The 57671-nt window shown below is 68.3% G+C and carries 55 protein-coding genes and 1 pseudogene (1 of these 56 running past the window's edge); 17 read left to right on the plus strand and 39 right to left on the minus strand.

Annotated features, from left to right (window positions below; translation table 11 throughout):
- Window positions 1-159 precede the first annotated feature (159 nt).
- On the plus strand, window positions 160-1197 hold the full coding sequence (locus EV645_RS02150) for an NAD(P)-binding domain-containing protein (RefSeq protein WP_338419121.1): 1038 nt from the start codon (window positions 160-162) through the stop codon (window positions 1195-1197).
- Window positions 1198-1216: 19 nt separating this feature from the next.
- Here the strand turns inward: EV645_RS02150 and EV645_RS02155 are convergent, their stop codons facing one another.
- The 3 genes from EV645_RS02155 to EV645_RS02165 form a co-directional block, all read right to left on the minus strand.
- Window positions 1217-2428 carry an MFS transporter gene (locus tag EV645_RS02155; protein ID WP_130439192.1) on the minus strand — a complete coding sequence of 404 codons (1212 nt, stop codon included), beginning with the start codon at window positions 2426-2428 and terminating at the stop codon, window positions 1217-1219.
- Between the two features lie 70 nt (window positions 2429-2498).
- On the minus strand, window positions 2499-3554 hold the full coding sequence (locus EV645_RS02160; RefSeq protein WP_130439194.1) for an ArsR/SmtB family transcription factor: 1056 nt from the start codon (window positions 3552-3554) through the stop codon (window positions 2499-2501).
- On the minus strand, window positions 3555-4028 hold the full coding sequence (locus tag EV645_RS02165; protein ID WP_130439196.1) for a GyrI-like domain-containing protein: 474 nt from the start codon (window positions 4026-4028) through the stop codon (window positions 3555-3557).
- Between the two features lie 78 nt (window positions 4029-4106).
- Here EV645_RS02165 and EV645_RS02170 point away from each other — a divergent pair, with 78 nt between their 5' ends.
- Entirely contained in the window at window positions 4107-5387 is a 1281-nt protein-coding gene (locus EV645_RS02170; protein WP_130439198.1) for a glycoside hydrolase domain-containing protein, read from the plus strand.
- Between the two features lie 3 nt (window positions 5388-5390).
- On the opposite strand, the gene EV645_RS02175 is transcribed toward EV645_RS02170, so the two are convergent.
- Window positions 5391-5756, minus strand: coding sequence for a cupin domain-containing protein (locus EV645_RS02175; RefSeq protein ID WP_130439200.1), 366 nt, complete (start codon window positions 5754-5756; stop codon window positions 5391-5393).
- A 62-nt stretch (window positions 5757-5818) separates the two neighbouring features.
- Between EV645_RS02175 and EV645_RS02180 the strand changes: the two genes are divergently transcribed.
- Complete coding sequence (locus EV645_RS02180; protein WP_130439202.1) at window positions 5819-6283, plus strand: MarR family winged helix-turn-helix transcriptional regulator; 465 nt, start codon at window positions 5819-5821, stop codon at window positions 6281-6283.
- Here EV645_RS02180 and EV645_RS02185 read toward each other — a convergent pair.
- From EV645_RS02185 to EV645_RS02195, 3 genes are all read right to left on the minus strand, one after another.
- Window positions 6280-7551 carry a serine hydrolase domain-containing protein gene (locus EV645_RS02185; RefSeq protein ID WP_130439204.1) on the minus strand — a complete coding sequence of 424 codons (1272 nt, stop codon included), beginning with the start codon at window positions 7549-7551 and terminating at the stop codon, window positions 6280-6282. The two genes, EV645_RS02180 and EV645_RS02185, sit on opposite strands and share 4 nt — an antisense overlap.
- An 84-nt stretch (window positions 7552-7635) precedes the next feature.
- On the minus strand, window positions 7636-10446 hold the full coding sequence (locus EV645_RS02190) for a DEAD/DEAH box helicase (RefSeq protein WP_130439206.1): 2811 nt from the start codon (window positions 10444-10446) through the stop codon (window positions 7636-7638).
- Between the two features lie 10 nt (window positions 10447-10456).
- Window positions 10457-11356, minus strand: coding sequence for an alpha/beta hydrolase (locus tag EV645_RS02195; protein ID WP_130439208.1), 900 nt, complete (start codon window positions 11354-11356; stop codon window positions 10457-10459).
- 71 nt (window positions 11357-11427) lie between these two features.
- Between EV645_RS02195 and EV645_RS02200 the strand changes: the two genes are divergently transcribed.
- On the plus strand, window positions 11428-11892 hold the full coding sequence (locus tag EV645_RS02200) for a MarR family winged helix-turn-helix transcriptional regulator (RefSeq protein WP_130439210.1): 465 nt from the start codon (window positions 11428-11430) through the stop codon (window positions 11890-11892).
- Between the two features lie 60 nt (window positions 11893-11952).
- Here the strand turns inward: EV645_RS02200 and EV645_RS02205 are convergent, their stop codons facing one another.
- From EV645_RS02205 to EV645_RS02225, 5 genes are all read right to left on the minus strand, one after another.
- A complete protein-coding gene (locus EV645_RS02205) occupies window positions 11953-12780 on the minus strand; it encodes a chitosanase (protein ID WP_157996992.1) in 828 nt (275 codons plus the stop codon).
- 124 nt (window positions 12781-12904) lie between these two features.
- The gene (locus EV645_RS02210) at window positions 12905-13777 is read right to left on the minus strand and encodes a diacylglycerol/lipid kinase family protein (RefSeq protein ID WP_130439212.1); all 873 of its coding nucleotides are present in this window, start codon (window positions 13775-13777) and stop codon (window positions 12905-12907) included.
- The gene (gene tatC, locus EV645_RS02215) at window positions 13777-14595 is read right to left on the minus strand and encodes a twin-arginine translocase subunit TatC (RefSeq protein WP_242000159.1); all 819 of its coding nucleotides are present in this window, start codon (window positions 14593-14595) and stop codon (window positions 13777-13779) included. The genes EV645_RS02210 and tatC overlap by 1 nt, the downstream gene beginning before the upstream one ends.
- A gap of 22 nt (window positions 14596-14617) precedes the next feature.
- Entirely contained in the window at window positions 14618-14908 is a 291-nt protein-coding gene (locus EV645_RS02220; protein ID WP_130439214.1) for a twin-arginine translocase TatA/TatE family subunit, read from the minus strand.
- 57 nt (window positions 14909-14965) lie between these two features.
- Window positions 14966-15157, minus strand: a complete 192-nt coding sequence (locus EV645_RS02225; protein ID WP_130439216.1) for a hypothetical protein — start codon at window positions 15155-15157, stop codon at window positions 14966-14968.
- A gap of 164 nt (window positions 15158-15321) precedes the next feature.
- Between EV645_RS02225 and EV645_RS02230 the strand changes: the two genes are divergently transcribed.
- Entirely contained in the window at window positions 15322-16512 is a 1191-nt protein-coding gene (locus EV645_RS02230) for a winged helix DNA-binding domain-containing protein (protein WP_130439218.1), read from the plus strand.
- Here EV645_RS02230 and EV645_RS02235 read toward each other — a convergent pair.
- Both EV645_RS02235 and EV645_RS02240 read right to left on the minus strand, forming a co-directional pair.
- Complete coding sequence (locus EV645_RS02235) at window positions 16509-17480, minus strand: helix-turn-helix transcriptional regulator (protein WP_130439220.1); 972 nt, start codon at window positions 17478-17480, stop codon at window positions 16509-16511. The genes EV645_RS02230 and EV645_RS02235 overlap by 4 nt on opposite strands.
- Window positions 17477-18433, minus strand: a complete 957-nt coding sequence (locus EV645_RS02240; protein WP_130439222.1) for a helix-turn-helix transcriptional regulator — start codon at window positions 18431-18433, stop codon at window positions 17477-17479. Before EV645_RS02240 ends, EV645_RS02235 begins: the two co-directional genes overlap by 4 nt.
- A gap of 87 nt (window positions 18434-18520) precedes the next feature.
- Here EV645_RS02240 and EV645_RS02245 point away from each other — a divergent pair, with 87 nt between their 5' ends.
- Window positions 18521-19621, plus strand: a complete 1101-nt coding sequence (locus EV645_RS02245) for a DUF3866 family protein (protein ID WP_130439224.1) — start codon at window positions 18521-18523, stop codon at window positions 19619-19621.
- 31 nt (window positions 19622-19652) lie between these two features.
- A complete protein-coding gene (locus EV645_RS02250; protein ID WP_130439226.1) occupies window positions 19653-20117 on the plus strand; it encodes a hypothetical protein in 465 nt (154 codons plus the stop codon).
- A gap of 31 nt (window positions 20118-20148) precedes the next feature.
- Here EV645_RS02250 and EV645_RS02255 read toward each other — a convergent pair whose 3' ends face one another.
- From EV645_RS02255 to pafA, 3 genes are all read right to left on the minus strand, one after another.
- A complete protein-coding gene (locus tag EV645_RS02255; RefSeq protein ID WP_130439228.1) occupies window positions 20149-21120 on the minus strand; it encodes an FKBP-type peptidyl-prolyl cis-trans isomerase in 972 nt (323 codons plus the stop codon).
- Between the two features lie 142 nt (window positions 21121-21262).
- Window positions 21263-22549, minus strand: a complete 1287-nt coding sequence (locus tag EV645_RS02260) for a GNAT family N-acetyltransferase (protein WP_130439230.1) — start codon at window positions 22547-22549, stop codon at window positions 21263-21265.
- A 116-nt stretch (window positions 22550-22665) separates the two neighbouring features.
- The gene (gene pafA / locus EV645_RS02265) at window positions 22666-24027 is read right to left on the minus strand and encodes a Pup--protein ligase (RefSeq protein WP_130439232.1); all 1362 of its coding nucleotides are present in this window, start codon (window positions 24025-24027) and stop codon (window positions 22666-22668) included.
- A 143-nt stretch (window positions 24028-24170) separates the two neighbouring features.
- Here pafA and EV645_RS02270 point away from each other — a divergent pair, with 143 nt between their 5' ends.
- From EV645_RS02270 to EV645_RS02295, 6 genes are all read left to right on the plus strand, one after another.
- Window positions 24171-25106, plus strand: a complete 936-nt coding sequence (locus EV645_RS02270; protein ID WP_242000154.1) for a hypothetical protein — start codon at window positions 24171-24173, stop codon at window positions 25104-25106.
- Window positions 25107-25109: 3 nt separating this feature from the next.
- A complete protein-coding gene (locus EV645_RS02275; RefSeq protein ID WP_130439234.1) occupies window positions 25110-26045 on the plus strand; it encodes a hypothetical protein in 936 nt (311 codons plus the stop codon).
- 6 nt (window positions 26046-26051) lie between these two features.
- Window positions 26052-26966 (plus strand): hypothetical protein, encoded by a 915-nt coding sequence (locus tag EV645_RS02280; protein ID WP_130439236.1) that lies wholly within the window; start codon window positions 26052-26054, stop codon window positions 26964-26966.
- 90 nt (window positions 26967-27056) lie between these two features.
- Complete coding sequence (locus EV645_RS02285; RefSeq protein WP_242000155.1) at window positions 27057-27710, plus strand: response regulator transcription factor; 654 nt, start codon at window positions 27057-27059, stop codon at window positions 27708-27710.
- A 7-nt stretch (window positions 27711-27717) separates the two neighbouring features.
- Window positions 27718-29094, plus strand: a complete 1377-nt coding sequence (locus tag EV645_RS02290; RefSeq protein ID WP_130439240.1) for a sensor histidine kinase — start codon at window positions 27718-27720, stop codon at window positions 29092-29094.
- Window positions 29095-29143: 49 nt separating this feature from the next.
- The gene (locus EV645_RS02295) at window positions 29144-29497 is read left to right on the plus strand and encodes a LytR/AlgR family response regulator transcription factor (RefSeq protein ID WP_130439242.1); all 354 of its coding nucleotides are present in this window, start codon (window positions 29144-29146) and stop codon (window positions 29495-29497) included.
- On the opposite strand, the gene EV645_RS02300 is transcribed toward EV645_RS02295, so the two are convergent.
- From EV645_RS02300 to EV645_RS02310, 3 genes are read right to left on the minus strand one after another with little or no spacing between them, the layout of a single operon-like run.
- Window positions 29494-30771 carry a sugar ABC transporter permease gene (locus tag EV645_RS02300; protein WP_198681424.1) on the minus strand — a complete coding sequence of 426 codons (1278 nt, stop codon included), beginning with the start codon at window positions 30769-30771 and terminating at the stop codon, window positions 29494-29496. The genes EV645_RS02295 and EV645_RS02300 overlap by 4 nt on opposite strands.
- A complete protein-coding gene (locus tag EV645_RS02305) occupies window positions 30768-31541 on the minus strand; it encodes an ATP-binding cassette domain-containing protein (RefSeq protein WP_130439244.1) in 774 nt (257 codons plus the stop codon). Before EV645_RS02305 ends, EV645_RS02300 begins: the two co-directional genes overlap by 4 nt.
- Window positions 31538-32641 (minus strand): sugar ABC transporter substrate-binding protein, encoded by a 1104-nt coding sequence (locus EV645_RS02310; protein WP_130439246.1) that lies wholly within the window; start codon window positions 32639-32641, stop codon window positions 31538-31540. The genes EV645_RS02305 and EV645_RS02310 overlap by 4 nt, the downstream gene beginning before the upstream one ends.
- A gap of 189 nt (window positions 32642-32830) precedes the next feature.
- Between EV645_RS02310 and EV645_RS02315 the strand changes: the two genes are divergently transcribed.
- Window positions 32831-34477: an APC family permease gene (locus tag EV645_RS02315; protein WP_130439248.1), complete on the plus strand. Its 1647-nt coding sequence runs from the start codon at window positions 32831-32833 to the stop codon at window positions 34475-34477.
- Between the two features lie 168 nt (window positions 34478-34645).
- On the opposite strand, the gene EV645_RS02320 is transcribed toward EV645_RS02315, so the two are convergent.
- From EV645_RS02320 to ald, 8 genes are all read right to left on the minus strand, one after another.
- Complete coding sequence (locus tag EV645_RS02320) at window positions 34646-35380, minus strand: pseudouridine synthase (protein ID WP_130439250.1); 735 nt, start codon at window positions 35378-35380, stop codon at window positions 34646-34648.
- Window positions 35370-36617 carry an SMC-Scp complex subunit ScpB gene (gene scpB / locus EV645_RS43280; RefSeq protein WP_338419120.1) on the minus strand — a complete coding sequence of 416 codons (1248 nt, stop codon included), beginning with the start codon at window positions 36615-36617 and terminating at the stop codon, window positions 35370-35372. Before scpB ends, EV645_RS02320 begins: the two co-directional genes overlap by 11 nt.
- Window positions 36614-37591, minus strand: coding sequence for a segregation and condensation protein A (locus tag EV645_RS02330; RefSeq protein ID WP_422386609.1), 978 nt, complete (start codon window positions 37589-37591; stop codon window positions 36614-36616). Before EV645_RS02330 ends, scpB begins: the two co-directional genes overlap by 4 nt.
- A 2-nt stretch (window positions 37592-37593) precedes the next feature.
- Window positions 37594-37983 (minus strand): hypothetical protein, encoded by a 390-nt coding sequence (locus EV645_RS42120; RefSeq protein ID WP_198681426.1) that lies wholly within the window; start codon window positions 37981-37983, stop codon window positions 37594-37596.
- Entirely contained in the window at window positions 37968-38879 is a 912-nt protein-coding gene (locus EV645_RS02335; protein ID WP_130439311.1) for a ParA family protein, read from the minus strand. Before EV645_RS02335 ends, EV645_RS42120 begins: the two co-directional genes overlap by 16 nt.
- A 351-nt stretch (window positions 38880-39230) precedes the next feature.
- Window positions 39231-40475, minus strand: coding sequence for a low temperature requirement protein A (locus tag EV645_RS02340; RefSeq protein WP_130439254.1), 1245 nt, complete (start codon window positions 40473-40475; stop codon window positions 39231-39233).
- Window positions 40476-40485: 10 nt separating this feature from the next.
- Window positions 40486-41412 (minus strand): site-specific tyrosine recombinase XerD, encoded by a 927-nt coding sequence (gene xerD / locus EV645_RS02345; protein WP_479684493.1) that lies wholly within the window; start codon window positions 41410-41412, stop codon window positions 40486-40488.
- A 14-nt stretch (window positions 41413-41426) separates the two neighbouring features.
- Window positions 41427-42542: an alanine dehydrogenase gene (gene ald, locus EV645_RS02350; protein ID WP_130439258.1), complete on the minus strand. Its 1116-nt coding sequence runs from the start codon at window positions 42540-42542 to the stop codon at window positions 41427-41429.
- A 357-nt stretch (window positions 42543-42899) separates the two neighbouring features.
- Between ald and EV645_RS02355 the strand changes: the two genes are divergently transcribed.
- The gene (locus tag EV645_RS02355; RefSeq protein ID WP_130439260.1) at window positions 42900-43730 is read left to right on the plus strand and encodes an LLM class F420-dependent oxidoreductase; all 831 of its coding nucleotides are present in this window, start codon (window positions 42900-42902) and stop codon (window positions 43728-43730) included.
- 80 nt (window positions 43731-43810) lie between these two features.
- Window positions 43811-44506, plus strand: a complete 696-nt coding sequence (locus EV645_RS02360; protein ID WP_130439262.1) for a hypothetical protein — start codon at window positions 43811-43813, stop codon at window positions 44504-44506.
- 41 nt (window positions 44507-44547) lie between these two features.
- Here the strand turns inward: EV645_RS02360 and EV645_RS42545 are convergent, their stop codons facing one another.
- Complete coding sequence (locus tag EV645_RS42545; RefSeq protein ID WP_242000160.1) at window positions 44548-44772, minus strand: cupin domain-containing protein; 225 nt, start codon at window positions 44770-44772, stop codon at window positions 44548-44550.
- A 115-nt stretch (window positions 44773-44887) separates the two neighbouring features.
- Window positions 44888-45028 (minus strand): annotated as a pseudogene (locus tag EV645_RS43330) (hypothetical protein); the annotation flags it as partial.
- On the opposite strand from EV645_RS43330, the gene EV645_RS02370 reads away from it, so the two are divergent.
- Complete coding sequence (locus EV645_RS02370; protein WP_130439264.1) at window positions 44982-45572, plus strand: hypothetical protein; 591 nt, start codon at window positions 44982-44984, stop codon at window positions 45570-45572. The pseudogene EV645_RS43330 and the gene EV645_RS02370 sit on opposite strands and share 47 nt — an antisense overlap.
- Here the strand turns inward: EV645_RS02370 and EV645_RS02375 are convergent, their stop codons facing one another.
- The 9 genes from EV645_RS02375 to steA all read right to left on the minus strand — a co-directional run.
- Window positions 45573-46307 carry a peptidylprolyl isomerase gene (locus EV645_RS02375; RefSeq protein ID WP_130439266.1) on the minus strand — a complete coding sequence of 245 codons (735 nt, stop codon included), beginning with the start codon at window positions 46305-46307 and terminating at the stop codon, window positions 45573-45575.
- Window positions 46308-46320: 13 nt separating this feature from the next.
- Window positions 46321-49698: a GH92 family glycosyl hydrolase gene (locus tag EV645_RS02380; protein ID WP_130439268.1), complete on the minus strand. Its 3378-nt coding sequence runs from the start codon at window positions 49696-49698 to the stop codon at window positions 46321-46323.
- Between the two features lie 111 nt (window positions 49699-49809).
- Window positions 49810-50505, minus strand: a complete 696-nt coding sequence (locus EV645_RS02385; protein WP_130439270.1) for an NUDIX domain-containing protein — start codon at window positions 50503-50505, stop codon at window positions 49810-49812.
- Window positions 50502-52211 carry a CTP synthase gene (locus EV645_RS02390; protein ID WP_130439272.1) on the minus strand — a complete coding sequence of 570 codons (1710 nt, stop codon included), beginning with the start codon at window positions 52209-52211 and terminating at the stop codon, window positions 50502-50504. The genes EV645_RS02385 and EV645_RS02390 overlap by 4 nt, the downstream gene beginning before the upstream one ends.
- A gap of 21 nt (window positions 52212-52232) precedes the next feature.
- Entirely contained in the window at window positions 52233-53258 is a 1026-nt protein-coding gene (locus tag EV645_RS02395; protein WP_130439274.1) for a glycosyltransferase family 4 protein, read from the minus strand.
- The gene (gene murJ, locus EV645_RS02400) at window positions 53255-54832 is read right to left on the minus strand and encodes a murein biosynthesis integral membrane protein MurJ (protein ID WP_242000157.1); all 1578 of its coding nucleotides are present in this window, start codon (window positions 54830-54832) and stop codon (window positions 53255-53257) included. Before murJ ends, EV645_RS02395 begins: the two co-directional genes overlap by 4 nt.
- The gene (locus EV645_RS02405) at window positions 54811-55620 is read right to left on the minus strand and encodes a hypothetical protein (protein ID WP_130439276.1); all 810 of its coding nucleotides are present in this window, start codon (window positions 55618-55620) and stop codon (window positions 54811-54813) included. Before EV645_RS02405 ends, murJ begins: the two co-directional genes overlap by 22 nt.
- A gap of 1 nt (window position 55621) precedes the next feature.
- Window positions 55622-56569 carry a copper transporter gene (locus EV645_RS02410; RefSeq protein ID WP_130439278.1) on the minus strand — a complete coding sequence of 316 codons (948 nt, stop codon included), beginning with the start codon at window positions 56567-56569 and terminating at the stop codon, window positions 55622-55624.
- Window positions 56566-57671, minus strand: partial view of a putative cytokinetic ring protein SteA gene (steA, locus tag EV645_RS02415; protein ID WP_130439280.1) — the 3' portion only. It continues 76 nt past the right edge of the window; 1106 of the gene's 1182 nt are visible here — the last part of the coding sequence; the start codon falls outside the window, past its right edge; the stop codon is at window positions 56566-56568. Before steA ends, EV645_RS02410 begins: the two co-directional genes overlap by 4 nt.

Here is a 57671-nt window from a genome sequence, read left to right on the forward strand (position 1 = left end):
CGCCAATCCGAAGACGGCAGCCACGGTACGAGCCAGGCATCAGGTGATCGGGATCCAACCACCGCATCCAGCGGCAGCACCACCCTCACACTGAGTGCGACGGTAGCCGGGAAGACGTGGGCCGGGGGCGGCGTTGTCCACAGTGTGCTCGAGGTAGCGGTGATCGGTGCGGGACAGGCTGGGCTGTCGGCTGCGTACCACCTGGTGCGGCTCGGATTCACGCCGTACGACGAGGTTGTCGTGCTGGACCGGAATCCGGCGCCCGGCGGCGCCTGGCAGCACCGGTGGGACTCGCTGACGATGCACGACGTCCACGGGATCGCGAACCTGCCCGGCGTACCGGTGCCGCCGAGCTCTGACTCCGAGCGGGCGAATGCGTTCGTGCCTTCGTACTTCGCCGACTATGAGAAGCGTTTCGACCTGCCGGTGGTGCGGCCGGTGGCGGTCGAGAGCGTGCGCGAGATCGCGCAAGGCTTCGAGCTGCAGACTTCAGCGGGCGTGTACTCCGCGGCCGCGGTGGTGAATGCGACCGGGACGTGGGACCGGCCGTTCATCCCTTGGTATCCGGGGATCGAGACGTTCAAGGGCCGGCAGCTGCACACTGCGGACTACGCGGGCGCTGCTGAGCTGGCTGGACAGCATGTCCTAGTGGTTGGCGGAGGCGCGTCGGCGGTGCAGTTGCTGGCGGAGATCTCTGCTGTTGCGACCACGACGTGGGTGACGCGGCGGCCACCGGAGTGGCGGACAGGTGACGACTTCACGCCGGAGTACGGGCGGCAGGTGGTCGCTCGGGTCGAGGAGCGGGTGCGTGCGGGGCTGCCGCCGCGGAGCGTGGTCAGCGTGACCGGCCTGCACCTGCGTCCACAGGAACAGGCCGCTTGGGAGCGCGGCGTCTACACCCGCTACCCCATGTTCACGCGCATCACGCCAGACGGCGTGGAGTGGGCAGATGGTCGTAGCGAACACATCGACACCATCCTGTGGGCCACCGGCTTCCGTGCCGACCTCGCCCACCTGGCCCCACTCCACCTCCGCGAGTCCTCCGGCGGCATCCGCATGAACGGCACAGCCACCGTCGCCGACCCACGCATCCATCTGGTCGGCTACGGCCCCTCCGCCAGCACCATCGGCGCCAACCGAGCCGGCTTCACCGCCGCCCGCGCCCTGCGGGACCTCCTCAAATCGCAGGCCGCCTAGCCTCGTCGGGTCGGCCAGATCAGCTCACCATGAGGGCGTGTTCCTGAGTGTTGGCGCTGTGGCCGGCAACCACGCCAGGGATCAGGAGGCCCGCGATCAGGAAGAGGGCAGCGACGAGGAGCCAGCCCGGCCAGCCCCAGGAGATCGCGACCGTGGTGAGGAGCAGGGGCGCGACGAGGTCGCCGAGTTGGCGGCCCATGGCGTACGCGCCCTGGTACTGACCCTGCGCACCGGCCGGTGCGAGCTCGAAGCTGATGCCCCAACCGCCTGCCGACTGGAGCATCTCGCCGAGGACGTGGATCAGCGCGGCAACGATCAGTAGGCCGACAGTCACCACTCCGGACGTCGCGTCTGTGAGTGCCAGCACCACGCAGGCGCCGGCCAGCAGCAGTCCGGCGCGGCGGCCGGCCCGGGCCGCGCCAGAGAGAGTTTCGGTGCCACGGGCCACTCGGACCTGCAGCAAGATCACCGCGACCGAGTTGATCACCAGTAGCACCGAGATCATCCACCGCGGCGCATCGGTCGCAGTCGCCACCCAGAGCGGGATCCCGACCTGCGCCAGCGCTGCGTGCATCGTCAGTACGCCGTCCAGCGCCACGAACACCAGGAACCGCCGGTCTGCCAGCGCAGTCAACCCCGACGGCCCACTGGCCCGCGGCACCTTGTCCACCTTGGGCATGCCGAAGCGGACCAGTCCGGCGGTGACGACGTACGTCGCCGCGTTCGCGAGCAGCGCGATCACGTAGACCTCTCGCCGGTCGACGGCGAGCACGATCCCGGCCAGTCCCATGCCGACACCCATGCCGACGTTCGTCGCGACCCGCAGGATCGCCCGGGTCCGCACCCGCTGGTCGGCCGGCGACAGTCCCGCGATCAGCGCACCCTTGGCGCCGCGCTGCCCGGAGTCCGCGATCGCGGTCACCGCGGCGACCACGACGTACGGGACGAACGAACGGACCTGGGTGAGCGCGGTCATCGTGAGGGCCTGGAGCAGGAGGAATCCGACGTACGCACGGTTCGGGCCGAGGCGATCGGCGACAACACCGAGCGGGGTGCTGGTCACCAGGCCGACCAGTGCTGCGACGGTCAGGCCGATGCCGACGTGCCCGACGGACAAGCCGGCTGCCCTGGTGAGGTAGAGCGCGCCGACGGCCGCGTAGACACCGTTCCCGAGCGTGTTCACCAACGTAGCCAGGACCAGCCGACGCACTGCGGGCGGAAGAGAAGTCACGTACTCACCCAAAGCCCGCGGGCCCGGTCCGGCCGGTGAATTGACGGATCCCGTCAGTCCAACTGCGGTCTCAGCGCATGATCAGGGTCAGCAGGTCGGTGCCCAGGGTGGTCAGGGCCTGGTTGTCGAGGCGGTAGGCGACGAAGCGGCCTTGGCGTTCGGCGGTGACCAGACCGGCTCTCGTCAGAGCTCTGAGGTGGCGGGTGACCTGTGTGGGGTGGAGGCCCCACAGAGCGGCGATCTCACCGGCTGTTCGGGGTTCGCTGGCGACGGCTCGGCAGACCTGTAGGCGGTCGGGTGATGCGAGGGCATCCAGCCGGGCGCGGATGAGCTGAGCGGTCGGTACGGCGGTACTGCGCCCGCCCACCGGATAGATCATCGTGATCGGCTCGCCGGGGATCTCACCGACGAACAGGTGCGGCGCGATGTAGTTGCTCGGGACAAGCAACAGGCTCCGGGTGCTGATGTCGATCCGCTTGCTCTGCACCTTCTGTACGACGACGCTGTCCGCGTCGCGGAGGTCGATCGAGCCGTCCAGCGAGCACAGCATCGCGCCGGCTCCGTCGCGGATCGCCAGGTCGCGGTCGTGCCGGCCGCGGGCAGCCAGCTCGTCCCGCGACGACGTCCAGACCTCGCCGAACCACTCCTGCCAGCAGGCATCCAGCAGGTCCAGAAAGCGCCGTACCGGATCTGCAGGAGACGTCACGAGCGCCTCGACCAGCTCGGCCACCGCACGGCCACGGCTGCGAGCCCAGTGCAGTACTGCGTCTGGGTCGACGGACCGGCTGCTCAACGGGCGACCACGCAACGGCCGGACCAGCTCGGCGGCCACCTCCTCCGGCGGACGCGACCGAAGCGCAGCCAGCTCATCGGCCCACGACGGCATGCCAGTAGCACCCGTCGTCGCGAAGAAACGTGCACGGACCGCCCGCACCGTCCAGGCCCACTGAGCCAGCTCAGAACGCAGCTCAGCCGACAACGGCACGGACGCCGCCCACTCGACCCGGTTGTGGTGAGTTGGCTCAGCCAGCACGTGGAGAGCGCAGCCCAACTCGATCAGCGGCGACGCCACATGCCGAATCCGCTCCGGCTCAAGCCGACTGACGCCGGCCAGGACAGTGGGCACTCAGTCCTTCAGTTTGAATTGGAGGTCGGTGTCCCAGTCGTTCATGTCCGGGACCTCGCGGGGGTCGGAGCGGTAGATCTCCAGGCGGGCGGTCCAGTGGTTGCCGTTGGCGTCCCACTCCACGCCCTGCTCCTCGCCCCACGCCAGCAGCTCGCGGGTGGCCTCCATCAGGCCGTCCGGGTGGCCGTGGTGGCTGACGGTCGCGTACCGGCCGGCCGGGAGTACGCCGGTGACGATCTCGCCCTCGCCGGAGCGCAGGTCGTCGACCGGGAACCCGATCTCCATCACCAGCCCGGCGTCCATGTCGACCACGTCGTACTTGAAGAACGGCGCGTCGTTCGGAGCGATCTCCTTGGCCGCCAGCCAGTCGATCACCTCCCGCATCCGGTCCGCGAACGCCCCGATCCCGTCCATTGCAACCTTGCCCCGCAACGCGACGTACGGCCGTTCCCCAACCTCAACGATCTCCGGCATCGCTCCTCCAAATCTCGGTGGTGGCCTCAACCTACCGCCCGGCGATTCCTGAGGGTCTACTGAGACCAGGGGGTCACCATGCTGAAGCTCAAGGTCTTGCTCGCCACCATGGCGCTCTCGGTCGCCGTCCTGCCCGCGTACGCCGAGCCGACGACGCCGATCACCTACAACGCGGGTACGACGGCGACGCGGTTCACCGGGCTGGCGTTCGACACGTGCACTGCGCCGACGGTGGCGCAGATGACTGCCTGGAAGGCTTCGCCGTACAAGGCGGTCGGTATCTACTTCGGTGGCGTCAACCGGAGCTGCGCGCAGCCGCAGCTGACCCCGGCGTGGGTCACGGCGGTCACTGCGATGGGCTGGCGGCTTGTGCCGATCTATCTGGGACTACAGGCACCCTGTGGCAACCGGACGTACAAGATGTCGACGACTGCGTCCAACCGGGAGGCGGTGCGGGACGCGGACGATGCGGTCGCGAAGGCGAAGGCACTGGGCCTCCTGCCGGGTAGTGCGCTCTACAACGACATGGAGAACTACGACAACACCAACGCGGTCTGCCGGTCCGCCGTGCTGCACTACCTGTCCTCCTGGACGAAAGAGCTGCACCTGCAGCGCTACCTCTCCGGCATGTACGTCAACCAGGCCTCTGGCGCACCTGACCTCGCGGCGGCGTACAACTCCCCGTCGTACGCGCGGCCGGATGCAGTCTGGATCGCCCGCTGGGACGGCAACAGTTCGCTCACCGGCTGGCCTCCCGTGCCCAACACGTTCTGGGCGGTCGGGCAGCGCGGCAAGCAGTACATGGGCGACCACACTGAGACGTACGGCGGCGTGACACTCAACATCGACAACGATCGCTTCGACGCACCAGTCGCGTCCGTCGCCTACAACTACACCGTCCGTACGACGATCCACTCGTACTCCGGTCCGTCGACGGCGTATCCGGTCCGCTCGACGATCGCCGCGAACGCGGGCGTCCGCGTTGTCTGCCAGACATTCGGGCCGAAGATCGGCACCAGCTCCGTCTGGGACAAGCTCATCGACGGAACGTACGTCACCGACTACTACGTCCGCACACCGAGCAAGCCCGGCTACAGCGCACCGCTCCCCGGCTGCGCCTTCCCCTTCCAGACGACGATCAGCGGTCTGAGCCGGCGGCACGGCCCGGGTACGGCGTACGCGACGTACCCGAGCACTCTGCCTGCGGGGTCGCTGGCGTGGATCACCTGCCAGCAAGCCGGATCCAAGGTCGGCACTACCTCCGTCTGGGATCGGCTGAGTGACGGTAGTTGGGTCACCGACTACTACGTCGCCACGGCGAGCCAAACCACGTACACCGCACCGATCCGCCGCTGCTGACTGCTACTTCGCCCAGGGAGGCTGGACCGCGGTGCCGTCGGCCATGTAGCCCGTGAAGCCGGCGGTGATGGCGACGTACAGCTCTGCCGGGCCTTCGCCGAGGTTGGTCAGCGAGATCGGCTCACCGGCCGGCACGACGACCGCGTCGCCCGGACCGAGCTTGTCGGCACCCAGCGACACGGCGCCGCTGATCACCATGAAGATCTCGTCCCGGTCGAGCGTGTGCGGCGCGTCGCCGCCGTGCCCGGGCTCGACCGTGAGCTTCCACGTGCACAACCCGGCCGAACCGCGGCTCGGCGCGGCGAGCCCGGTGAACTCGACCCCCGGCAGCTGGAACCGCTCCGCCTCGGCCTCGCGAATGACGTGCATCTCGTCCCCCAATCAATTAGACAAGCTAACTTGACCAAGCCAGCTTGTCTATACTGACTGACATGACGCGATCGGGCAAGCCGGATATCGGGATCTTGTTGCTGCTGGCGGACCAGGAGTTCGTCCGCGAACTGCGCGAGCACGTGGCGGCGCAGGGGTTCGACGACCAGGGCCGGTCGGACGGATTCGTCTTCCGGACGCTCAGCGCCGGGCCGACCACGATCAGCGGGCTGGCCGAGCGGCTGGAGATCACCAAGCAGGGCGCCGGCCAGATCGTCGACGACATGGAACGCCGCGGCTACATCGAACGCCGCCCCGACCCGTCAGACGCGCGCGCGAAGCTGCTCCACCTCACCGAGCACGGCCAGGCCGCACTGTCCACGGCTCGGAAGTTCCATCAGGCGTACGAACGTCGCCTCCGCAAACGGTTCGGCGACGAGGCGATCGACACCCTGCGCGACGTACTGACCGACATGGCCGGCGAGGCCCAGATCAGCACGCCGCACTTCAGGGCGTTGATGTTCTAGCTGAAGTACGTCGGGAAGAGGTCGTTCGTGGGCCAGGACTTCACGCCGTTGGCGGCTGTCCAGAGGGCGGCGTCGATGTCGCCGTAGGACTTGCCGCTGGCGTCGTCGCGGCGGTTGAACAGGGCGGCCCAGCTCATCCCGTTGTAGGTGCGGACGACGATCGTGAACGTGCCGGGCATGCTGCCGGTGTGCCAGGTGTTGCGGCCGGTGCCGCCGGTCGTCACGGGACGGACCTGCCAGCCGAGACCGTAGTACCAGCCGTCGGAGTTGACGCCGATCGACGGTTTCGCCCAGACGTGGCCGAGCGAGGTGCTGTTCAGCACGCTCGACGGCGCGTCGAACATCTTCGCCCAGCGGACCAGGTCCGGCGCGCTCGCGATCCAGCCGCCGTTCGCGTCCTGGATCCGCATGCTGAACGTGCCGTACGGCGCGGGCACCGTCTTGCCGGACATGTCTAGCACGGTCGGACCGGAGTACTGCGACTCGTACGACGTCTCGCCGCTGTGCTTGGCGATCGAGTAGCCGAGCGACATCCGCTTGATCTTCAGCGGCGCGAGCAGCTTCTGCTTGACGTACTCCTCGTAGCTCAGGCCGCTGACCTTCTCGATCACCCGGCCGGCGAGGGTGTACCCGAAGTTGGAGTACGCGTACTTCGTGCCCGGGTTGAAGTCGAGCTTCTGCCCGGCGACGTACTTGATCACGTCGGCCTGGTGCAGCTCCATCGGCACGCCGAGCGTCCGGGAGATCGTGGCGTCCTTCCACTCCGGGTCGCCGGACACGTCGCGGTCCCAGCCGCCGAGGTGCTGGAGCACCTTCCACAGCGTGATCTGCGACCAGCGCGGGTCCCGGGTCAGCCCGGTCGCGGGCGTGATGTCGATGATGTTCGCGACCGGCGTGGACAGGCTCAGCTTCCCGTCCTGCACGAGCTTCACGATCGCGGCGGCGGTGAACGACTTCGTCAGGCTCGCGATCCGGAACAGCGACGTCGGCTGCACGGTCAACGCGGTCGACGTACTGTAGCCGCGGGCAAGCACCAGCCGGCCCTTGTACGTCACCGCGACCTGTCCGCCGGTGATGCCGCGGGCCTGCATGAACGCCTTCATCTGGTTGTCGAACCCGGCGAGCGCCGGCACCGCGGTCCCGGTCGTCTTCCAGGTCGCAGCAGCATCGGCGGGCCGCCCGATCAGGTACCCGGCCCCGGTGCCGACCGCAGCGGTCGCACCAGTGGCAACCGCGAGCTTCCCGAGATTCCGGCGCGTCAACTCCACGAACGTGCTCTCCTTCAGACCAGTTGATAGGCAGGGGTTTACATCTGCTTACTGCACTGAAGGAAGTCTTTCACCCGAAGAGGTCTACTCGACCGTCGATGCGTAGGAGATCACGCCGCGGCGGATCTGATCGACGACGGAGCGCGCCGTCTTGCGCAACGCGGTGTCGCCGGCCGCGTCGGCGATCTGTTCGGTGAGGTCGATGAGTTGCTTGACCCAGCGGACGAAGTCGCCGGCCGCGAGATCCGACTCGTACAGCACCTCGGCCAGCGAAGCACCCGACGCCCACCGGAACGCTGGCCAGCAGAAGTTCAGGTCCATCGACCGCAGGAAGTCCACCCGCATGTCCCGCTCGAGCGCGGACAGGTCCCGCCAGATCGAGCCCATCCGCTCCAGCGCTTCCCGTACGTCGCCACGCGGCAAGCGCGGTGACGTCGGCTCGTCCTTGGACCGCGACTCGTAGACCAATGCGGCCAGACAGGCAGCCAGCTCGGGCACAGTCAGGTCGTCGAAGACACCTTGCCGCAGGCACTCGGCCGCGACCAGGTCGAGCTCGGTGTAGATCCGCGCCAGCCGATCACCGGCCTCGGTCGTCTTGTCGCCGTCGAGGTAATGCAATGCATCCAGCACCTGGCAGACGCGGTCGAACTGGCGGGCGATCGTGTTCGTCCGCTGCTCGATCTTCCGCTGGACCTCACGGTTCTCCCGGTCGAGCCGGAAGTACCGCTCGGCCCACCGCGCATGGTCCTCGCGGTCCGAACAGCCATGGCACGGGTGTGCGCGCAACTGCGCCCGCATCTCCTGCAGCTCCGGATCGTCCGCGTGGGCAACGACATCGCGACCGCGTGAAGGCGGTCCGTCCTCGCCGAGCAGGTCGGTCCGCGTCCGCAGCACCTGCGCCAATTCGCGACGCTGCTGCGGGTTGCGCGGGTTGAACTTGCGCGGGATCCGCAGTACGCCGATCGCCTCGACCGGGGTCGGGAAGTCGATCATCGAGAGCTTCCGCACCTGCCGGTCCAACGTGAGCACCGTCGGCCGCGGACCTTCGCGCTCCGACCGCATCCCCGGGTCGAGCACGAGCGCCCAGCCCGCGCTGCGGCCGGCCGGGATCCGGATGATGTCGCCGGTCTTCAGCTTCTCGATCGACTCCTGCGCCTCGACCCTGCGGTCGAGCTTGCGCCGCTTCGAGCCGGACGCCTCGCGATCGCCGATCCGCCGGCGCAGGGCGGCGTACTCGAGGAAGTCGCCGAGGTGGCAATCGATCGACTCCTTGTACCCCTCCAGCGCCTCCGTGTTGCGCTGCACCTGCCGCGCCAGTCCGACCACGGCCTGGTCGGACTGGAACTGCGCGAACGACAACTCGAGCATGTCCCGCGCCCGCGTCCGCCCGACCTGGCGAACCAGGTTGACGGCCATGTTGTACGACGGCGAGAACGACGAGCGCAGCGGATACGTACGAGTCGAGGCAAGACCCGCGACCTCGCGTGGATCGAACCCGGGCTGCCAGAGCACGACCGCATGACCCTCGACGTCGATCCCGCGACGCCCGGCCCGCCCGGTCAGCTGTGTGTACTCCCCCGGCGTGATGTCGACGTGCGCCTCGCCGTTCCACTTCGACAGCTTCTCGAGCACGACGGTGCGGGCCGGCATGTTGATGCCCAGGGCAAGCGTTTCGGTGGCGAACACGACCTTGATCAGGCCACGCGCGAACAGCTCCTCGACGACTTCCTTGAACGCCGCCAACATGCCCGCGTGGTGCGCCGCGATCCCGCGGCTGAGCGCCTCGGCGAAGTCGTGGTATCCGAGGACGCCGAGGTCTTCGTCCGGCAGGTCCGCCGTCCGCTCGGCCACCACGCGCTTGATCTCGTCGCGCTCCGACGGCTTGGTCAGCCGCAGACCGGACCGCAGGCACTGCACGACCGCATCCTCACAACCCTTGCGGGAGAAGATGAAGAAGATTGCCGGCAGCAACGCTCCGGCGTCCAGCTCCTCGACCACATCCGAGCGGTACGGCGTGAAGTGCGACCGGGCCGGCCTGCTCTTCGGCAGGTCACGGCGCCGACGGGGTTTGCGCGAATCGTCGCGGAAGATCCGGTTGTCGTCGCGGGCGATCCGGACGAGCTGCGGATTGACCAGGTCCTTCACATCGGCCTTGACCGGTGCGTTCGCCTTCGCCGGATTGCCGGACTTGCTCGGCGCACCGACCCGCGCGGTCGGCGCCTCGCCGGCGAACAGGTCGTGCAGCCGCTTGCCCACCATCACGTGCTGGAACAGCGGCACCGGCCGCTTCTCCTCCAGCACGACGACGGTGTTGCCGCGAACCGTCTCCAGCCAGTCGCCGAACTCCTCGGCGTTGCTCACGGTCGCTGACAGGGACACCACCGAGACCGAGTCCGGCAGGTGGATCAGCACCTCTTCCCAGACCGCGCCACGGGACCGGTCGGCCAGGTAGTGCACTTCGTCCATCACGACGTACGAAAGACCGAGCAGAGTCCGCGATCCGGCGTACAGCATGTTGCGGAGGACCTCGGTGGTCATCACGACGATCGGGGCCTCGGAGTTGACCGAGTTGTCGCCGGTGAGCAGGCCGACCTTGTCCGCGCCGTAGCGACTGACGAGGTCGGCGTACTTCTGGTTGCTCAGAGCCTTGATCGGGGTGGTGTAGAAGCACTTCTGGCCGCGCTCCAGGGCCAGGTGGACGGCGAACTCGCCGACCAGCGTCTTCCCGGAGCCGGTGGGCGCTGCGACCAGCACCTGGTGACCGTCCTCGAGGGCGGCGCAGGCGCGCAACTGGAACTCGTCCAGCGCGAAGTCGTAGAGCCCCCGGAACTCCTTCACGGCCGGATGCTCCTGGTCCGAGCGAAACGAGGCGTATTTCTCGGACGGGGTGCTCATGGGACCCAATCTATGCGACGGCACCTACAGATTTGTCCCGGAGCCGGTTCTTGATGAACGTTGCGGCGTGATCGAGTGACTCGTCGGCCTCGGACAGGAAGCCGGCGAAGTACTGGAACACGTGCGGGGCGCCGGCGACCACGTCGAGGCTGACGTCCACGTCCTGCTCGGCGGCCCTGGCGACCAGGCGGAGCGAGTCGTCGAGCAGGATCTCCGCCGTACCGACCTGGACGAGCAGCGGCGGCAGGCCCTTCAGGTCGGCGAAGACCGGGCTCGCCAGCTCGTTCTTCGGGTCCGCGCCGCCCAGGTAGAACTCCGCGGACTCGGCCATGTTGGCGCGGCTGAACAGCGGGTCGTCCTCGTCCCGGCTGTCCATGCTCGGGCTCTTCAGCGAGACGTCGGTCCACGGCGACAACAGGACCGCACCCGCCGGCAGTGGCAGGCCCTCGGCCCGCGCCGCGATCATCGTCGCCAGCCCGAGCCCGCCACCGGCCGAATCGCCGACGATGACGACGTTCTGACCACTCTCGACCAGCTCCCGGTACGCCGCCAGCGCGTCGTGGATCCCGGCCGGGAAGGCATGCTCGGGGGCAAGCCGGTAGTCGAGCGACACCGCCGGTACGCCGCTACGGCGGGACAACGGCGCCGCGAGGTTCGCGCCGGTTCGCGCGGAACCGACGACGTACGAACCGCCGTGCAGGTAGAGGATGACGCCGTCCGCATCGGCGCCGTCGACGTGCACCTCCAGCGCCGGCACTCCGCCCAGCGTCCGCTCGACCAGCTTGACGTCGTCGCCGAGCGGACGACTCGCGAACAACTCGTCGAACTCGGCCCGCTGCTTCTCCGCGGTCCGCCCGAGCTCGGCCTTCTGCATCATGCCGCGTGCTGCTTCACGTTCTTCAGCGCTCATCTGTCCGTCTCCTGGTGATAGATTCCGAGGAATATAGTTCTCTGCAACTACATTCCGAGGAATCTAATTCCGTGACTGATCTCACAGCATTGTTCACGGACCTGGTCCGGTTGGAAACGCGGCTCTACAACGTGCTCGACGCGCGGCTGAAGGCGGAGCACGACCTCCCCCTCGGCCAGTTCGAGTTCCTGCGGTTCATCTCCGCGAACGGCACCTCCCGGGTCTTCGACCTGGCCCGCGCGATGGCGATCACCGTCGGCGCCACCAGCAAGGCCGTCGACCGCCTCGAGTCCGCCGGCCGCGTCCGCCGTACTGCGAACCCCGACGACCGCCGCTCTTCACTGGTCGACCTCACCCCGCTCGGCGAACAGGCCCTCGCCGCCGCAGCCCCCACGGTGGAGGCGGAGCTCAACACCTGGGTCGGCTCGGTCCTACCAGCCGGCGTCCTCGATCAGCTCGCCACCAGCCTGTCCATGCTCAGGCAGCGCGCCGAGGCCGACCCCCGCACGGACCGCCGCGAGGTGTTCAAGACATGACGCAGCCGGGCTCCCTTCCCTGGTGGTCCGATGGGAGCCCGGCTGCGCGCCTGGGGGTGACTAGTTGATGTGGTACGGGTCGCCGTACACCTTCCAGCTGAGCGGGGTGTCCAGGTTGAAGTTGCCGTTCTTGAGGAAGACGCGCTGGGCGGTGTCGACCCGGCTGGTGTCGCTGTGGGCCTCCTCCTGCTTCATCGCCCACACCCGCGCGTCGAGGAACGCGTTCAGCCAGGTGGTCTCGTTGCCGCCCTGCGACGGCGGCTTCGCCTTGCCGAGCGCGCGCTTGCGGATGCCGCCGAAGCTGGTCGAGTCGTTGCCGGGACCGTGCATGACGATCGCGTCGTAGTAGCAGAACTGACCGAGCGTGCGGACCCCGTCGGACTTGCCCTGCGCCACCGCCGGGTTGAAGTACACCCGGTCGCGCTCGTCGTTCTGGCAGCCCTGGAAGGCGGTGTCCTTGGCGGCGGTCTTCCAGTCCTTGGTGTAGTTCGGGTCGAGGCCCTTGTGCGAGTCGCTGCCGTTCACCTTGCGCAGCGCCGGCAGGTACTTCGCCAGCACGTTGCCGGGCTTGCGGTCGGTGTACAGCTCGACCAGGTCGAGCATGTCGCCGGTGCCCGAGCAGAACCCGATGATGCCGGCCGTGTAGCCGCGGCCGTCGTCGATGTCCTCGATGTACTTGTACTGCGCCTTCCAGTCCAGCGACGAGTTCTCCGCGCTGCAGACGATCTCCATCGCGATCTCCTTCTTCGCGGGATCGTCGAGACCGGTCGCCTGCGTCGCGGCGTCGGCGTGCGGCGCGTAACGGGAGATGGCCAGGCCGGCGGCGGGGACGGCCGCGAGCGACAGTCCGAGCATGAGTGCGGTCCTGCGGGTGGGGCGGTTCTCCATGACTCCTCCGAGGGGCGTCCGAGGGCACTAACTGTTAGGAAGCTTTCCTATCAGACGGAGGATAGAAATGAGAATACCTCGGACGTTAATGTTTTCAGCGGTTCTGGCCTTCTGAGTAGAAGGCTCAGGCGAACACGGTCAGCGCGCCCGGCGCGATGCCGATGTCGACCGGCAGTTGGCCCAGCGGCTCGTCATCGGCGTACGCCGTGATGCCGGGCGACTCGATCCGGACCGAACGGCCCTGGAGCGTGCGCACCGCCGGGTGGCCGAGATGGGTTCCCTTGGAGAGCTTCGGGAACAGCTGCAGCAGGGTCAGGCGGGAGACCGGCTGGATGATCGTGACGTCCAGCAGGCCGTCGTCGATCGTGGCGCCGGCGCAGATCTGCAGTCCCCCGCCGTACGTCGGTCCGGTGCCGACCGCGACGAGCATCGCGCTCGTTTCGATCGGGTCGCCGTCGACGGTCACGACGTACTCGAGCGGGGTGAACGTGCGCAGCTCGGCCAGGGTCGCGACCGTGTAGCGGGAGCTGCCCTTCGGCCAGGACATCGCGTTGGCCCGCTTGTTCACCAGCGAGTCGAAGCCGCCGGCCACGACCGTGGTGATGAAGACGTCCTTCGCCGTGGCGAGGTCGATGGTCCGGGTCTTGCCGGCCACGACCAGGTCTGCCGCCGCGAGCGGATCCTTGAGCGGTACGCCGATGCCGCGGGCGAAGTCGTTGCCGGTGCCGGCCGGGATGACGCCGAACGGCATCCCCGAATTCGCGAGCACCTGTGCGCCGAGGTGGACCGTCCCGTCGCCGCCGATCAGCGCGACCGCATCCGCCCCGGACGCGACCACCTCGCCGGCGATCCGGCCGACGTCCTCGGCGCAGGTCGTGGCATGAACGTCGACCGTCAGCCCGGCCGCAGCCAGCCGATCCCGAACCAGCGGCGCAATCCGCGCACCCAAGCCGCGACCGCTGGTGGGGTTGACCACCAGCGCGATCCGTCGACTCATCAATCAGCCAGGAGTTCGTCGCTGCGGGCCTTGCGGCGTTTGTCGTTGATCCGCGCGATCACCTCGGAGGCGAAGAACAGGACGCACATCGGGAACGCCAGCAGACACATCGTGAACGGGTCACCGGACGGCGTCGCCACCGCGGCGAACACGAAGATCACCAGGATGATGTACGGCCGGAACTTGGACAGAGCGCTCGCCGGCAGCACACCCACCATGTTGAGCAGGACGACCACCAACGGGATCAGGAACGCGATGCCGAACACCAGCAACGTCCGGATCACGAAGTCCAGGTACTTGCCGAGCTCGATCAGGTTCTGCACCTGGTCCGGAGTGAAGCCGAGCAGGATCTGGATGCCCTTCGGCAGCGTCCAGTAACCGAGTGCGATACCCGTGGCGAACAGCGGTGCGGCGATCGCGGCGAACAGGTACGCCCACTTCTTCTCGCTCCGGTGCAGACCCGGCGCGATGAATGCCCACAGCTGGAACAACCAGATCGGCCCGGCGACAACCAGGCCGAGCAGGGCCGACACCTTGATCCGGAACGTCAGCGGGTCGCCGACGCCCTGGAAGGTGAGCTGTGGCTTGAGGCCCCGGTTCTCCGCGAACGGCTTCACGGCCGTCTCGAACGGGTGTTTCAGGATCTCCAGCGCCTGGTAGTAGATGAACCAGGCCGCGATCGTGCACACCACGATCGCGAGCACGCTGATGAGCAGCCGGTTACGGAGCTCGACGATGTGCTCGCGCAGGGTCATGCGACCCTCGGGGTCTTTCGGGTGGCGGTCCTGTTTGTCCTTCCGCCGCCCGAACTTCACCATCGACACAGGTGCGTCGTTCGGCTCAGTTGGCGGTGTGGGTCGGCGGCAGGCCGTCGCCCGGCGCCTGGCCGTTCACCTGGTTCGGCTGCGCGGCCTGGGCCTGCGGGGCCGGCTGCTGCGCCGGGGGCTGCGAGGCCTCCTGGGTCAGTTCCCCGTCCTTCTTCTTGGGGCCGACCTCCTCCTCCCAGATCTTCTTCGACTTGCCGAGCTGCTTCACCAGGGCCGGCAGCTTCGCCGATCCGAACAGCAGCACGACGATCGCGAGGATGACGAGCCACTCTGCGCCTTGGGGCATACCGAGGAGCGGTGCCATGTCGATCTCCCTTTCCAACATCAACTCGAAGCTCGAGCCTGAGTTCGTGGCCGAATACTACGCCGGAGCGTGCGCTTCCTCGCGGGTCTGTCCAGACCCGGCCGTGGACTGCGCAGCATCCAGCTTGGACTGGGCGGCGACCAACTCACGCGTCAGTGCCTTGGCCTGGCCCCAGAGCTTCTTCGCGAGCAGGGCGAGGACAAGCGTCCACACCGCCACCACCACGAGGAAGAGCAGGAACCAGAACATACCCAGGAGCCTAGCCGGTTCTCGGCTATCGCCCACGCCCGCCGGGGCGTCTGCGCGGACAACGGTGTCGGAACGTGATGGTAAAACCGAGTGTCCCCGCCGCGTGACAGCGCGGGACAGCTGGTACGACAACGGCTTGGGATCGGGTCGGCAAGGGAGCAAGGATGGCGCGGATCGGCGTCGATGAGCGGCGGGCTCGGCTCGGGCGGAGGCATCGGCTCGGGGCAGGCTGCCAGGCGGCCGACCCGGTGGAGGCGGCCGCGTCGATGGTCGCGCTGCACGCCACGGATCCGGCCACTGTGCACCTGAGCGTCGCCGCGCGCGTGCCAGGGAGTGATGTTGCAGGCACGGAGCGTGCGCTGTACGACGATCGCTCGCTGATCCGGATGCTCGGCATGCGCCGTACGGTCTTCGTCGTACCGACGCCGTTCGCCCCTGTGGTGCAGGCGGCTTGCACGGACGACATCGCGGTCAAGCAGCGGAAGCTGCTGGTCAAGCACCTCAACGAGGCCGGTGTCGCAGAGGACGCAGAGGCGTGCGGGCGCTGGCTTGCTGCAGTCGAGGAGTCGACCGCCACCGCACTGGCGCTGCGTGGGTCTGCGACGGCGCAGGAGCTGTCCGCGGACGAGCCGAGGCTGCGGACCAGGCTGAGTATGGCGGCCGGGAAGACGTACGCCGCCCAGCCGTATGTGACCAGCCGCGTGTTGTTCCAGCTCTCCGCGGAGGGACGGATCGTGCGTGGACGGCCGCTGGGGACGTGGCTGAGCGGACAGCACCAATGGTCCCCTTCTGCCGACTGGCTGCCCGGTGGGCTCGGTGACAGACCGGCGGCGGAGGAAGCGCGGGTCATGCTCGCGCGGGCGTGGTTGTCGTCGTTCGGCCCCGGTACGGCGGCTGACCTGCAGTGGTGGGCCGGCTGGACAGGCGGACAGACGAAGAAGGCACTGGCGGCGGTCGAGGCGGTCGCCGTGGATCTGGACGGTCAGGTGGGCTACGTGCTGCCCGGCGACGAGGCGCCCGAAGTACCGGTCGAGCCGTGGGTAGCGTTCCTCCCCGGCCTGGATCCGACGCCGATGGGCTGGAAGGAGCGTGACTGGTTCCTCGGTCCGCACAAGTCCAAGCTCTTCGACAACACCGGCAACATCGGCCCGACGATCTGGGCCGACGGCCGCATCATCGGCGGCTGGGGCCAGCCCGAGTCCGGCGAGGTCCGCTACGAACTCCTCGAGGACGTCGGCGCCGACACCGCTGCCCTGGTCGCCTCCGAAGCATCCCGCTGGACCACCTGGCTAGCCGGCGTCCGCGTCACCCCTCGCTTCCGCTCCCCCTTGGAGAAGCAACTCAGCCAGGGTTAGTCGTCGTACGCCGAGAGGGCGTCGCGGGCGGTGGCGGCGATCTGGGTGGTGAGGTCAGGGGGATCCAGGACGGTGGCGGCGCCGCCCAGGCGGAGGACCAGGCGTTGGAGCCAGGCGGTGTCGGCGACGCGGAGTTTGACGATCAGGGAGTCGTCGGGGCCCTCTTCGACGGACTCGTTCGGGTAGTACTCGGCGACCCAGCGGGCCGGGGGTGCCAGCTTCACCGTGGCCAGCAGGTCCTGCTCGGAGGGCTGGAACATGCCGTTCGAGAGGTCACGCGGCGTGGCCTCGGGCGGTGGCTCGCTGGGCAGGTCCAGGAGCTTGACCGCGGCGATGCGGTCCAGGCGGAACAGGCGCACGTCCTCGGCGAGGCGGCACCAGGCCTCGAGGTACGTGCGGCCTTCGGACACGACCAGCCGCATCGGGTCCACGTCGCGCTCGGTCGTCTCGTCGCGCGACGGTACGTCGTACGTCAGGTGGAGCCGCCGCTTGCCGGCCAGCCCGCGGTTGACGGTCTCGGCGATCTCCGGCGCGGCCGGCTCGACGTGAACGTGCGCGGCGGCACCCTCACTCGCCGCCGCAGCCTCCCCCGCTGCCCGCTCCAGCTTGGCGATGGCCCGGTCGACCGCGTCGCGATCCGGGCCGGCTGTCACTTCGCGCAGCGTGCGCAGCGCGGTCAGCAGTGCAAGGGCCTCGGCCGCGGCCAGCCGCAGCGGCCGCGCGAGGTAGTCCGCGTTGTTGATGTGGATGACGCCGTCGCCCTCGGCCGCTTCGATGTCGATCTCGATCAGATCGCCCATCTGCGCACCCGGCAGCCCGCAGAACCACAGCACCTTCAGGTCCGCGATGATCTGCTTCGGCCGGACGCCGAACTCCTTGGCCACGTCGTCGACGCGCGCGCCGTCGTTCTCCCGCAGGTACGGCACCAATGCCAGCAAGCGCTGCACCTGGTCACGCGCATTGCTCATGCCCCGGCCACCGTCCGCAGCCGCCACAGCACGCCGTCCAGCACGTCCCCAGGACCTTCAACGACCGCATCCGGGCCGTACGACGCGATCTCCTCGGCCAGGACGGACGAGTCGGCGTACGGGACGTGCAGCAGGTCCCAGCCCTCCTCGTACTCCTCGATCGCGTTCGCGCGGCGGCGCAGGCTCACACACGAACCGGTCCGCGCCCGCACCTTCGCCTCGGACGTCGGACGCGGTGGCGCGAGCTCCGTCACCAGCGAGCGCAGGTCAGTCCCCTCAGGCACGGTGAACGCGCCAGGCTCCCCCACGGTCTTCACGTTGCCGCCGATACGCGACATCCGGAACATGCGAGTGGCCTGACGATCGCGGTCGCGACCGACGACGTACCAGCGGCCGTGCCAGGACACGATGCCCCAGGGCTCCAGCGTCCTCGTGGTCGGCTCCGACGCGCCGCTCCGCACGTGCTGGAACCGGACTGCTTGCCGCGCCACGACAGCGGACCAGAGTGGATCGAAGGCCGGCTCTGACGCACCGACGTGCGGCTCGATCGCGCTCAGAGCGGACTGGTCGGTCTGGATGCCGGCCGCCTTCAGCTTCAGCACCGCCGACGTGGTCGCCTCGGACAGGCCGGCGTGCTGCCACACCCGGGCGGCAACGCCGAGCACGGCGGCCTCGTCCGGCTCCAGGTGCACTTCGGGGAGCTCGAAGACGTCGCGCCGGATCCGGTAGCCGACCTCGTCGGAGAAGAACTTGTCGATCGTGCCCATCTCGATCGGGATGCCGAGGTCGCGCAGCTCGTCCTTGTCCCGCTCGAACATCTTCTCGAACGCGTCGTCGGTCTGGCCGGCGTACCCCTCGACGACCTCGCGGATACGCTCCTTCGTCACATAGGTGCGCGCGACCAGCAGGCAGATGACCACATTGAGCAGTCGCTCACTCTTGCGCGCCGACACCCGACCACCTTACGGCCTCCGGGCGTCCAAAACCCGCGTTTCCGCACCGAAACTTCGAACACACCTTCGACGCGCTAAGGTCGCTGCGTGATTCGCTGGCGGGACGGTGTGGTGGCGCAGGTCGGCCGGAGCTGGGCCGGTGCAGTTGAGCTGACTGTGACGGTCGGTGCGCAGACTGTGCGCGCCCTGGCATACCCGGACCTGGTCGGTACGCCGGTGGCAGGCGACCGCGTGCTGCTCAACGTGAGCGCGCTGGACCGCGGCCTGGGCACAGGTGGATACGCGCTGGTGGTCGCCGTACCGGACCGGCTGCCTGAGGACCCGCCGGAGCGCGGCCACCTGGTGAAGGCCCGCTACACACCGATGCAGGCAATGGTGCTGGGCGCCGACGAACAGGACTCCCCCGACCACGACGTGCTGCGGGACGCGGACGACCTCTTCGGTACGCCGGTTGTCGTCGCCGACCTGCACTCTGCGCTGCCTGCCGTGCTGGCGGGCATCTACGAGGCCCGGCCGACCACTCGGGTCGTTTATGTCATGACGGACGGTGGTGCGCTCCCGCTGGCCTTCTCGCGGAACGTGGCGACGCTGCGGGACGCCGGCTGGCTCAGCGGGACGGTGACCGTCGGCCAGGCGTACGGCGGCGACCGGGAGGCTGTCACCGTCCACACCGGGCTGTTGACCGCGGTGCAGGTCCTGGCGGCAGAGGTGGTCGTCATCACCCAAGGACCGGGCAATCTGGGCACCGGCACGCGCTGGGGCTTCTCCGGTGTGCAGTCAGGTGAGGCGGTCAACGCCGTCGGCACACTGGGCGGCCGAGCTGTCGCATCGCTCCGGATCTCCGAAGCCGACCCGCGTCCACGCCACCGTGGCATCTCGCACCACAGCCTCACCGCGTACGGCCGCGTAGCGCTCCAGCCGGCGGATGTCGTCGTACCGGATCTTGCAGGTGACTTCGGGGACGCCGTGCGGGATGCGGCCGAGCCGTTGAAGGCGCGGCACCGGGTCGTGCGGGTCGGCGTGGACGGGCTGTACGAGGCGATGGAGGCGGCGCCGGTCAAGCTGTCCACGATGGGTCGTGGGCTCGACGAGGACCGCGCGTACTTCGAGGCCGCGGCCGCGGCGGGCAGGCACGCGGCGGGTCTGGTGGATGTACCTCCACCCGGAGTGGGGACGCAGTACTCCTGATCCTGCGGGCCTTCGCGGCCACGCTGGAAGCATGAGAACGATTAGTCGGGTTGAACCGCCGCTGACCGCCCGGTCGGCGACGATGTCGTGGTTGCTGGCGGTCGCCGCCGGGGTCGTGGAGACCGTGGTCCAGGTAGGGCTCGCGCTGGCTGACGACGTCTCGACGTCCTCGATCGTCGGCCAGATCGCAGTTCGCGCGGTCATCTACGGCGCGCTTTTCGTGATCATCGACCGGTACTTCCGGCGCGGGGTGCGATGGTCGCGCTACCTGCTGGTCGGCGTACTCGGGACGGTCGGCGTGGTCTCGCTGGTCACCGAGCCGATCGGCTGGCTGATCGACAACGGCGACTTCACCACGATCGACTGGTCGGTCAGCTTCGTCACGATCGCCGCGCTCCGCGCCGTACACCTGACCGCTGTGATCAGTGCGGTGTTCTTCACCTTCCACCGCGACACCGCCCGCTGGTTCAACGCGAAAGGCCGGTCTCCCAGGTGAGGAGACCGGCCATCGGCTGAAGAGCTCTGAACTACTGACCGGTCTCCTTGGGAGCCGGGAAGGCGTTCAGGATGTCGATGACGGCGAAGGCGTTGACCACCTTGCCGGCCTGGTCCTTCGAGGCCGGGAGCTCGACCAGAACGCGGCTGCCGACCGGGATGCCGGCGAGGCCGTCGAGGGCACCGGTCTGGCCGGACGCACTCGGGCCGACCTGGAGCTGGTCGGTCGGGGCACCCGGCTGAGCCGGGCTCTGCGCGGTGGCGGGCTGGCCGTCCCAGGTGCTGGCCTGCTTCTTGCCGGTGTAGTCGTAGACGACGTAGCGGCCGATCAGCTGGCTGGCCTTCTCGATCGGCTTGCCCTTGCCGAGCGCGAACACGACCGGCTTGCCCGGCTTCGCCGGCGGCTTGGTGCCGGCCGCGACCGTCACCTTCGGCTCGGCGTTCAGCGGGCCGCTGACCGTGATCTTCGTCGGCGTCGACGGGGTGACCGGGTTCGCGTCCAGCGGGGTGTCGTTGGCGGCCTCGCCGATCAGGTCGACGACGAAGATCAGCGTGTCGTCGCCCTTGATACCGGCCTGCTCGTTACCGGTGGACTTGTAGCCCTTGTCCGCCGGGATCGACAGCATCACACGGCTGCCGATCTTCTTGCCGACCAGACCCTCGTCCCAGCCGGCGATGACGCCGCCGACCCCGATCGGGAACGACGAGGGTGCGCCGCGGTCGTAGGAGTTGTCGAAGACCTTGCCGTCGCGCCAGATCTGGCCGAGGTAGTTCGCGGTGAGCAGCTCGCCCTTCTTCACCTCGGGACCGTCGCCCTCCTTGAGGACCTCGGTCACCAGGGTCTTGTCCGGGTCGCCTTCGCGATGGGTGACGGTCGGCTTCTGCCCGAAGTCCGAGGTCACCTTGACACCGCCGGCCCCGAACTCGTCCTTCTTGTCCGATCCGCACGCCACCAGGGACGACCCCAGCGCCGCAACCACGACCAGACTCAACAACTTGCGCACGAAACCAGCACCTCGAACATCCCGGCGCAGGTCAGCGCCGATCGACTCCGGTCAACAACGCCGCCCACCCTAGCTTGCGGCTTCAACTGGGTGGACGGCTGGCTGCGTCACCGTTGAGTCACACCACGTACAGTCACAACGCTCAGAAACCGACGGCATTGTGCGGTGCGCGCTCCGTTCGCAGTACTGCGTCCAGCCGGGACACTGCGCCCGGTGTGTGCTCGTCGATGCGGCCGGCGTGGGACAGCTCACTTGCGCGGACACCGCCGAGGTACAGCGATCCCAGCTCGGCGATGCCGAGCGACAGGTCTGCGGTCTGGTCAGTAGTTGTGCAGCTGGCTCCAGCCGGTGCTGCGTCCAGACGCCAGCGGCCAGAGCCGAACAGGTCGTCCGACACATCCAGTACGAGCGAATCGGTCGCGGCGTACGTCCGTGCCTCCAGAGCCCCTCGTACGTCGAGGATGCGCAGCCACAGGTTGTCCCGCGTCCGCGTGAGCTTCAGCGCCCGCGGATTGGTCAGCATCCAGCGCAGTGGTTCGTCGACGGGTCGCCGTGCCGCAACGACGCGCTTGGTGAGGTCGAAGTCGAGCAGCAACCCCCACAGCGCCCGGTACGCATCGGATGTCAGCGCCTCGAAAGCTTCAACCTGCAGTACGCCCGTCTGAGCCGGATCCGGCGACCACGGCAACCGGAAGATCGCAGCACCGTCCACTGCCCCCGCAGCATCGCGATGCACGAGGTGGTGCGCCCGCCCGGACCCGTCCGCCGGCAACGCACCGGCTGCGAGCCCGTCCCACTTACCCGGCAGCGGACTGATCTCCCCTACGCGCTGGGCACGCACCTGTTCATGCAGCACCGGCCACACCTCGCCCGCCACCCCGCCGTCCACCAGCTCGAGCGCACCCGAGTCGGAGAACTCAGACCGGAAGGCGGCGTCGGTACGCCGTACCTCCCAGCGGTGCTGGAATGTCGCCGGCGAGAACCCGTACCGGCCGTAGATCGTCCCCTCGCTGGCACTGAGTCCGGCCAGGAACTCACCACGCTCGCGGCAGTCCGCCAGCATCGCGGACATGATCTTCCGCAGCAGCCCACGCCTGCGGTACGTCGGCAGCACAGCGGTGGACGTCACGCCGCCGAGGCCCAGTTGCCGGCCGCCCGGGACGGTGACCTGCACCGACACGATCGCCGACCCGCCGGCGATCTTGCCGTCGACGAACGCGGCTTGCGGGCGGATCCAGTCCGCCCGGAGCTCGTCGGCGTACCGCTCGAGGTCGGCGGCGGTCGGCGGGACCTGCGGTGGCCAGGCGGCTGTTCCGGCGTACCAGGCCGACGGCTCGGGCTCCTCCTGCGGGAAGCCGTTCACGTACGGCAGGACGCGCAGGTACTCCAGTGACTCGGCCGCGGTGATCGGCCGGATTTCAATCGCCATGCGCCCTTTCTAAGCAGCGCATGGCGACCAAGCACCCGATTTAGCCAGGAACTACATGCTGGCGATGAGCTTCTCGACGCGCTCGTCGTGGGCCCCCCGCCCCCTCTTTCCTTCCCTTACATGCTGGCGATCAGCTTCTCCACGCGCTCGTCGTGGGACTTGAAGGGGTCTTTGCACAACACCGTGCGCTGGGCCTGGTCGTTGAGCTTGAGGTGCACCCAGTCGACGGTGAAGTCGCGGCGGCGCTCCTGTGCGCGCTTGATGAACTCCCCGCGCAGCCGGGCCCGCGTGGTCTGCGGCGGCACCGACTTGGCCTCGAACACCCGCAGGTCGTCGACGACCCGGGTGACCGCGCCCTTGCGCTCGAGCAGGTAGTAGAGCCCGCGCGGCCGGTGGATGTCGTGGTACGCCAGGTCGAGCTGCGCCACCCGCGGGCTGGCCAGACCGAGGTTGTTCTGCGCGCGGTAGCGCTCGATCAGCCGGTATTTGATCACCCAGTCGATCTCGCGCTCGATCCCGGACATGTCGCCGGACTCGATCGCCTTCAGCGTCCGCTCCCACAGCGACAGCGCCCGCTCGACCGCCGGCGTCCCGAGCTCGCGGCGGTCGACGAAGTCGCGCGCCTTGGTCAGGTACTCCGTCTGGATGTCCAGCGCCGACGCCTCGCGGCCGTTCGCCAGCCGGACCTCGCGGCGACCGGTCATGTCGTGGCTGATCTCGCGGATCGCCCGGATCGGGTTGTCCAGGGTCAGGTCGCGCATCACGATGCCGGCCTCGATCATCCGCAGCACCAGGTCGGTGCTGGCCACCTTGAGCAGCATGGTGGTCTCGGACATGTTCGAGTCGCCGACGATCACGTGCAGCCGGCGGAAGCGCTCGGCGTCCGCGTGCGGCTCGTCACGGGTGTTGATGATGGGCCGGGACCTGGTGGTCGCGCTGGAGACGCCTTCCCAGATGTGCTCGGCCCGCTGCGACACGGAGTACACCGCGCCGCGGGGGGTCTGCAGCACCTTGCCGGCGCCGCAGATCAGCTGCCGGGTGACCAGGAACGGGATCAGCACGTCGGCCAGCTTGGCGAAGTCGCCGTGCCGGCTGACCAGGTAGTTCTCGTGGCAGCCGTAGCTGTTGCCGGCCGAGTCGGTGTTGTTCTTGAACAGGTAGACGTCGCCGAAGATGCCTTCGTCGTGCAGCCGCTTCTGCGCGTCGACCAGCAGTCCCTCGAGGATCCGCTCACCGGCTTTGTCGTGCGCGATCAGGTCGGTGACCGAGTCGCACTCGCCGGTCGCGTACTCCGGGTGGGAGCCCACGTCGAGGTAGAGCCGGGCCCCGTTGCGGAGGAAGACGTTGCTGCTCCGCCCCCAGGACACGACCCGCCGAAACAGGTACCGCGCCACCTCGTCCGGGGTCAGTCGCCGCTGCCCGCGGAACGTACAGGTCACGCCGTACTCGTTCTCCAGACCGAAGATTCGCCGGTTCACATCACCCACACTACGGCGCGGTTCCGACAAGCGGGCCAGATCTCAGGCGCGCCGTCGTCCGGCGTTATCCCTTTGATGCACCTGCAGGTCGCAACAATCAGGCGTCCGCCCGCATCGAGGTTGTCGCGAGGAAGGACTTCCACATGACCAAGAACAGGCGAGCGCTCGGCGCGATCGCCACCGGAGTGCTCGTCACGGGCACCCTTGTCAGCGCGCCCGCCGGAGCCGCTCCGGCCACCGCGACCAGCCAGTCCGCGGTCTGCTCGATGCGACTGGGCTCCGTCACACCCGGCGGCGACCACACCATGCAGACCATCACCGCCACACCGTCGGCCAGTGCCCGCAAGGTCGGCCCGAAAGACCTCTATCCGGACGGTCAGGCGCGCCTGCCTACCGCGATCCGGACCTCGTACCAGGCATGGGACGGCCTCGAGCAGCGCACCGGTCTGGTAGTGCTCGGCGTCCGGATGTACTCGACGAGCTACTTCGCCGACCCCACCGGCTCGGCGATCGTGCCGGGGACACTCAAGCAGACCCTGATCGGCGGCGGCTGGGACGACCTGCACAAGTACGTCGAGCTGAGCCATGCCGCTCCCGGGGGTCAAGAGCGGTCGAACGTCTACTCGCTGATCAACCAGTTCACCGACGGCCTGATCGCCCGCTGGACGGTCACCCCGAGCGGCTGGAAGTACTACACGACGTTCGGCGGGTTCTCTGCGGTCAAGACGATGGTGCTGATCGGTCAGGGCAGTACCTACGACACGTTCCTGGCCACCACGAACGGCGGTGCGCTCTACACCGTCCGGATACCGACCGGCGCCGGGAATCCGGTGGTGACCAAGGTGCGCACGTCGACCTGGCAGAGCTTCGAGACCCTGATCGCGGAGAAGTGCGGCAACTCCGGCACCCTGCTCCTCGGCATCGACAAGAACACCGGCGCCGGCTACCTGTACGCCGTCGGCCACGCCAACGGCGCCGCAACCGTCATCAAGGGTCTCGGCAAGGTCCCGACGACCTTCCCGGCCACTGACTCGTACTTCCGCTACTTCAGCGGCGGCACCGTCCTCACTGGAGCGTGAGTTGTGACAAGACTTCGGATCCCGGCCAGCGTGGCCGGCGTGGTCGGCGCTGCGATGACGGCGGCCGCACTTGTGCCCGGACCGGCTCAAGCTGAGACCGCTCGGGCGAGTGCGGCCTGCAGCCTCACCCTGGGCACGGTGACCGTCCAGGGCGACCACAAGTTCCAGACGATCACGGCCACGTCGCCGGTGACAGCCGGTACGCCGGTTGTCCGCCCGAAGGGGCTGTTCCCGGTGGATCAGGTGCGGCTGGCGACGTCGCTGGGGTGGGAGCCGGATCCGCCGTCGGCCATGGTCAGCCGCGGGTACGTGACGATCGGGACCGACCTCTACCGATTCAGCTACGCCATCGACAACAGCACAGGCCAGCTCGACCCGGCGTCGTACGTGAAGTCCAAGGTGGGCGGCGGCTGGATCCACCAGACGTACCTGGACCAGTCCACCTTCTTCACGGCCAACGGCCCCCGCACCAACAGCTACGCCCTGCAGGACGACGTGATCACGCGCTGGACCGTGGAGGGATCGGCCTGGCGCAACAAAGCGACGTACAGCGGGTTCTCGGCGGTGAAGACGATGACGCTGATCAGCCAGACCGCGACGTACGACAGCTTCCTGGCCAACACCCGGGGCGGAGCGCTCTACACGATCCGGATCCCGCTCAGCGGCGCTCCAGTGGTCAAGAAGGTGCGTACGTCGACCTGGCAGACCTTCGACACGCTCATCGCCGAGAGGTGCGGCAAGCAGAGCACCCTGCTGCTGGGCATCGACAAGGACACGCGCACCGCCTACCTATATGCCGTCAGCCACGCCAACGGTGCCGCTACGGTCATCAACGGCCTCGGCAGGGTGGGCAACCAGCTCGTCGCGCCCGAGGACAAGACGTACTTCCGATACTTCGCCGGCAGCTCTGAAGCCGACGACCTTCTCTACGGGGAGTGAACAAGGATGAAGAAACGAGCAGCTGGGCTGCTGGGGGTAGTGATGGCTGCCGGGGCGCTGGTCCAGGCCGCACCGGCGAGTGCTGGTACGACGGCGCCGCCGCCGTTCTGCCAGTTGGCGCTGGGTTCGACGACGAGCGGCGGGGACCTCATCCTCCGGGTGCTGTCAGGGACCGTCCCGCCGAGCGCCAGTGCGAGCACCTGGGGCGGCAAGGACCTCCTGCCGGACGACAACATCAAGGTGGCCAGCGGGCTCGGTCTGCAGGTCAACGCGGACCAGACCGGAGTCAGCCGGCGCCAGTACGTCGTGCTGGACTCCACGCTCAACCTGCTGACGTACGACGTGAAGGGCTTCGGCGGCGAGGTCGATCCGGGCTCGGTGACGCGGACCGCGGTCGGCGGCGGCTGGAGCGCTGCCCGGTACATCGAGAACTCCCGCTACAACGTCGGCAACAAGCTCGTCCGGAACAGCGCGTACGCCGTCATCGGTGACACCATCCTGCGCTGGAGCGTCAACGGCACGTCGTTCACCCACAAGACGACGTACGCCGGGTTCAGTGCGGTCAAGACGATGACGCTGATGAGCCAGACCGCCACCTACGACACGTTCCTCGCAAACACGTTCGCCGGAGCGCTCTACACGATCCGGATCCCCGTGTCGGGCAAGCCGGTGGTGAAGGTCGTACGGCGGACCACGTGGCAAGGTTTCGAGGCGCTCGTCGCCTCCAAGTGCGGCACCGGGACGCTGCTGCTCGGCGTCGACAAGGAGACCGGAGCGCCGTACCTCTACACGATCGGACACGCCAACGGGACGGCGACAGTGATCAAGGGCCTTGGCAAGGTGCCGCGCACGTTCGGTGAGGTCGCCTACTCGCGGTACTACGACGACACCCAGGACTACGACCAACTGTCCGGCGAGTAAGGCCGATTGTCTGGTGAGTTTCCGGTGCCACACTGGAAACTCATCAGACTCATCGGGGCGATCGAGAGGCACGACGTGAGCCGGACCCGAGTGGCTATCGCAGACGACGACGTTCTGCTGCGCGAGGGTCTGGCCAGTCTGCTCGAGCGCTCCGGCTTCGCCGTCCTCGGTACGGCGGGCAACGCCGAGCAGCTCCTCGACCTGGTACGGCGCGAGGGGCCGGAGCTCGTCATCGTCGACATCCGGATGCCACCCGGCCTCTCGACGGAGGGCCTCGACGCGGCGGACGTCATCCGCCGGGAGCACCCGGAGACCGCCGTCCTGCTGCTGTCGGCGCACGTAGAGGTCGAGCACGCGCTCCAACTGATGGCCACCGGGCAGGGCGTCGGCTACCTGCTCAAGAGCCGGGTGACGGACGTCGACGAGTTCCTCGAGAGTCTGCGCCGGGTCGCACGCGGCGGCTCTGTGGTCGACCCCGCCCTGGTCCGGGAGCTGGTCGACGCTCGACGCCGCCATGACCCGCTGGCCGCGCTCAGCCAACGCGAGCGTGAGGTCCTGTCGCTGGTGGCGGAGGGCCGCTCGAACGCCGGTGTCGCGCGGCGGCTGTGGGTTGCCGAGGGGACCGTCGAGAAGCACGTCCGCAGCATCCTGACCAAGCTCGACCTGCCCGAGACCGACGACGACCATCGCCGGGTCCTGGCCGTCCTGACCTACCTCGACGGCGTGCGGCACGGGGCCACATGAGGGCGAAGTGATCGGCGGCGTAGCCCGCCGGGTGCTGCTCGCGAGCGGGCTGTTGATGGTGCTGGTCGGCTCCGGGTTCGTGGTACTGCTGATCTCGGTGCAGGGACTGCGTGCGTCGGAACACCAGGCCCGCCACACCGCGGCCGTACTGACCAGTGCGCATCAGGTGGAGCGGCTGGTCAATGACCTCGCAAGCGGTCAGCGCGACTTCGTCATCACCGGTCAGGAGAAGTTCCTGCAACCGTGGCAGGCAGCTCAGGCGCAGTTACCGGCGCAGACCGCCGCGTTGCAGCAGTTGGTTGCAGGCAGCCCCGATCAGCTCACTCGGGCGCAGCAGGTGAGCCGGAGCGTCACGTCGTACCTGCGTGACTACTCGATGCCGGAGATCGGGGCCGCACGTCTCGACCCGGACACTGCCCGCACCGAGGCCGCCACGGCGGAGGGCGCGCAGCGGGTCGCTCAGATCCGCTCGGTGCTCGACCAGCTGATCGGCTCCGAGCAGCAGTTGTCGGTGACCGAGCAGCGGCACTCGGACGCGGTCGCCGATCAGGCGGTCGTCGCCGCGGCGATCGGGCTGGCCGGTTCCGTCGTACTCATCCTGGGCTTCACGATCTACCTGACGCGGGCGATCGTCCGGCCGGTGCGGGTCACAGCCGAGATGGCGAACCAGCTGGCCGCGGGGGATCTCGGCGTACGCGTGCCGGAGACGGGCGTCGGCGAGATCCGCACGCTGGAACGTACGTTCAACACGATGGCGACCTCGCTCGGTGCGGCAAGCGCCGACGTCGCCGCGTCCCGGGCGCGCATCGTGCGGTCGGCGGACGCGACCCGGCGGCAGATCGAGCGCGATCTGCACGACGGGATCCAGCAACGGCTCGTCTCGCTGACCCTTGACGTCCGGGCGATCCAGGCCGGCGCCCCGATGGCCGAGCTCGACAAGGTCGCAGACGGGTTGTCCTCGACGTTGGACGAACTGCGAGAGATTGCCCGAGGCATCCATCCCGCGATCCTGTCCGAAGGCGGCATCGGTCCGGCCCTCCGGATGCTCGCCCGCCGGTCCAAGGTCCCGGCCGAGGTCACGGTCGGGTTCACGACCAGGCTCCCGGCGCCGATCGAAGCAGCCACGTACTACGTCGTGTCCGAAGCCCTCACCAATGCCGCGAAGCACGCCGATGCGTCCGTCGTACTGATCGATGCCGACATCACGAACGACCTGCTGGAACTGATCGTCCGCGACGACGGTCGCGGTGGCGCGGACCCGGCGACGGGCTCCGGGCTGATCGGGCTCGGCGACCGCGTCCAGGCTCTCGGCGGAACGTTCGTGGTCGAAAGTCCAACAGGAGCAGGGACTACGCTCTCGGTCGCGCTGCCCATCACCTTGTAGTACAGGCAGCAGGAATGCCACCGGTTTGCGTGCCTGCAATGCTTGATCCATGCGGTGCCTGATCGTCGACGACAGCCGGCACTTCCTCGAAGCGGCGCGCGGCCTGCTGCGGCGCCAAGGCGTCACAGTCGTCGGTACGGCGATGTCGGCCGCCGAGGCCGGTGAGCTGGTCGCGGACCTGCGTCCGGACGTCGTACTGGTCGACATCGACCTCGGCGGCGAGAGCGGCTTCGACCTGATCATGCAACTGCGGTCCGCCGGCTCGCCGCCGCCGATGATCCTGATCTCGACGCACGCCGAGCAGGACTACGCGGACTTGATTGCCGCGAGCCCTGCGATCGGCTTCGTGCCCAAGACGAACCTGTCGGCCGCCGCGATCCAAAGGCTGCTGGACAGGGGCTAGCTGGAGCGCCCGCGGCGTACGACGGCGTCGAATCCGGCAGCCAGCAAGAGAACTGCGCCCGTGACGACCCATTCGTAGCCCGACGAGTTCGAGCCCTGGATCAGGTCGCTCATGCCGTTGATGATGACGGCAACCACCAGGCCGCCGAGTACGGCGTCGATCATCCGGCCGCGCCCGCCGAACAACGACGTACCGCCGATGACCGCTGCACCGACTGCCAGCAGCAGGGTGTTCCCGGCGCCTGCGTTCGACTGCACCGATTGCAGGAGGGACGCCGCGACCACACCCGAAATGGCCGCCATGCCGGAGCAGATCACGAACACGGAGATCCGGATCCGCGACACCACGACACCGGCGCGACGAGCAGCCTCCTCGTTGCCGCCGACGGCGTACACGTGCCGGCCGTAGCGAGTGCGGCTGAGGGTGAAGTGCCAGACCACGAACAGCAGAACGAGCAGGACGACGGCCCACGGCTCGCCTTGCGCCTTGTTGCTGAAGAACGCGTTGGTGATCAGGTTGCGGTTGATCCCCATCTCGTAGGTGAACGCGCTGCCGAGCAACGCGACCGCAACCACCTTCGCCACGATCACGACGACCGGTGTCGCGGGCAGCCCGCTCTGCCGGCGTCCGCGCGCATCGACCAGCTTGATCGCGGCGTATCCGAGGACGAAGATCCCCAGCAAGGTCCAGCCCAGCCAGATCGGCACGAAGCTGTTCTCCAACGAGATCAGCGGCGAGCCGGTCGGCAGGATCACCGAGCCCTGACCGCCGATCAGGATCAGCGTCAGCCCCTGAAAGGCCAGGAACGTCGCCAGCGTGATCACGAACGACGGAATGCCGGCCCGCGCCCGCAGCCATCCCATCACGAACCCGATCACCAGCCCGACGGCGAGACCCGCGAGTACGCCGATCCACCACGGCTGGCCGTGCCGCAGCAACAGCACAGCCATGATCGCGGAGCACAGACCACCGGTCGTCCCCGCGGACAGATCGATCTCCCCGAGCAGCAGAACGAAGACCAGCCCCATCGCCATCACGATGATCGGAGCGGCCTGGATAACCAGCGCCTCGAGGTTGTACGCGCTCAGGAAGCCTTGATGCACGATCGCGAAGAACGCGGTGATGACGACCAGGCCGACGATCGCCGGAGCCGACCCGAGTTCGCCGCCACGCAGCCTCGCCAGGTAGTCGCGCAGGTAGGCGATCAGCGGCGCCGGCACGCGCTCGTGCTGCGGTTTCTGGTCGGCGACCACCGGTTCGGCCTGCACGTTCACTGGGACGCTCCCCTCGACTCGGCCGGCAGTCCGAGTTCCCCGGACCGGCCGCTGGTGATCAGCTCGACGACCTGGGTCTGGCTGACGTCCTTACGCCGTACCTGGGTGGCCATCCGGCCCAGGAACAGGACGGCGATCGAGTCGGCGACCTGCATGACGTCGTTCATGTTGTGCGAGACGAGTACGACGGCGACGCCGCGATCCGCCAACCGGCGTACCAGGTCCAGCACCTGCTCGGTCTGGGCGACGCCGAGGGCCGCGGTCGGCTCGTCGAGGATGACGATCTTCGAGCTCCAGAGCACGGACTTCGCGATCGCGACCGTCTGCCGCTGGCCGCCGGACAAGCTCGCGACCCGTTGCCGGACCGAGCGAACCGTCCGGACTCCCAACGAGGCAAGGGTTTGCGCGGCCAGCTGCTCCATCGTGTTCTCGTCGAGCGTGTGCAGCCGGCCGACCCGTTCGCGGCCGAGGAACATGTTGCCGACGACATCGAGATTGTCAGCCAGGGCCAGATCCTGGTGGACGATCTCGATGCCCAGCCGGGCCGCGTCCCGCGGTTCGTGCAGCTGCTGCGCCGTACCGTCCACGAGGATCTCGCCGGCGTCGATGCGGTGGATGCCGCCGATACATTTGACCAGCGTCGACTTGCCTGCCCCGTTGTCGCCGACCAGGGCGGTCACGTCGCCGGCCGCGGCGCTGAAGTCGACTCCCGACAGCGCCACGACCGGACCGAACGACTTGCCGACGCCTCGTAGTTCGAGTGTCTTCACGGGGTGTGGATGCCGTTCTCGTTGCAAAGCTTCACCAGCGCGGGAGTCGGGCAGACCGACGCCGCGGTCTCGTAGCCGTCCGTCACCGGCATCGCCACGTTCTTCTTGGTGATCACCGTCGGGTCGGCCAGGTAGGACGGGACCTCGCGACCGGTGGTCGGGTCCTTGATCGTTGCCGGGGCGGTCGGCTTCTGGCCGGACAGGATCTGGCCCGCCAGCTTGATCGCGACATCGGCCTCACCGGCGACCGGCTTGTAGATCGTGAAGCACTGGGTGCCGGCCATCACGTTGTCCAGACCGCCCGCGGTGGCGTCCTGCCCGGACACCGCGACCTTGCCGGCCAGACCCTGCGACTTCAGCACGTTGATGACCGACTGCGCCATGGTGTCGTTGGCAACCATCACCGCGTTCAAGTTCGGGTGCCGGCCGAGCATCGTGGTGAACACGGTCTGCGCGGTGGCCGGGTCCCAGTTGCCGGTCTGCTCGCCGAGTTTGGTCCAGCCGGCCTGCTTCGACAGCACCGAGTTGTAGCCCTGGGCAAACAACGTCGCGTTGTTGTCGGTCGGTGCGCCGTCGATGTCGACGTACCCGACGGCGCTCTTGCCGGCGACCTGCGGGCACGCGGTCAGCGCCGTACCCTGGTCCTCGCCGACCTTCACGTTGTCGTAGGACACGTAGTACTCCGCCGTACCGCCCGTGGTCAGACGGTCGTAGTCGATCGTCACCACGTTGTGCTGCTTGGCCAGCGACTCGATCGCCTTGCCGGACCCCGAGTCGAGGTTCGTCACCAGCAGGACGCCGACGCCCTGGTTGATCAGCGCCTGGGCCTGGGACTCCATCGTCGTCGCGCTGTTGTTCGCGTTGTCGATGTAGCAGGTGAGCTTGTTCGCCGTGCATTGCTTACGCAGCTCGTTCGGGTCGGCCGAGACCCAGCGGGGCGAGGACGCGGTGTCCGGAAGCAGGACGCCGACCTTCGTGTTCGGCGGCGGCGTACTGCTGCTCCCGGACGAGTTGTTGTTGTTATTGCCGCAGGCAACCAGACCCGCCATCAGTGTCAGCGTGAGTCCGGCCAGTGCGACAGCTCTCGGTGGTGTTCGCATCTCGCGTCCTTCGTGATCGCCGCAGGGTTCTCTCCTGCCCAGCATGCGATCGGCGCCGCGTCCCGTCGTCGCAGCAGGCACCCAACCTCGTTGCCCACCAGTTGGTACGACGGATACCGGCTGGCTGGGTACCGTGACGGCGGACAGCCTCACTGCACCGGCGGACCGGACCGGGCCATGGTTCTGGGTATGTCCACATCTGCAGCAATACCTTCCGCTCGGCAGAGCCGGCCGGGCCTGAAGCGTGACATCGGCTTCGTCGGTCTGATCTGGGCGTCCGAAGGATCGATCATCGGCTCCGGCTGGTTGTTCGGCGCCCAAGGCGCCCTGTCCACCGCCGGCCCCGCGGCGATCATCTCCTGGGTCATCGGCGGCACGGCGATCCTGATCCTGGCGCTCGTGCACGCGGAGCTCGGCGGTATGTACCCGGTCTCCGGCGGTACGGCGCGCTTCCCGCACTACGCGTTCGGCGGCGCGGCCGGTGCGTCGTTCGGCTGGTTCTCCTGGTTGCAGGCGGCCACCGTGGCGCCGATCGAGGTACTGGCGATGATCACCTACGGCCAGCACTACTCGTTCGCGAGCGGCTGGCTGAAGACCAAGAACGGCCAGCACATCCTCACCGGCTCGGGGATCGTGGTCGCGGTGCTGCTGATGGCCGCGGTCACCGCGATCAACTTCCTCAGCATCCGGCTGCTCGCGCGGACCAACAGCGCGGCGACCTGGTGGAAGGTCGGCATTCCGCTGCTGACGATCTTCGCGCTGGCCGTGGTCCAGTTCCACGGCAGCAACTTCACCGCCGCCGACGGCTTCAACCCGTACGGCGCCAAGGGCATCCTGTCCGCGGTGTCGACCAGTGGCATCATCTTCGCGCTGCTCGGCTTCGAGCAGGCCGACCAGCTGGCCGGCGAGAGCAGCAACCCGCGGCGCGACATCCCGCGTGCGGTGATCGGGTCGATCGTGATCGGCGCGGTCATCTACATCCTGCTGCAGATCGTGTTCATCGCGGCCCTGCCCAAGGACCAGATCCAGGGCACCTGGGCGCATGCGGCGTACACGACGATGACGGGACCGTTCGCCCAGGTCGCGACGTTGCTGAGTATGGGGTGGCTGGCAACGATCCTGTACATCGACGCGGTGGTTTCGCCTGGTGGTACGGGGCTGATCTACATCACCGGCAGCTCGCGGGTGTCGTACGGACTGAGCCGGAACGGGTATGTGCCGGCTGTGTTCGAGCGGACCAACAAGCGCGGCGTGCCGTGGGTCGGGCTGATCACGGCGTTCATCATCGGCTGCATCTGCTTCCTGCCGTTCCCGAGCTGGCGTTCACTGGTCGGGTTGATCACCAGCGCGAGCGTGCTGATGTACGCCGGTGCGCCGTTGTCGCTCGGCGTGTTCCGTCGCCGGCTGCCTGGGGCGCATCGCCCGTACCGGCTGCCGGGCGCGAACTGGCTGTCACCGCTGGCGTTCGTGGTCGCGAACCTGCTGATCCTGTGGTCCGGGTGGATGACGGACTGGAAGCTCGGCGTGGCGATCCTGCTCGGATACGTGATCCTGATCGGCAACCGGGTGCTGAAGCTGAACCCGATCATGCCGCAGCTCGATCTACGCGCGGCGCAGTGGCTGCCGGCGTACCTGGTCGGGATGGGGCTGATCGTCTACCTGAGCGACTTCGGGCCGCTGAAGCACCCGTGGTTCCCGCTGTGGTGGGACATGCTCGTGACGGCAGTCTTCAGCCTGGTCATCTACTTCTGGGCTCTCGCGGTCGCATTGCCGGCCGAACAGATCCAGGCGATGGTCGACCAGGTCGTCGTACCCGAAGAAGCCAACCTGGGGTGAACGCCTGTTAGTGCGTCCCCGCCGGCCCGCCCCGGCGCCGGGCCGAGTGCCTCGGCGTCGGGCACTTGACGGGTTGACCCCTCAGATTGTCGGTTGTTCCCCCTGCATGCAACGGGCTAACCGACAATCTGAGGGGTCAACCCGTCAAATGGCTGGGGATCGGCGGGGTTAGAGGTCGACGAGGTCGAGAAGCTGGCCCAGTTCCTTCTGGTTGAGGTCTCGGAGTTCGCCGGTGTGTAGGTTGCCGCGGCGGACCGGGCCGATCGCGGTGCGGGTGAGGCGCTTGACCGGGTGGCCGACCGCGTCGAACATGCGGCGGACGATGCGGTTGCGGCCCTCGTGCAGGCTCATCTCGACCAGGGTGCGGCCGGGGACGGTGGAAACGATCTTCACCGTGTCCGCGCGGGCCGGGCCGTCGTCGAGCTCGACGCCGTCGAGGAGCGTCCGCAGTACCCCGGGCTTGACGTTGCCGTCGACCTCGGCGACGTACGTCTTGGAGACCTCGTACGACGGGTGCGCGAGGCGGTGCGCGAACTCACCGTGGTTCGTGAGCAGCAGGAGTCCTTCGGTGTCGGTGTCGAGCCGGCCGATGTGGAAGAGACGCTCCGGGCGGTCCTGCACGTAGTCGGTGATGCACGGACGCCCTTGCGGATCGGACATCGTGCTGACGACACCGCGCGGCTTGTTGAGGACGAGGTACACGTTCGCACTCACCGGCGGAATCCGCTCGCCGTCGACCCGGATGACCGCGGACTCCGGATCCACCCGAACCCCGAACTCCGTCACCACCCGCCCGTCAACCTCGACCCGCCCCTCTTCAATCAAGAGTTCAGCATTCCGCCGGGAAGCAACCCCCGCCCGCGCCAAAACCTTCTGCAACCGAACCCCGCCGTCATCCGCCATCCCGCCCGCCCTCCCCCAAAACCCCAACCACCCGAAACCCCTCAGCAGCCTCCACGGCCTCGGCTTCCACATCGTCAGCGTCTACATCGTCAGCGTCTACATCGTCGGCCTCTACATCGTCCGCGGCTGCTTCTCCGTCCTCGTCGTCGCCGGCATCCCCGGCCGTCTCCGCGTCCTCCACGGACACAGCGGTTTCGGCCTCTTCGGCATCCGTCGACTCATCAGCATCCGCGTCCTGGTACGACGCCACCTCCTCCGCATCCTGCGCGGGCTCGGCGTGCTCGGTCTCGGCGTGCTCCGCCTCGTCGGACTCGGTGGCTTGTGCGGACTGGGCGTCCTCCGCCATCCCGGCGGACTCCGCGTCGTCCGTTGACGTGGTGTCGTCGGAAGACGGTGAGGGCGGGAGGGTTTGGGCGGCGAGCTCCTCCTCTATGTCGTCCATGTCGGGGAGGTAGGGAGCGAGCTCCGGGAGGTCGTCCAGGGACTGCATGCCCATGCGTTCCAGGAAGTACGTCGTGGTGCGGTAGAGGGTGGCTTGGGATTCTGTGTCGGCGCCGGCCTCCTCGACCAGACCGCGCGCTACCAGCGTGCGCATGACGCCGTCGACGTTCACCCCGCGGATGGCGGAGACGCGCGCCCGGCTGACCGGCTGCTTGTACGCGACCACCGACAGCGTCTCGAGCGCGGCCTGCGTCAGCCGTGCTTGCTGGCCGTCGAGTACGAAGCGTTCGACGTACGGCGCTGCCTCGGCGCGGGTGTAGTACCGCCAGCCGCCGCCCACCTCACGCAGGTCGAACCCACGCCCCTGCTCGGTGTACTCCTCCGCCAGCCCCGCGAGCGCGTCCGCCACATCCCCCGTGGGCCGCCCGACCGCACGCGCCAACGTGAGCACCGGCAACGGCTCATCCGTCACCATCAGGATCGCCTCGATAGCCCGCCGCATGGTGTCGTCATCAACAACAACCTCATCCCCCACCGGCACCTCAGTCTGCCCCGGCGGCAGGTGCTCCTCGTCCTGTGTATCGGCAGGTTGGGGAGTGTTTTCGCCCGTATCGGGTGCAAAATCCTCCCCAACCCCGACGGGCCGGTCTGGCACAGCGTCCGCGTCCGTGCCCGCCTGCTCCGCCACGGCACCGTCCGGAGCAACCTGCTGCTCGGAGTCGGCCGCGCCCACCGGCTGGTCCGGCGCGGGTTCTTCCTGTGGGGCGGGCTCGGGGGTGTTGGTTTGGTCGGTCACTGGTTTGCCGTCTCGTTGGGTGCTGGGTCGATGTCGGATTCGTCGGTGGCGCTGGCGCCGGGCTCGAGGAAGTCGGTGTCCTCGGCAACTACCGGGGCCTCGCCGGCTTCGGGCTCGGACGGTTTGGATTCCTCGTCGAACTCGTCGCTGACGTCGATCTCGCCCTCGTCCGTACCCGTCCACCGGATCGTGAGCTCACCCAACGGCGTCACCTGGTCAAAGGTCACCGCAGCCTCACGGAACAACTCCAGCAACGCCAAGAACCGGCACACCGTCGTCACGGTGTCCGGCGAGTCGGACACCAGCGCGCGAAACGTCGTACTGCGCTGCCGCCGCAACCGGTCCACGATCACCAAAGCCTGTTCGCGCACCGTGACGGCCGGCGCGTGCAGGTGAGCGAGCGAAACCCCTTCAGGTACGTCGTTCTTCGGCGCCATCGCACGCGACGCGAGCGCAGCCAACCCGGCCGGATCAAGCCCCAGCAACACCTCAGGCAGCAACTCCGCGAATCGCGGCTCCACCCCAACGGCCCGCGGGAACCGCCGCGACTCGATCGCCATCCGCTCCTGCACCAGCGCAGCGATCTGCTTGAACGCCCGATACTGCAACAGCCGCGCGAACAGCAGATCCCGCGCCTCGAGCAGCGCGAGGTCCTCGTCGTCCTCGACCTCGCCCTTCGGCAGCAACCGCGCCGCCTTCAGGTCCAGCAACGTCGCCGCGATCAGCAGAAACTCCGACGTCTGATCGAGATCCCACTCCGACCCCAGCGCCTTGATATGCGCGATGAAGTCGTCCGTGATCACCGAGAGCGCGATCTCGGTGATGTCCAGCTTGTGCTTCGAGATCAGCTGCAGCAGCAGGTCGAACGGGCCCTCGAAGTTCACCAGGTGAACACTGAACCCCTTGCCCTCGGCAACAGCCGGCTCGTCGCCCGAGCCGGCCGAGAGGTCCAGCGGTAACGAGTCCGAGGACACGGTCACTCCGTGCCCTTGAGCTCCGCGGCCCGGTCCTCGGACGCGCGCAGCCGCCGTACCAGCACCGAGTCCGGCCCGTGGTCGACGAAGTCGGCCAGCAGGACGTCGATCGCCTCGCGGACGATCCGGCCCCGGTCGGCGGTCAGGCCGTGCTCCGCGCGCAGCGCAAGTCTGGTCTGTTCCAATCCGAGCAGCTCATCCTCCGTCACGTACACGGTGATCTTCGTGTCGTGACGGATCCGACCACTCGACTTCCGGTCGTCGACGACCGTCGTACGGGACCGTACGGTGGACGATCCGTCAGTGGTGGTGCGCTTCTCGGGTCTGGTCTGCTTCGGTGCCGCACCCCCGAAGAGTTCACTGGCACCTGGCAGGCTCACCCGGCGGGACAACGCGCCAGCACCTCCTTGGCAAGGTCGCGGTACTGCGTAGCCGCTTGGGACGAGGGGGCGTACGTCGTGATCGGTTCGCCGACGACCGTGGTCTCGGGGAACTTGACGGTACGCCGGATGACGGTGTGGAAGACGCGTTCGTCGAAGGCCTGGACCACCCGGTCGAGGACCTCCCGGGCGTGCGTCGTACGCCCGTCGAACATGGTGCCGAGGATCCCGACGATCTCGAGCTTCGGGTTCAGCCGGTCCTGCACCTTGGCGATGGTGTCGGTCAGCATGGCCAGGCCGCGGAGCGCGAAGAACTCACACTCCAGCGGTACGACGATGCCGTTCGACGCGGTCAGCGCGTTCACCGTGAGCAGACCGAGCGACGGGGCGCAGTCGATCAGGATCACGTCGTAGTTCGGGATGATCGGGTCCAGCACCCGCTGCAGCGTGTACTCGCGGGCGACCTCCTGGACCAGCTGCACCTCGGCCGCGGACAGGTCGATGTTGGCCGGCAGCAGGTCGAGGTTCTCCACCCGGGTCGGCCGGATCACCTCGTCGGGCGTGATGTCGCGCTGCATCAGCAGGTTGTAGACCGACAGCTCCAGATCGTGCGGCTGGACGCCGAGGCCGATCGAGGCGGACCCCTGCGGGTCGAAGTCGATCAGCAGCACCTTGCGGCCGGTCTCGGCGATCGCCGCGCCGAGGTTGATCGTGGTCGTCGTCTTACCGACGCCGCCCTTCTGGTTGCACATCGCGATCACCTGCGCCGGGCCGGTCTTGGCGGGTGGCTGCGGCACCGGCAGGTCCGGCAGCGGCCGGCCGGTCGGCCCGATCTTGTGACGCGGGCCGTTCGGGTCGTTCACGGGTGCAAGGTCCTCCGCGGTGAGCTTGGCCGTCGGCTTCGGCATCTCCGCATAGTTGTCGGGCAGCGCCCGGGGCGTCGTCACCGGGCGGGGTGGCGTGCTGAACGGCTGGGCCGGCTCCGGGCTCGGATGGTGCCCCGGGATGCGGCCCGAAAGGTGGTCGGTCACGTGCTCGGTGCCCGGGAATGTCGACTCGTTCATGACTCGTCAAACCTTTCAACCGATACGGGCGATCCCAGCGACTGTAAGCGTGCATTCAAGCACTCTCAACCAGCCACTCCGCACCGGGGTGGGGCTGTTTGTCGACAAAGCTCCGAACCTGGCCGATCACCCACTCCGAGTTACCGGCCGTGAGCAGATGATCGCACACCGTCTCCGCCCACCGAGCACCGGGGTCTAGCTTTTCACGATCCGGTTGTAGCTGTAGAACCAGGTCGGTACGACGGCCGCCACGACGGCGAGCCCCCAGGCCGGCAGCGAGTGCCCCAGCAAGGCGACGAGGACCGACACGAGCAGGCACGGGATCTGCCAGCCGAGGAACCACCGCAGCCGCACCTTCCCGATCACGCCGGCCACACCGCTGATCACGAAGTACAGAGCGAGCCCTCCGAACAGGTACCAGCGCTCCTTGGTCTCCAGGTGCTCCCCGGCGTGCGGGATCAGACCGCCCAGTCCGGCCGCCATAGCGACGATTGCCCCGGTGACGACGAGGTGAGCGAGCAGTGCGGCCCACGGCTCGAGCGGAGTGGTACTGCGGGGCGCCGGAGTGAAGCCATACAGCGTCGTGAGCTGCCAGAGCTCGATCATCAACCAGAACGCGGCCAGCGAGGCCAGACCGACCTTCCAGTCCCAGTCGAGCTCGGTGTTCGCGTCGACGACCTGCGCCAGTGCCTCTCCGAGCACGATGATCACGAACAGCCCCAGCCGCTCGTCCAGATGCCCCCGCTCGACCTGCGCGGTCGTGATCAGCGGCGGCTTCGCCGGCACCTCGTCGTCACGCCGGTGCCACAGGCGGCGCAACAACCGGTCCCGGAGCTGGTCCTGTTCCTGCTGACGGCGGATGCTGGTCGCACGCTGCTCCAGCGCCTTCGGGTTGCGTGCCCCCATCACGGAGAACATCAGGTCGGCGGCGATCCCGCCGGCCCAGAGCCAGTACGCCGTCTCCTCCGGGACGAACAAAGCGACGACCCATGGCGCGGCCATGACACCCTGCGTGGCCGGCCAGAAGCCGATCACCTTGCCGTCCCGGCTGGCCGACCCTGCCGCGATGCCCCGGCAGACCAGGAAAGCGACAGTGAACGCCACGGTCCGGCTGCCACCGTGCGGCTCTCCAGCATGGCCCGGCAGCAGACCCGGCCACACGCCAGGTACGGACGCAGCCATTACGCCGATGCCCAGCATGGTCCGCAGTACCGCTCGGCGCCGTGTGTGCTCCCCCGCGACGTTGGCGTAGACGCTGGTCGCCGTCCACACGCTCCAGATCGCGTAGAACATCGCCGCGCAGATGGCGACCTGCCCGAGCGTCTCGGCACCGTGCAGCCGGTGCGAGATCTGCGCGGCCGCAGCGACCACGGTCAGATCGAAGAACAACTCCAGCCAACTCGCGTGCCGCTCCTCAGCAGCCCCCGTCTGTTCACTCACGCGGTGAACCTTAAGAGGAGAGCGCCCGGGGGTGCGAGGTCGCGTAGACCTCGCGGAGCTTGTCGACCGTCACCAGGGTGTACACCTGGGTCGTCGTGACGGACGCATGTCCGAGCAGTTCCTGGACCACGCGTACGTCGGCCCCGCCGTCCAGCAGGTGGGTCGCGTACGAATGACGCAGCGTGTGCGGGGAGATCTCCTTCGAGATCCCAGCCCGCTGCGCGGCACGACGCAATACCGTCCAGGCGCTCTGCCGGGACAGGCGGCCGCCGCGGGCGTTCAGAAACAGCGCATGGGTGCCGCGTCCGCGCGACACCAGGTCAGGGCGACCACGGACCTGGTACGCCGACAGTGCGTCGCGGGCGTACGACCCGACGGGCACTACCCGCTCCTTGCCGCCCTTACCGCGCAGCAGCACCGCACCGGCGTCCAGGTCGATGTCGTCGACGTCCAGGCCGACTGCCTCGGAGATGCGGGCTCCGGTGCCGTACAGGAACTCCAGAAGGGCAGCGTCCCGAGTGGCCAGTACAGCGGGCTCGGCCTCGGCTCCAGCGGCCGCTGTGAGGATCCGGGTGACCTCGTCGACAGACAGTGCCTTCGGCAGCCGCTGCGGCGGCGCAGGCGGCTTCACGGCCGCCGCAGGGTCCACAGCGGTCAGCCCCTCGCGTACACAGAACTTGTGGAACCCGCGGACCGCCACAACCGTCCGCCCGGCGCTGGAAGCGGTCAGCGGCGGATGGTCCGCGTCGCCTTCACGCAGCCGCATCAGGAAGTCGCCGATCACGGCCTCCGTGATCCGGCCGAGGTCGTCGATCCCGGCGGAGGCGAGGTAGCCGCCGTACCGGCGCAGGTCACGCCGGTACGACGCCAGGGTGTTGGGGGCCAGACCGCGCTCCACCGTGAGGTGGTCCAGGTAGGTGCCAACTGCCCTGGTGATGCCCGAAGAGATACTCAGACCAGCACCTCGTCGAGCTTCAGCTGGGACAGGTCGTGCGCCTCGGCCACCGGCCCGTACGTCACGTGACCGTCGAAGGTGTTCAGGCCGAGCGCCAGGCTGTGGTCCGACTTCAGCGCCTCCCGCCAGCCCAGGTTCGCCAGCTCGATCGCGTACGGCAGCGTCACGTTGGTGAGCGCGTACGTCGACGTGTTCGGCACCGCACCGGGCATGTTGGCGACGCAGTAGAACAGCGAGTTGTGGACCCGGTACACCGGGTCGGCGTGCGTGGTCGGACGCGAGTCCTCGAAGCAGCCGCCCTGGTCGATCGCGATGTCGACGAGCACGCTGCCCGGCTTCATCCGGCTGACCATGTCGTTGGTGACCAGCTTCGGCGCCTTCGCACCGACCACCAGCACCGCGCCGATGACCAGGTCGGCCTCGAGCACGGCGCGCTCGATCTCGTACGCGTTCGAGGCGATCGTCAGCAGGTGGCCCTGGTAGATCTGGTCGGCCTGACGCAGCCGGGCGATGTTGCGGTCGAACAGCTGCACCTGCGCCTGCATCCCGAGCGCGATCGCGGCCGCGTTCATCCCGGAGACACCCGCACCGAGGACGACCACCCTGGCCGGATGTACGCCGGACACGCCGCCGAGCAGCACGCCGCGGCCGCCGCCCTGCGCCATCAGGTGGTACGCACCGGACTGCGGCGCGAGCCGGCCGGCCACCTCGCTCATCGGCGCCAGCAGCGGCAGAGTGCCGTCCGGAAGCTGCACGGTCTCGTAGGCGATAGCCGTGATGCCGGACGTGAGCAGCGCGTCGGTCGTCTCCTGGCTGGCAGCAAGGTGCAGGTACGTGAACAGCACCTGGTCCTTGCGCATCCGGTGGTACTCCTCCGCCACCGGCTCCTTCACCTTGAGCACCAGCTCCGCGTCCGCCCAGACGTCGTCGGCCTCGGCGACGATCCGGGCCCCGGCCGCGACGAACTCCTCGTCCGGGATCAGCGATCCGTTGCCCGCCCCCTGCTCGATCAGCACCTCGTGCCCGCTGCGCACGAACTCGTGCACACCGGACGGGGTGATCGCCACCCGGTACTCGTGGTTCTTGACTTCCTTCGGTACTCCGACCTTCACAACTTGCCCTTCTTTCACGTTCCAGGTGTGCGGCTCACGTCGTTGTGTCCGCGGGCCCGGCGGTCGAGGGGTGTGCTGCCAGGTCGTTGCCGAGTGTAAGCCTCTGCGGTTCATACCACCCGACTGGATGGTCTGATCTTGACACGACCTTTCACAGAAGATGACGCCACGGAGAACGAAGTGATACCTGGCTACGGTCGGTGAGCTTTCCCACACGCAGCGATCGCCGGCCACCTGTGACTCCAGGCTGACACGGCAACGATCATTGACGGCCATTCGTCGGCGTCAGAGATGCTTGGAACGGAGCCCGTCCGCCCCGGGTTGCACGCTGAGGTTGATCGACGAGAGGAGTACGGCGTGGCAGTCGAACTGGGACGGTACGGGGTCTGGCACGGACCCCAGCACTTCGGCCCGGAACTGGCGGCGGGTCTGGAGGAGGCGGGGTACGGCACGCTGTGGCTGGGCGCCTCGCCCGAGACCGGTCTGCGCGACACCGAGGTGTTGCTCGCCGCAACGACTTCGGTTGCCGTCGGCACCAGCATCGTGAACATGTGGAAGTCGCCGGCGGCCGACGTCGCGGCGTCGTACCACCGGCTGGAGGACGAGCACCCGGGACGGTTCCTGCTCGGTATCGGAATCGGTCACCGTGAGCGCAACGACGACTACCGGTCGCCGTACGAGACGATGGTCGGCTACCTGGACGAGCTCGACGACGCGAAGGTGCCGGCCGACCGGCGGGCGCTGGCCGCGCTCGGGCCGAAGGTGCTGCAACTCGCGGGCGCACGGACCGCCGGGGCGCTGCCGTACCTGACGACGCCGGAGCACACGAAGGAAGCGCGCCGGATCCTCGGTGGCGGGGTGCTGCTCGCGCCGGAGCAGATGATCGTGCTGGAGACCGATCCGGAGGTCGCGCGGGCGACAGCGCGGGACCGGCTGGCGTCGTACCTGCAGCTGTCGAACTACACCTCGAGCTTCAAGCGGCTCGGGTTCACCGACGACGACATCGCCGACGGGGGCAGCGACCGGCTCGTCGACGCGATGGTTCTGCACGGGTCGGCAGTGGAGGTCGCCGAGGGCCTGAAGGCACACCTGGACGCGGGCGCGGACCACGTCGCGATCCAGCAACTGGGCCGCGAAGGCATCGACCTGCTACCGGGTTACGAGGCGCTGGCAACTGTGCTCGTGTAGAGCTTGATTCCGCCCGGGATCGAGGGAACATCAGCAGTAGGTGCACCACATGGCGCGGTGCACGTTGGAGGTGTTTCCCCATGACTGAGCGACACGAGTTGCGATGGGGCGGCTTCGCCGGACTGGCCTTTGTCGTCCTGGCAATGCTGGGCAGGTTCCTGTCCGGCAATCCTCCGACGGTCGGTGACTCTGACAGCACGGTTTCGAGCTGGCTCGCCGACCACCGGACCACGATCCTGTTCAGCTCGCTGATGTGGGCTGCCGCGGCCGGACTGGTCATCTGGTTCGCGGCCGCCTTCGCCGAGGCGATCCGCGAGCGGGCCGAGCGCAGCGACGTACACCTTGCGTTGCTGGCCGGATCGGTGCTCGTCGGCGGCGCGATCTTCGTGAACGCCGGCCTGACGGCCTCGACCGCGTTCGGGATCGCCGGGCGGGACGCGGCGATCACGATGACGCTGTACAACCTGAGCGCGGTGATGACGACGATGATCGGCTTCGCCGCGGCGCTGCCGTTGGCCGCGGCCGGGATCGGCGTGATGCGCACGCACGTGATGCCGAACTGGCTCGGGTACCTCGCCTTGCTGGCCGCTGTCGTGTCGTTCGCCGGGGCGTTCGGCGTGTTCGCGAGCAGTGGCACGTGGGTTGCGGGCGGGTTCCTGATGACCACTGTCCCGTTGCTGCTGACCGCGATCTGGATCGTCTGTGCGAGCGGGTTCATGGTCCGCGAGCACCTGCCCGAGTTGAGCACCGGGGAGGCCGCCGTACCGCAGATGTAGACCCGATTGGTGCCCCTGGCAACAGTTACCGGGGGCACCGGCTACTGCATCGTGAAGTCGGCGAAGTCGAAGCCCGGTGACACGATGCAGGACACGAGCACGGCCTCGTCACCCGCGGGGCGCGCGGCCTGCCATGCGCCCGGCGGGATCACGACCTGCGGCTGCTGCCCCGCTCGTACGTCGGGTCCGAGGACGACGGACTCGTCGTCGTACTCCAGCGTCAGCGGCCCGCCCGAGTGCCACAGCCAGATCTCGGCCGATCGCACCCGATGCAACCGCGACTCCTCCCCGGGCGCCAACAGGAAGTAGATCGCGGTGGCGCTGGCCCCGCACCCCGCCGTACCCCTCCGGCTCGAACTCGACCCCGGACCGCCAAGTCTCCCGGTACCATCCGCCCTCCGGATGCCGCTCCATCCCCAGCAACCCCGCCAACTCCGGCTTCTCCATGAACCGATTCTCCGGCAGAGTGCGGTGCATGCTGCCTTCCGAATACCACCGCAGGCTTCCGTACGGCGAACGCATGTCATCCGAGCCCTTGGTCGGGCATCCGTTCTTTCCGTTCGAGGGGGATGTGCAGGTCGTGCCGTTGAGCGAGCCGGTGTTGCCGGAGCCGCCGCGGGCCGGGGAGGACGGCGGGAAGCCGTGTCCGAAGTGTGCGGATCCGGACGGAAACGTGATCTGGCGGGATGCGCAGTGGTCGTTGAAGGCGTTCGGGCCCACCGGGCTGCCGCTGGTGGCGATCCTCGAGCCGAAGGAGCATTATCGGCTCGACAATCTGCCGGCGGAGTTGACGGCGACGCTCGGGCCGATGATCCAGCGGGTGGCCAACGCGATCCAAGGGATCGACAGCGTCGCGCGGACGCACTTCAACCGGTGGGGTGACGGGAGCGAGCACTTCCATCTGTGGTTCATGGCGCGGCCGCTCGGGATGATGCAGCTCCGGGGCGCGATGATCGCCGCCTGGGACGACCTGCTGCCGAAGATTCCCGAGGACGAGTTCGCGGCCAACGCCCGGCAGGTCGCCGCCGCCCTCGCGGAGGACGGCGGCGAAGCTGTCAGCCGCTGACTACCAGCTGCCCAGCGAGCGAGCGACCAGGATGTCGGTCTTCCGCACCGGCGCGCCGTCGACCGGGGCCGGGTCGTCCGGGGTGGACACGATCCCGCCGGCCGCGACCCGGTCGAGGGTGGCCAGGCCGAGCCGGTCCACCGAGCCGAAGATCGTGTAGTCCGGGCGCAGCCGCGAGTCCCCGAAGACGAGGAAGAACTGCGAGCCGTTGGTGTCCGGTCCGGCGTTCGCCATCGCGACCGTGCCCCGCGCGTACACCTTGCTGACACCTGTCGGATCGGTCGGCCAGTTCGGCAGGCCGGTCGGCAGCTCGTCCTTGTACGAGTAGCCCGGCCCGCCTTCGCCCGTGCCGCTCGGGTCGCCGCACTGCAGCACCTTCAGCGTCGGGTAGAGCGTGAGCCGGTGACACGTGGTGAAGTCGTAGAACCGGCTCTTCGCCAGGTGCAGGAAGCTCTGCACAGTGCACGGCGCCTTCGCCCGGTCCAGCGACAGCAGCATCGGTCCCTGGTTGGTCGCGACGAGGACCTTGACGATCCCCTTGTCCGGCGTGTGCTTCGGATCCGGCGGCAGCGACACAGGACGCGCCGGCGGATCGTCCGGAGTCGCCATGTAGCCACATGGGCCGCTGGTGGTTCCCGGTGTACCGGCTGCCTCGGCTGCGTCCGCTGGGGCGGTCGCGACCAGCAGGCTGGCCACCGCCAGCACCGCGCACGCGATCACGCTCGTCTTCCTCATGAACCGTCCCTCCCTAGCCTGCTGCCACGGTGAAGAGCCGCAAGTCGCGGTTCTCCGGCAGAGTGATGCTCACGGGCGTCTGGGTCAAGGTCACAGGCGCTGTGGCGAAGATGTGCGTGGTGACGTTGTCCTTCCCGCCGCCGGATTCGTTGCGGTACGGCGTGGTCGCGACGATGACGTTGCCGTAGTGCAGGGTGTCGCCGCCACCGCCGAGGGTCCAGTCGCTGAAGGACAGGTCGATCGGCGACGTACTCCCGTCGGCGTAGTTCAGCGTCGCCGTCGTCTGCTGGTTGCCGTTCACTGCGCTGCCGACGAACGACAGCTTCGTCGTACCGGCCGGCAGGTTGAGGTTGAGCAGCTGACCGTCGGCGGGCACGTTGTCGGGGTCACCAGCCGGTACGTCGGGCCACGTGAAGGTCAGGCCCTGCACGGTTCCAGTACCACCTGGTGTGAGTCCTGCGGCCGCTAGCGCCTGGCGGGAGTAGCTGACGCCACCGCCGTCGTAGTCCGCCTCGGTGTGGTCGCCGTTGTCGTCGGAGATGCCCACACCTTCCCGCAGTACGAAGAACGAGTTCGGCAGACCCACGACCACAGTGAAACCGACCTGTGGCAACGCAGTACCGTCCGCGGCTTTCATCGACACCGTGACCGGGTAGCGGCCGTCCGGCGTACTGGCTGCTGCAGTGATCGTCACCGACGCACTGCCGACCTTGTCCACGTGGAAGGTGCCAGTACTAGGGGTCGCGGTGAGGCCAGCAGGCGCGTTGATCGTGTAGGTCACGTCCTGTGCGGTCCCACTCAGTCGGTGAGCTTGCACAGCGATCGGTGCGCTGGTGGTGCCTGGTGCAACGACTACCCGGCTCGTGTCAGTGGACGTCTGGAACGGGATCTCTCCGGTCCGCCACGACGGCGGCGCGTCCTTGGCTGCAGAGCCCCATGAGGTGTTGGCCGTAGTGCCCAGCTTGAAGTCCAGCGTCCCGCCGTGCTGCACGAACGACTCCGGTAGCCATGGCTTGGTCAACGACTTCCCATTGACCTTCAACGACTGCACGTACTGCGCATCTGCGCCCGGAGCGTTGATCCGGATCGTCCGGCTACCCCGGTGGATCACTGCCCGCGGGAACAGCGGTGCGGCGACCTGCAGCTCCGCACGGCTCGGCACGTCCGGGTACAGACCCAGTGCGGTCCACACGAACCAGGACGACATCGCACCGAGGTCGTCGTTGCCGGGGATCCCGCCGGTGCCGGTGTTCCACAGCTGGTTCATTGCCTGCCGCAACGTCTCCTGCGTCTGGTACGGCCTGCCGGTGTAGTTGTAGATCCACGGCGTGTTGATCGACGGCTCGTTGTCCATCTCGGCGTGCAGCTCGCCCGCACCGGTCAGCGCCCAGGTCCCGTCCGGGTTCTTGAAGAACGCGTCCAGCCGCTGGTTCGTCGCGTCCACACCGCCGATCGCGTCGACCAGTCCGGCCCGGTTGTGCGGAACCATCCACGTGTACTGCGCACTGCTGCCCTCGGCGAACCCGTCGTACGTCGAGGGCGTGAAAGCCGGCCAGGCGCCGTTGTCGTCTCGGTTCTGCACGTAGCCGCCGTTGTCCGGGTTGAACACGTTCTGCCAGTACTGCGACCGCGTCAGGAACCTCTGGTACGTCGGCTTGTCGCCGGTTCGCTGGGCCAGCTGGGCCAGCGCGAAGTCGTCCGTCACGTCCTCGAGCGTCTCGACCGCACCGCCCCACGCGTTGGACTTGGTCGGGACGTAGTGCAGTGCGAGGTACTTGTCGAGCGACGGCCGCTGCCCGATCGTCATGACCGGCTTACCGGCGGAGCTGAGGTCCTTCGCGGTCGGTACGGTCGCCGCCTTCACCAACGAGCGCAGTGCGCCGCGAGCATCGAAGTTCGTGCCACCGAACGCATAGATGCCGGCCACAGCAGGCGCGGACGGGTCCCCCGTCATCACCGACGTACTGCCGGAGGCATGTGTCCACCGGTCCCAGATGCCGTCGTTCTGCGTGGCCTGGTTGAGCAGCGACTGCGCGATGTCCCCGGCCCGATCCGGATCGAGCAATGTAACTAGTTGCAGCTGCGACCTGTAGACATCCCATCCAGAGAACGTCGCGTACTGCGCCACCTGTCCGCGCGACACGTGATGTGGCTTCTGGTCGAAACCCCAATACTGCTGGTTGACGTCGCTGAACACGTTCGGGTGCAGCGACGCGTGGTACAGCGCGCTGTAGAAGGTCGTGCGCTGATCCGTCGTACCGCCGGTGATCTCGATCCGGTCGAGCTGCTTCCGCCAGGCCTGCTTCGCTTTCGCGGCGGTCATCGCGACCGACGTACCGCGCGGGTTCTCGGCCCGCAGGTTCGCCAGCGCGTTGGCAGTGCTCACGTAGGAGATGCCGATCCGCATCGTCACCTTGTCCCCGCTGTCCTGGTCGAAGCCGACGTACCCACCGGAGCCTTTCTTCGGCGGCATCCAGCCATCCGTGCCGTACGTCGTACCGCCGCTCGCCTGAGTGCTCCCCGGCGTGACCGTGGTGTCGGTCCAGGTGCCTTGGTTCTTGAAGGGCTGGTCGAACTCGGCCACGAAGTGCAGCGTGTAGTAGCTGCGCTGCGCGACGCCGGCCAGGTAGCCGCAGAAGTTGCCGCTCGTCACCGACCCGCTGACCGTGCGGTGCGCCGGGTCGATGCTGACCTGTGCATCGCTCGATCCGACCTCGGAGTTCGACGTACGGAACATCAGCGTCTTGGCCTTGCCGGCCGGGAACGTGAACGCCGCCGACCCGGTCCGCGTCGTCGCGGCCAACTCAGCCGTCACCCCGGAGTCGAGCCCGACCTTGTAGTACCCGGGCTTGGCGACCTCGTTTGCGTGGCTGAAGGTCGAGGCGTAGGTCTCGTCCTTCGCATCACTCTGCGGCGAGCTCGTCACCTCACCCGCCAGCGGGAAGATCGGGATATCCCCCGAACCACCCGCACACCCGGTCCCGCTCATATGCGTGAGACTGAACCCGCGGATCTTCGTCGCGTCATACAGATACCCACCGGGCGCGGCCGTGCGATACGCATTCCCACGGCTGGTCTCCGGACTGAACGAAAACATCCCGAACGGCAACACCGCGCCAGGAAACACATTCCCCGCGTTGGAAGTGCCGATCAGCGGATCAACCTGCTCTGTCGGATCAACTGAGCTCGCGGTGATCCGGCTGCTCCCCACAGCCTCCGGCGCCCGAAGGCCGGCCACCGACGGATCAGGTGGCGTCGCGGTGGTCGGTCGACCTGTAGTGCCGGCCGGCGACGGAGGACTCGGGACGGCCTGCGCCGTCGCGGTCAGCGCCAGAGCGGCGGTCAACGTGCTGACAAGCACAACGGCAGTACTGCGCCGGGCGGTGCGCATGGGGTTCCCCACCTTCGACGTCGGAACAGGGGCGGTGTGACATCGTTGTCAGCAAGAAATACCCCTCCCGACCCCGCAGGTCAAGAGCGCAGCGGAGTTCCGGAACTCCGCTCAGTGATCCTTCGCCGGCAGATCCTTCGCCGGCAGATCCTTCGCCAGCAGATCCTTGGCCGGCCAGGGGCTGTCGGCGGGGCGGAGGGTGTCGAAGCCGGGGCCGTTGAGGGCGGTCCAGGTGGCCAGGGAGCCCATCACGAGGATCGGGTTCTGGAGTTGGCCTGCCAGGACGGCGCCGACCACGTCGATGAGCGGCGCCCAGACGGTTTCCATGTCGGCCTCCTCATGGAGGCGTTCGAAGGACTCGTCGGCGGGCGACAGGTCGCGGGCCAGGAAGATCCGGACCGCCTCGTTGGTGAGGCCGGGCGAGGTGAACGCGTCGACCAGGATCCGCCAGTCGGCGGCCTTGGTCGCGGTCTCCTCCCACAGCTCGCGCTCGGCGCCCAGGCGGTACTGCTCCCCCTGGACGTCCAGCAGCCCGGCCGGCGGCTCGAGCAGCTTGTAGCCGACCGGATGCCGGTACTGGCGCACCAGCAGCATCCGGTTCGCCGAGTCCAGCGCCACCACGCCGACCGCACCGGGATGTACGACGACGTCCCGCACGAACGGCTCGGCACCAGCCGGGGCGACGGTGTCACGCCGTACCGAGATCACCCGGCCGGTCTCGTGCACGACCTCGGACGAGGAGACCGGCCAGTGCTCCGGCTGATCGGCGAGCCCGGCGCCGAACCGCAGCTCGGGATGGTCCGTCATCGGGTCTTGACCGGCGTCTTCTTGGCCGCAGCCTGCTTCGGCTCCTCGACCGGGAGCCGGGACTCGCGCTGCCGGTCCAGAGCGGCCGCGACCAGGCCGGAGAACAACGGGTGCGGCTTGGTCGGCCGCGACCGCAGCTCCGGGTGCGCCTGCGTGGCCACGAAGTACGGGTGCACGGACCGGTCCAGCTCGATGAACTCGACCAGCTCGTGGTCCGGCGACAGGCCGCTGAACACGAGGCCGGCGGTCTCCAGCTTGTCCCGGTACGCGTTGTTCACCTCGTAGCGGTGGCGGTGCCGCTCCTGGATGGACGGTGCGCCGTACAGGCCGCGGACGATCGAGCCGTCGGCCAGGTTCGCCGGGTAGAGCCCGAGGCGCATCGTGCCGCCCATGTCGCCGGTGCCGGAGACGATGTGCTTCTGCTCCTCCATCGTCGCGATCACCGGCTGCTCGGCGTCCGGGTCGAACTCGCTGGAGTTCGCGTCCACCAGGCCGGCCAGGTCGCGGGCCACCTCGATCACCATGCACTGCAGGCCCAGGCACAGACCGAGGATCGGAATGCCCTGCTCGCGGGCGAACCGGATCGCGCCGATCTTGCCCTCGATACCGCGCACCCCGAAGCCGCCGGGGATGCAGATCGCGTCGACGTCACCGAGCAGCCGGGCCGCGACCTCGGGCGTGGCGCACTCGTCGGAGGCGATCCAGCGCAGGTTCACCCGGGCGTCGTTGTCGAACCCGCCCGCGCGCAGCGCCTCGGCGACCGACAAGTACGCGTCCGGCAGGTCGATGTACTTGCCGACCAGCGCGACCGTGACCTCGTCCTTCGGGTGGTGCACGACCCGCAGCAGCTCGTCCCAGCGGGTCCAGTCGACGTCGCGGAACGGCAGGTTGAGCCGGCGTACGACGTAGGCGTCGAGGCCCTCGGCGTGCAGCACCTTGGGGATGTCGTAGATCGACGGCGCGTCCGGGGCGGCGACCACGGCCTCCTGGTCGACGTCGCACATCAGCGAGATCTTCCGCTTGACGCTGTCCGGGATCGGCCGGTCCGCCCGGCAGACGACCGCGTCCGGCGCGATACCGATCGACCGCAGCGCGGCGACCGAGTGCTGGGTCGGCTTGGTCTTCAGCTCACCGCTCGGCGCCATGTACGGGACCAGCGAGATGTGCAGGAAGAACACGTTGTCGCGGCCGACGTCGTGCCGGACCTGTCGCGCGGCCTCGAGGAACGGCAGTGACTCGATGTCACCGACGGTGCCGCCGATCTCGTGCAGTACGACGTCGACGTCGGCGCCCGCCATCGCGAGCATCCGTTCCTTGATCTCGTTGGTGATGTGCGGGATGACCTGGACGGTGTCGCCGAGGTACTCGCCGCGGCGTTCCTTGGCGATGACGCTGGAGTAGATCTGTCCGGTGGTGACGTTGGCGACCTGGGAGAGGTCGCGGTCGAGGAAACGCTCGTAGTGCCCGATATCCAGGTCGGTCTCGGCGCCGTCGTTGGTGACGAACACCTCGCCGTGCTGGAACGGGTTCATCGTGCCGGGATCCACGTTCAGATACGGATCCAGCTTCTGCATCGTGACGCGGATGCCCCGAGCCGTCAGCAGACTGCCGAGGCTGGACGCTGTCAGTCCCTTTCCGAGACTGGATGCCACGCCACCGGTGACGAATACGTGCTTGGTCTGCTGGGAAGTCGAAGCCCTGTCCACGGGTCTCCAGCCTACCTCTTGTCAACCACCGGTCGCGACGAGACCCGCGTAGATGTCGAGCAGATTCTTTGCCACGGCGTCCTCATCCATCCATCGGGAGGACAACTCCCGGCCTCGTGTCCGCATAGCGTTCGCGGTCTCCGGCTCGGCCAGCACCGCCCGGACCCCGTCCGCCAGCCCGTCCGCGTCCCCCGGAAACGCCAGTACGGCGCTGTCCCCGACCAGCTCGGGTACGCCGCCGACCGCGGTCGCCACGACCGGTACGCCGACCTGCATGGCCTCCTGGAGGACCAGAGCGCGGGCCTCCCAGTGTGAGGTGAGCAAGAACACGTCGGCCGCGCCGAGCAGATCGGCCACGTTGTTGCGGTGACCCAGCAGCCGGACCGGCAGCTGCTCGGCGTCGATCCGCGCCTGCAGGTTGTCCCGTAACGGTCCGTCACCCACCACGACGAAGACGGCGTGCGGAGTGGACTCGTGGACCCGCGCAGCAACCGACAGCAGAGTCGGATAGTCCTTCTGCGGCGCCAGCCGGCCGATGGTGAGCACCATGGGCCGGTTGCCGACACCTAGCTCGTCCCGGACGTCCGCGCGCGGCGTACGAATCCTGGGCATCGCAGGAGCTGCCACCGGAGCCAGCTGAGCGTTGCGAGCGCCAAGGCTCTTCGCCAGCTCCACCAGGTCGCTGGAGGCGCCCAGCGTCAGATCCGCGCCCCGGGCAACCAACCGCTGCCCCATCCGCATCATGAGGCCACGTGGCCCGGGCGCGATCACCGCGTTGTGCCAGGTGACGACCAGAGGACGCAGTCGCGACCGGTCCCGCAGCGCGGTCATGCCGGCGCGGTAGCCGTGTGCGTGGATCACGTCGCAGCCGCGCAGCCCGGCCGCCTGCGTGACAACCGTCGCCGGACCGAACTCGAAGTGCTCGGCCGTGCCGGGCGGTGCGCACACGATCACCTCGTGTCCGGCACTCACGAACCGCGGCACCAGCGAGGCGACGTGCTGCCCGATGCCGCCCCGCGACTCCGCGAGCAGCAGCCCGATCCTCATGGCTTCTCCCGTCGAACCAGTGCGCGAGCGTCCGCGCGATCCAAGACAAGCACGACACCGGCGTACACCAGGACGACGGCCAGGCCGGAGAGGAGTGCGAACACGACTGCCTTCGCCGGTCCTGCGTCGCCGGCCGGCACCGAGACCAGCCAGCCTGCCGCTCCTGCCAGAGCGGCACCGACCAACGCAGCAAGGGTCGCACGGGCGAATCCAGTCAGCACAGTCGGGCCCGCCTCCCGTCGCAGTACTCCGAGCAGCACAACCGCGCCGATCACCATGCCGACCGACATCGCTGCCGCCAGTGCGGGCACCGCAGCCCACCGCGCAGTCAGCGCCACACCGGCCAGGGCCACCAGTACCCAGGCCCCAGACGTCACAACAGCAACCTCACGACCGCAGTGCCGCGCATACAGAACCCGGCCGACATGCATCAGTACTGCGAAGCCGATCGCCGCTGGAGCGAACAACAACAGCCCGTCGACGAGCAGGGTGGCTCTGGCCTCCTGCACAGCGCCGTCGTCGTACGCGAAGATCCTCGCGACCGGTACGGCGGTGCCGACCAGCAGCGCGGCCCCCGCCCCACCTGCCAGCATCACCGCGCGGGTGGAGGTCGCCGCGTAGTGCTCGAACCGCTCCCCCGCGTTGAACGCGGCCGCCAACCGCGGGAACACAGCGGTCGTGATCGGAACGGCCAGAACCGCGTAGGGCAACAGGTAGACGGCGTTGGCCCACGTGTAGACGGCGATGCTGCCTGCCACGCCACGATGGTTGGCCAGGTACGTCGTCACGACGAACGTCAGCTGCTGCGCGACGAGTACGGCGAGACCCGCGAGCGCGAGCCTGCGCAGGACCGGGCCGACGCCGGGATCGAGGCGCAGCGTCGGCCTGATCGGAAGGCGGAGGTACAGCATGGGGACCAGCACCGTGAGTGCGAGCGCCACGACGCCGGCCGTCGTACCCCAGGCCAGCACGTCGGTCGCTCCACGCGTAGCCGCGTCGGCGTCCGGAGCCGCCGCTGCGAAGACGAAGTAGGTGGCGACGACCACCAGGCTGGAGATCAGCGGCGCCATGGCACCGGCCGCGAAACGCTTGTGGGACTGGAGAACTGCGGTCGCGATCACAGCCACGGCGTACCCGAAGACCTGCGGCACGAAGATCGCCAGCATCCGGGTCGCGGTCGCCGTCGTGCTGCTGCAGTCGGCGCCGGGGTCGAGCATCGCGTCGGTGTACCGACCCGCCAGAACCCAGGCCAGCAAGGCGACCGGCGTCAGCAGCACGAACGACCAGGACAGCAACGCCCCGATGATCCGGCCCTGGGCGGCCCGATCCCCACGCGCCACCGGCCCCGCGAGGACCGGGATGACGGCGCCCGCCAACGCTCCGCCGGCGACGACTTCGAAGAGGATGTTGGGTAGCTGATTCGCCGTCGTATAAGCCTCGGCCAAGCACCCGGCACCGACGGTCTTCGAGAACACCAACCACCGAGCGAACCCGACCACCCGCGCCAGAACAGTGATCGCCGCGACAACCAGTGCGGCGCGGGCGAGCCGACTCACCTGGGTCGTCGGCCCCACTGGTCGATCTTGTCGAGGACCGGGGTGTCGGCGATGACCTTGGTGAAGCTGACCTTCTCGCTCGCCAGGTTCAGCCCGACGACCGCCGCCAGGACGAGGGTCTTCAGCGGGCGCGGCAGCGACGCGGCCAGCGCCGTACCGGTGATCGCGCCGAGGCCGTTCGCGCCGCAGTCGCCGAGCATCGAGCGCTCGCCGAGGTCGGAGGGTGCGGACGCACCGGCGGCGCCGACAACGGCACCGGCCGGACCGCTAACGACAGCGAGCGGAGCGTTGATCGCCGTGACCGCCTTGAGCGCGCGGCCGGGACGCAGGTCGAGCAGGTTCGTGAGGTTCGCCGTACCGGCGATCAAGGCGCCGTCGGCAACGACTCCGGCGAAGGCCTTCACGCCACGGGACTTGCGCGGCAGCAGTGCGGCGGCTGCGAGACCGGCGGCGCCGACGCCGAGGATCTTCACCGCACCGCTGGTCACCTCGCCGCGCTTCAACGCGCTCAGGTGGCCGCGGAAACCCTTGGCCTGCGTGGTCCCGCGGAGATCGTCGTACGCACCGACCGCACCCGAAACCGCTCCGGCCACCAGCGCGGCCGCCTTCACCTTGCCGTTGCCCCGCGATGCGGCGACGCCGGCAAGCGCGCCGAGAACCGCGACCGGTCCCTCGAGCAGCGTGACCGACTCACCGCGGTGGTTGGTGCGCTCGAACGGCTCCCGGCTCTCCTTCGGCAGCTTCTCCGCTGCACGCTCGAGCCCGGCAGTAGCGGCCGCCGCAACGACGGCGCTCAGAATTCCCACGTCAGTTGTCCTTCGTCTGTACGGCCGACGGCGCGATGCCGTCCTTCGCGTTGATCGCGCCGTACTGCCCCGCCTTCCCGGTGGCCTGCTCGGCCAGCGCGAAGACGACCGTCATCTGCCCGGCGGGGAGATCGGCCACGTCCACCGAGGAAACGATCTTGGTGGCCTCGGAGTCACTCCGCAAGGCCTTGATCAGTCCGCCGTCGGCCGCGCTGGCCGGCGTACCCGCGAGCACGACCCCGCCGCTGCCGATGTCCAGGCCCTTGATGAAGTCGACCGCGTCGCCGTACGTCGAGTTGTCCGGCGTCGGGGTCGGCGGCTTGGCGGCGATCACCACGATCAGGCTGGCCCGGTCCTTGGGCTGCGACGGCTTGAGCGACAGCAGCTTCGCGCCGGTCATCCCGCTGAGCACCTTGGTCGAGTCCGCGTCGGCGGTCTTGCCCTCTTCCTTCGCCGCGATCCCGCGCGCCAGCAGCAGCCCGGCCCGCTGGTACGTCGTGCTGTCCTTCGGGAAGTCCATGTCCGCGGTGACGAGCTGGTTGACCAGCGACTCGACCAGCTGGCGCTGACCGGTGTCGAACAGCTTCGCGTCGAGCGCGACCTTCGTGTTCACCACGCCGCCGGCCTTCTCCAGCTCGCCCTGCACACCGTCGCTCAGGTCGCTGTCGGCATTCGGCATCGTGACGATCGCGATCTTCTTGTTCGCGAGCTTGCCGTGGGTCAGCCCGGCGGTGACCTTGGCGACGTAGTCGTCGCGGAACTTGTCCAGGGCCTTCATCTGAGTCAGCTCGGCCCGCGCGTCGGCGAGTTGCTGGCGGTCCTTGTCGGCCTGGGCCGCGACGACCTCGCTGGCGGTGCCCTTCAGCGGGCCGGCGCCGAGCACCACACCGGCGCCCAGGGCGAAGAAGATCGCCACGATCGAGACGATGTGGTAGCGAAAGTCGATCACGTGAACAGCTCCCGGATCCAGTAGACGAAGTCGCCCCAGCGCGCCCGCAGGATCGACCAGAGCACGTCGTCGGCGCCGATCGCGACCAGCGCCATGCCGAGTGCGAACAGGCCGGCCGCGGCGAGCGCGACGACCTGAAGAGTAGAGACCCGGCTTCGGTACAGCCGGCCGACGCCCTTGGCGTCCACCAACTTGGCACCGACCCGCAACCGGGTGATGAAGGTGCTCGCCATCCCGGAGCGGCCCTTGTCCAGGAACTCCACCAGCGAGTTGTGGGTGCCGACCGCGACGATCAGCGAGGCGCCCTTGGAGTCGGCCAGCAGCATCGCGACGTCCTCGCTGGTGCCGGTGGCCGGGAACTCGATCGACTCCACCCCGAGTCGTTCGAGCCGCTCCGAACCGGGCGCGCGGCCGTCGCGGTAGGCATGCACGACGACCTCGGCGCCGCTCTTCAGCGTCTCGTCCTTGACCGAGTCCATGTCGCCGACGATCAGATCCGGGACATACCCGTTCTCGACCAGCGCGTCCGCGCCGCCGTCGACGCCGATCAGCACCGGCCGGTACTCGCGGATGTACGACTTCAGCGCGACCAGGTCCTCGCGGTAGTCGTACCCGCGCACCACGATCAGGACGTGCTTGCCCTCCATCGCCGTGTGGATATGCGGTACGCCGACGCCGTCGAGCAGCAGGTCCTTCTCGCGCCGCAGGTACTCCAACGTGTTCGCGGTGAAGGCCTCGAGCTGGGTCGACAGCCCGGCGCGGGCGTCGTCCATCAACTCCGCGACCGACATGCTGTCCTGGGACATGCCCTTCGCGACCGCCTCGCTACCGCGGTACAGCGTGCCGTCGTCGAGCCGGACCTGCTCGCCCTCGTGCAGGATCGAGAACACCTCGCGGCCGACGCCGTCGACGAGCGGGATGCCGGCCTCGACCAGGATCTCCGGGCCGAGGTTCGGGTACCGGCCGCTGATCGAATCGGCCACGTTCACCACGGCGGCGACCTTGCAGTCGACCAGCGCCTCGGCGCTCACCCGGTCCAGATCGACGTGGTCGATAACCGCGATCTCGCCCGGTTTGAGGCGTTTGGTGAGATTCTTGGTAC

The organism is Kribbella rubisoli (assembly GCF_004217145.1).
Classification (GTDB): domain Bacteria; phylum Actinomycetota; class Actinomycetes; order Propionibacteriales; family Kribbellaceae; genus Kribbella; species Kribbella rubisoli.

What these genes read in the sequence shown, in the direction of transcription:
- EV645_RS02230 (WP_130439218.1), top strand. Translation starts at nt 15,322, where the DNA reads ATGGCGCGGATCGGCGTCGATGAGCGGCGGGCTCGGCTCGGGCGGAGG.
- EV645_RS02170 (WP_130439198.1), top strand. Translation starts at nt 4,107, where the DNA reads ATGCTGAAGCTCAAGGTCTTGCTCGCCACCATGGCGCTCTCGGTCGCC.
- EV645_RS02380 (WP_130439268.1), bottom strand. Translation starts at nt 49,698, where the DNA reads ATGCGCACCGCCCGGCGCAGTACTGCCGTTGTGCTTGTCAGCACGTTG.
- EV645_RS02225 (WP_130439216.1), bottom strand. Translation starts at nt 15,157, where the DNA reads ATGTTCTGGTTCCTGCTCTTCCTCGTGGTGGTGGCGGTGTGGACGCTT.
- EV645_RS02235 (WP_130439220.1), bottom strand. Translation starts at nt 17,480, where the DNA reads ATGAGCAATGCGCGTGACCAGGTGCAGCGCTTGCTGGCATTGGTGCCG.
- EV645_RS02360 (WP_130439262.1), top strand. Translation starts at nt 43,811, where the DNA reads ATGACTGAGCGACACGAGTTGCGATGGGGCGGCTTCGCCGGACTGGCC.
- EV645_RS02335 (WP_130439311.1), bottom strand. Translation starts at nt 38,879, where the DNA reads ATGCCGAAGCCGACGGCCAAGCTCACCGCGGAGGACCTTGCACCCGTG.
- EV645_RS02165 (WP_130439196.1), bottom strand. Translation starts at nt 4,028, where the DNA reads ATGCCGGAGATCGTTGAGGTTGGGGAACGGCCGTACGTCGCGTTGCGG.
- EV645_RS02250 (WP_130439226.1), top strand. Translation starts at nt 19,653, where the DNA reads ATGAGAACGATTAGTCGGGTTGAACCGCCGCTGACCGCCCGGTCGGCG.
- EV645_RS02395 (WP_130439274.1), bottom strand. Translation starts at nt 53,258, where the DNA reads ATGAGGATCGGGCTGCTGCTCGCGGAGTCGCGGGGCGGCATCGGGCAG.
- EV645_RS02320 (WP_130439250.1), bottom strand. Translation starts at nt 35,380, where the DNA reads ATGGCGGATGACGGCGGGGTTCGGTTGCAGAAGGTTTTGGCGCGGGCG.
- EV645_RS02270 (WP_242000154.1), top strand. Translation starts at nt 24,171, where the DNA reads ATGACCAAGAACAGGCGAGCGCTCGGCGCGATCGCCACCGGAGTGCTC.
- EV645_RS02180 (WP_130439202.1), top strand. Translation starts at nt 5,819, where the DNA reads ATGACGCGATCGGGCAAGCCGGATATCGGGATCTTGTTGCTGCTGGCG.
- EV645_RS02370 (WP_130439264.1), top strand. Translation starts at nt 44,982, where the DNA reads ATGCTGCCTTCCGAATACCACCGCAGGCTTCCGTACGGCGAACGCATG.
- EV645_RS02280 (WP_130439236.1), top strand. Translation starts at nt 26,052, where the DNA reads ATGAAGAAACGAGCAGCTGGGCTGCTGGGGGTAGTGATGGCTGCCGGG.
- EV645_RS02195 (WP_130439208.1), bottom strand. Translation starts at nt 11,356, where the DNA reads ATGAGCGCTGAAGAACGTGAAGCAGCACGCGGCATGATGCAGAAGGCC.
- EV645_RS02220 (WP_130439214.1), bottom strand. Translation starts at nt 14,908, where the DNA reads ATGGCACCGCTCCTCGGTATGCCCCAAGGCGCAGAGTGGCTCGTCATC.
- EV645_RS02315 (WP_130439248.1), top strand. Translation starts at nt 32,831, where the DNA reads ATGTCCACATCTGCAGCAATACCTTCCGCTCGGCAGAGCCGGCCGGGC.
- EV645_RS02385 (WP_130439270.1), bottom strand. Translation starts at nt 50,505, where the DNA reads ATGACGGACCATCCCGAGCTGCGGTTCGGCGCCGGGCTCGCCGATCAG.
- tatC (WP_242000159.1), bottom strand. Translation starts at nt 14,595, where the DNA reads ATGGTGAAGTTCGGGCGGCGGAAGGACAAACAGGACCGCCACCCGAAA.
- EV645_RS02295 (WP_130439242.1), top strand. Translation starts at nt 29,144, where the DNA reads ATGCGGTGCCTGATCGTCGACGACAGCCGGCACTTCCTCGAAGCGGCG.
- EV645_RS02205 (WP_157996992.1), bottom strand. Translation starts at nt 12,780, where the DNA reads ATGGAGAACCGCCCCACCCGCAGGACCGCACTCATGCTCGGACTGTCG.
- EV645_RS02210 (WP_130439212.1), bottom strand. Translation starts at nt 13,777, where the DNA reads ATGAGTCGACGGATCGCGCTGGTGGTCAACCCCACCAGCGGTCGCGGC.
- EV645_RS02190 (WP_130439206.1), bottom strand. Translation starts at nt 10,446, where the DNA reads ATGAGCACCCCGTCCGAGAAATACGCCTCGTTTCGCTCGGACCAGGAG.
- EV645_RS02310 (WP_130439246.1), bottom strand. Translation starts at nt 32,641, where the DNA reads ATGCGAACACCACCGAGAGCTGTCGCACTGGCCGGACTCACGCTGACA.
- EV645_RS02375 (WP_130439266.1), bottom strand. Translation starts at nt 46,307, where the DNA reads ATGAGGAAGACGAGCGTGATCGCGTGCGCGGTGCTGGCGGTGGCCAGC.
- EV645_RS02175 (WP_130439200.1), bottom strand. Translation starts at nt 5,756, where the DNA reads ATGCACGTCATTCGCGAGGCCGAGGCGGAGCGGTTCCAGCTGCCGGGG.
- EV645_RS02260 (WP_130439230.1), bottom strand. Translation starts at nt 22,549, where the DNA reads ATGGCGATTGAAATCCGGCCGATCACCGCGGCCGAGTCACTGGAGTAC.